Origin of the sequence: uncultured Maribacter sp. (assembly GCF_963977385.1) — a bacterium.
Classification (GTDB): domain Bacteria; phylum Bacteroidota; class Bacteroidia; order Flavobacteriales; family Flavobacteriaceae; genus Maribacter.
Map to the genome: position 1 here is coordinate 57672 of NZ_CAXBOU010000006.1, position 57671 is coordinate 115342.

Consider the following 57671-nt stretch of genomic DNA (forward strand, 5'->3'; position numbering starts at 1 on the left):
ATACGGCCATTATATTAAAAGAAGCTGAATTTTCAGGAATTCAGATTCATGGTGCACACGGATATTTGGTGAGCCAATTTTTATCGCCTTATACAAATGTTAGAGAAGATAGATGGGGAGGATCCCTTGAGAATAGATCCAGATTTGTTGTTGAAGTTTATAGAAAGATTAGAGAATATGTTGGAGCTAGTTTTCCTATTGGAATTAAACTAAACTCAACAGACTTTCAAAAAGGAGGGTTTTCAGAAGAGGAATCAATGGAGGTTGTCAAAATACTTTCAAAGGAAGGAATAGATTTAATTGAAATATCAGGAGGAACTTATGAAGCTCCTACTATGATGGGGAAACGCAAAGAGAGCACCATAAAAAGAGAAGCTTATTTCATCGATTATATTGAAAAAGTGAGGCAAATAACAAATACTCCTTTAATGTTAACAGGAGGGTTTCGTACAACTTCGGTGATGAAAGATGCCGTGACTTCCAATCAATTAGATATTATTGGTATTGCCAGACCTTTTGCAGTGTTTCCTAATATTGGAAATGATATACTTAACGAAAGTCGATTAGATTTTATAACCAACATTAAAAAGACCGGAGTAAAAGCAATTGATGGTATGATGAATATCGTATGGTACGAATCTCAAATAAAACGAATGGGACAAGGAAAAAAGACGAACCCTGAACTAAGTGCATGGTCTGTCTTTTTCAATTATTTATGGCTTATAATAGAGCACAAGCTAAAAAGCAAATCAAAAAAACCAGTGCCTAGCCAAGAATTGAAGTAAATAACAAACAAATTATTCTTTAACCAATCAATACAAACCCATCAATGAACAAGGAAATCAATTTGTTGGACTTTGGTCTTTGCATCAAATGGAATTTAAAAATCCACAAACCAAAAAATGGAGAGAATTCAAAAGTGCAGAAAGAGGTTTCCCTAATGGATTAAAAGGGCATATTTTGTATGATGGCACAAATCATATGTCTGTACATTTAGTCCCAAAAGACTATGAAAATACTGATTTAATGTTTCCTTCAACTATTGATTCCATATCTAATGAGGCAATTCGGCACCTTGCTGTTTCTTATATTTATTTTGCGACGTATACTATAGATGAGAATAAAGAAATAATAGAGCATAAAAGAATATCCCACTCAAATCCCGCAATGTGGAACGAGAGTGTTAAAAGAAAATATTCATTAGTTGGTGATACCTTGGCACTAGAGCCTATTGAGAAAGAATTTGCTGGAACTAGGCTTAGATGGATAAAAGTTTCAAATTAAAAGAGAATCAAACTTAAGACATTTTCAAATTTCGAATGAAAAATTTGCCTTTTCTTCTGAATAAGCGGAAAAATCTTTTACTACCAAATTTTAGCTTATCGAAGTTGATGACTAAACTATAACCTTAAATGTTCAAGATATTACTTTAAGTAATTTTTTAAATCCATTTGATAAAACCCTAAAAGAGCATTAATTATTACAAGTTTGACAGAACTCAATAACAACTTTTTTATAGGGTCTCTAATTATGATTTATAACTTTTTTAATTTTAATTTCTTATAAAACACTTGCATTGAAGGTCCCGCATGAACCTGCAATGCCAACACTCCAGAAGATGCCGATTTCTTAGTTTCATTATCTACAACATCAATAGTCAATTGACCATTGATATAATGTTGTAAATGATTTCCCTTTACAATAATGCGGTAGTCATTCCAATCATCTTGATTTATAACTTCCTGAACCTCTTCAGTGGTTATAAATCGTTCTACTGTTTTCTCTCCATCTTTAGAGATAACTACCTTTTCGCCACGTTGTGCAATAATCCCTCTTCCTTTTTCTTCATATAGAATTCCGGAATATTGATTACCTGCTTCCATATCTGCTTGGTAGCCACCAATAATAAATTTATTTTGATCAATTATTCTAGCTCTATACTGAACACCGCTATTTCCACCTATAATTTTATATTTAAGTGTCAACTCAAAATCTGACACGATCATATCATGAATTAAAAAAGTATTTTGCTCTATAACCAATTCATCGGTTGTTTCTCCTTTAATGCATCCATCTTCTACAGACCAAACTCGGCTATCACCTCGCCAATGGCTAAGATCTTTGCCATTGAATAATTTCTCTGTTTCATTTACCTTCTGACCTACTAAATTGCAACTCGTCACAATTGTCAAAAGCAGCGTATAAATTACTCTAAAATTCATTTTTTCATTTTATTTTGTTTTCCACCTGATAACATGAACGCTATCAAATCTGTGATTTCTTGTTCATTCAATCTATTAGCCAAGCCTGCTGGCATTGGTGAAATTTTAGACAACTCAACTCTTTCCAACCTATCTTTTCTCACTTTTGTTGTAATATCAGAAGCAAAAGCACTTGTACTCACTACAATATTATCATCATCCTCATCAATTTCAATACCTGAAATCACAGAACCGTCTTTCATATGGTAATTTGAATATTGATATCTGTCCCCAATCGTTCCAGATGGATTTATGATGGCTTCCCCGATTGCGCCAACTGTAAATCTTGAACCAATTGTAGTTAATTCGGGTCCTGTACTACCCCCTTCTCCATTCATACTATGACATGAAATACATAGTGAAGCTTTAAACATATTTTTACCATTTTCAAAATCGGCGTCTTTGTAATTCTTTTCATACGCAGACATTAACAACTCTACCGTCCAATTCATACCAGGACCTTCCGGTTGTTTTACATCCTTCATATAATCTGGCCTACGTGCCGCTGCTATTTCAGTTAACTCAGAAAGGTAATCTTGTTCTTTCTCAGGAACATTAGCCAAAGCGGCTTTTTGAATTGCTCTAATAAAATTTAAATACTGTTTACCTCCTGCTTTTTGTAGCGCATCGCCAAACCATTTAAAATAGCGTTCTCTTGCAGAAGTTGACCACCCTTTTTGAAGGTAACTTAAACTTTTTGCATAGCTAATATTGCGTTGATTTGGCATATTTGCCAACATATTCTCAACATCCTTCCCATATTGTTCACTTCTATTAGAAATATCACCAGATAGGTAAATCTCTTTCATACCTTCAGTAGACGTATTCGTCTCCATTTCATGTAATGTCAACTCAACAATTTCTTCTACTTGTAGAAAACTTAGGATCTTACACAATTCTATATTCACCGCCTCAGAACTAGCCAAATAGGCTGGCAAAAATATCTCCTTAATTTTACCTTGCAAGTCGTTTGGCAAGCTTCCTTCCATTCTCAACAAAAGCAAATCGATTGCTCTTATAAAATCTAATTTTTTAGATTCTTCTAAACTTTGCCAATCAATTTCTACTAAAGTATTCAAGGCTTCTACCCTAGCGGCATCATCACCATGACGTGCAATTGCCAAAGCCAAACCAACAGATGCTCCCGAAGAATTATCTTTCTTTATTTCATCTTTCCAATGTGCATAATCTAAATGCTCCAAAGCTACTCTTGCCGAAAATCGAATTGCACGATCTTTATAATCCAAATTCTTCACGATAAACGGAACTTGTTCCGCTGAAGGACTCACGTGTAGCACTTCTAATTCTTTTCTTAGATCCCGTAATTTTTTACCGTCGGAGCGCTCTTTTAACTCCAATATTTCAGATGGTAAATCCCCTTCATAAGTTACGCGGTATAAACCTGATTCTAAACGTCTCCCCCCTGTTAAAAAATAAAAAGCCCCATCATCACCTACTACACCATTAGTTATTGGTAAAGGAACACCAGATATAAATTGTGTTATTTCCGTATCAAACGAACTACCATTAGGAGTTAGCTTTGCATGATACATTGTTCCATAACTCCAATCAAACAAGTACAATCCTTTTTGATAATATGCTGGAAATTTCAATCCCCTACCATCTAAAAGACCTGTTGGTGATCCTTGCCCTAAATTGGCAATACCAGAAAGGTTATCTGGATAAAAATCCTTAAATTTTCCTGTCCCTGTTCTCCATCCAAAATCTGCACCGCTCGTCATATGGTTTAAACGAATTGGTCTGTACCATGGCATTCCTAAATCATACTCCATATCAGAATCAAAACCAAACAATTCATTATCACGATTAAAGGCAATATCATAAGTATTTCTAGTTCCAACTGTTATTAACGTCCATTTTTTGCCTTCAAAATCTGTTTGGGCTACCCAACCACCTGGGGCCTTTCTTGAATTTGCATGCCCACTTGGATCTTTAATTACTGGTAATAAATTATCTTCATCCCATACTTCAGGAACTCGGCCATGAACATCGCTGGGAATATCTGTGTGATTTCCAAAAACCATATACATTGATTGACCATCTGGTGCCAATACAATATTGTGTGGTCCGTGCTCACCATTACCGTTTACAGTCTTTAACGTTTTAACCATATCCAATTCACCATCCCCATTAGAATCAAAGATTTTATACAATCCACTTTGAATCTTATCATCATTTGAATTTACCAAGGCAAATAGTTCATTATTATGATATAATAACCCTTGAGCCAATCCAATATTTACATCTAATTTCTGAACCTCAAGAACATCTTTTTCTCCAGATTTTGTAAGTCTTGATTTATAAATGCTTCCATATTGATCCGATGCATAGAAGTTTCCTTTATCATCTTTTGCAATACTCACCCAAGAGCCTTGTTCATTATCGGTAGGTTCATACAATTTAGAAATAACAAAACCTTTGGGAAGTGTAATATCATCGATTGTGACCTTTTCAATTATAGGTGTTTCATTGTCTGAATCTAGATTGCAAGAATAAATTAGAACACTGGTAATGCCTAGTAATAATAAAGTAATTCTTTTCATAAAATGGTTGGTGGTTAATTAATTTTAATATGCTGTTAAAAAGTCCAAATATAAGCTCTGTTGCATCTGTTAATAATTGTCATCTTGACTGTACTTAAAGAGGTAGTAGATTCACCTGTGGCTACCCAACAATCGATCTAATTTTAATAGGATATGAATGAACAAATACACATAGGGTATCTATAAATGGGCACTCTCCTATAATCACTTCTGCAACACTTCATTGTTACCCACATTGCGATTTATATCAAAAAATAGTTAATCAGTGATCTCGGTAATCACCTTTCCGATGCTTCCACTGGGTTGTTGTATGTTCAATAATGCCGCAATGGTGGGAGCAATATCCGTCATCCCTACCAACCTGTGAGTTTTACCTGGGCGTATTCCTTTTCCCATCCAAACAAGTGGAATATGAGCATCATAAGGGTTCCAATCCCCATGGGTAGCCCCTGTTCGTGATCCACTTTTCCATCCCGTAGATTTAACAATTACGATATCTCCACTTCGCTTGGGGTTATATCCATTAATCAACATGGTCTTTATAGGCTCTGGATAGGCTGCTGATCCTAGGTTTTCATTTATAAATGCCGTTTCAATACCAGGAACCATCATTAATTGGTCTTTAATATAATTGGCGGCTGTAATCTTATCAATTCCAATTTTAGAAAGCACGTCATAATTCATGTATAATTGATAACCAGATCTAGCCTGAATAATACCCGGAACTCCAAACTTTTTCTCCAAATTCTCGTCCAAGTTTATAAAAACGTCATCGGTCAAAACCCCAGTAGGAATGTTATGTTCTTCTAAATATCCCGGAGAATGATTTGCCCCATGATCTGCCGTAATGAAGAAAAGAAAACCATCCTTACCATATTGTTTATCTAAATAATTAAAAAGGTCTTCCAAATCCCTATCTAACCTTAAATAGTTGTCTTCTACCTCAATTGAATTGGGTCCATAGGCATGACCAATTTTATCTGGACTAGAAAGGCTAATGGCTATCAGATCAGTAAAATCACTTTGACCTAACTGGTAGCCTTCAATGGCCGCTTTGGCAAATTCTAAAGTCCAGGTATTACCAAACGGAGATCTTCCTACTGAAGGTTTATGAGGAAATACCGACTTTTTTTCATCGCTATAAACCGTTTCATAATCCTTATCATCCTTATCACTTAACACATATGTATCTATAGGATAAAGAGTTTTCCAGCCCTTAGGCATAAATATTTTACCCCAATCTTTTTCGTTGAACTTCTTAACCCAACTTGGCAACATATTCATATAATATGTGTTAGTTGTGAATTTTCCGGAATCCTCCCAAAAAGCTGCATTTGCAGTATGCCCACCAGGAAGAATGGCTCCTCTATCTTTAATAGATATTCCCACCACTTTACTTTGATAATTGGTAGCGATTCGCAATTCATCCCCAATAGTAGTGGTAAGAAGATTACGGGGAGATTTATTCTGTTTGGAACTCCCTCCCAACCCTGTTACAGTAGAATCCTCCACATTGGAAATTTCACGTCCCCAAGAACGATCATACCAATCGTTCCCTACTATACCATTAATTGCCGGAACCGAACCTGTGTAAACCGAAGCATGGCCGGCAGCTGTAACTGTAGGAGCATGCCTAATCATCGTATTTTCGCAACTGAAACCTTGCTCCAGTAGCCGTTTAAATCCACCATCTCCATATCTATCTTGGTATTTATACAGATAATCCCAACGCATCTGATCTACCATTAGGCCAACAACTATTTTTGGCTTGTTTGCAGAATTAGTTTGAGCCACACATTGATGGGAAATTAAATGTGCTGTAATTATTAAAAGAAAAAGTACTATTTTTTTCATGATTTGATTTTTGAAAAATGGTATATTAAATGTTACGTTTTACTTTAATAGTAAATGGTTGAGATGAATACGTTTTATACTATATCAAAACTATCTTCTTTTTTAATTAAAATCATGTAGTATCTTATTGAAAACCTATATTTTTTTGATGATTCCTAAAGAGATTGTAAAAATTTGACATTTTAAATTAAAATACCTTTAGAAATATTATAACACATTTATATAAACGTTATTAAAATAGATCTGCAATACTTCAAAATAAGGTTGCAAGGTCTATTAAAAAACAGTTGAGTTTCAATAAAAAAAAAGTGAATAAACAACGATTTTAGGCTAAAACCCGAGACTTCCAATCCATTGTAAGTTTCATATTTATTAGGTCGTAACTGTCGAAAAGCAGACCATAATTGAGGTTAGATCCAGCTTTTGATTATTTTTATATTCTAAAAAAAAAGAATTTTCGTAATGATTCGGATGCAATGTTTCTGACAAAAAAAGCTTCGAAAAATATAATATTTCTTATTCCCTTATTTCTTCATTGCTCTGTACTATTAATATCCTCCATTATTTATATATTTCAATAAGTCTATAAATTTATTACGTCTCAAACAATTATAGAATGATATAGGGTATCTAGAATCATTTTAGTTTCTAGAATTACTAGAGTATATATTTGATAGATTAGAATGTACCTCCCAAACGCTTTATAATCTGCGATAAAGCCAATGAACCCAATGCAAATATAAATACCAAGCCAATTTGTTCAATCGATAACTCGGTTAAGAAAAGTGCTTTTGCAATAGGTGATATATAATATGCACTGATGGTAATAAATAATGAGAGTATAATAGCCGCCCATACCCAAACACTTTTTATGACTTCGTTATTAAAGAAAGACACATTATTTTCAGCCATATTAAATACGTTAAACAATTGCGCCAAAACCAAAGTATAGAATGCCATATTGTTTATTGTTTTGGCAGATAGTTGTAATACAAAATAAGAATAGGCAGTAATACCTACAACAGCAACCGTAATACAAAGTCCGTAGATAATAGTTGATGACCAGAGTTTAGTCGTCATAATCGGTTCGTTTGCTTTTCTTGGTGGGCGTTTCATTATATCCACTTCACCTTTTCCCATACCAAGAGCTAATGAAGGAAATATATCTGTTACCAGATTTAGAAATAAGATTTGTAGTGGCAGTAAAGGTGCCGGCAAATTAAGTAATGCTGCTAAACCCACAGAAACCACTTCCGCCAAATTACAAGATAGCAGATACACCACAAACTGTCTTATATGATCAAAAACAGCACGCCCTTGACTTATGGCGAGTTCCATGGATGTAAACTTGTCATTTTTAAGAATAATATCGGCAGCCTCGCGCGCAGCTTGCGTTCCTCTAATACCCATAGCAATACCAATATCCGCTTTTCGTAATGCGGGTATATCATTTATACCATCACCAAACATACCCACCACATTTTCATTCTCTTGATAAAGTGTTACCAGTTTTAATTTCTGTTCTGGTGTCACTCTTGCAAAAACCGAAGCATTGAATAGTTTTCCCTTTATTGTTTGATTTAGTTGTTCTTCAAAATGTAAATCTTGACCATGTATAACACTATCTGAAGCTGCATCTTTTGGTAAAACCCCTATTTCTTCAGCAATTTTTCTTGCAGTTCCAGGATGATCACCTGTCATCATAACGACTTTAATACCCGCTTCTTTATAAATTTTTATTGTTGATTTCACATCTTCCCTGGCAGGATCTAAAAATCCAATAACTCCTATAAAAGTTATATGTGATAATAAGTCTTCTTTCTTTATTTGGTTATCATGATTTTTATAGGCAAAAGCTAATACTCTTAGACCCTGAGATGCCATATCATTTACACGATTAAACCATTCTTTTTTATTCTCAAATTTTTGAGCTTTGTTACCTTTTAAGATGGTATCGCAATAATCAATAATGCTCTCAAATGCTCCCTTTACATAAACAGTATAACCGCTATTGTTTTCATTAAATGTCGCCATTAACTTACTAGATGTATTAAAAGGAATTTCTATTTTTTCAGGATTATTTTCTTTAATTTTTTTTAAATTAAATTGTAATTTTTTAGCAAATTGAATAAGTGCGAGTTCAATGCTATCACCTCTCATTTCTTCAGCATTTATAACAACATTATTACACAAAATACTAGTCATTATTATAGCATTAAAAGCTTGTGATTGCTTTATATCACTGAAGTATTCGCTGTGTTTATTTTGAATTTCGCTTAAAATTTCATCCTCAAAAACCAGTGAATGCACTTGCATCTTATCTTCGGTAAGTGTTCCTGTTTTATCAGTACATATAATGTTTGTTGCTCCCAATGTTTCAACTGATTCCATTTGTTTAATGATGACTTGACGCTTAGAGAGTTTTAGCATTCCTCTAGCCAAAGCAATTGTTGCTACTACGGGAAGTCCTTCCGGTATTGCTGCAACAGCAAGTGCTATTGCTGTTTCTAAAATCAATAGCATATCACGGCCTCTTAAATATCCCGTAAAAATTATGAGGATCGTAAAAATTAAGGTGAGCCAAATAAGCCCTTTACTTAATTTATTTAACTTTTTTTCCAATGGTGTTCGTTGCTCTTCAACATCGCTTCCCATTTTCTGAATTTTACCAAGTTGCGTTTGTGACCCTGTGTATATCACGATTGCTTTTGCAGAACCTTGCTCTACCGTAGTACCCTTAAACACCATATTCTTCCTATCGGATAATATGGTGTTTTTACAAAGTGTATTTACTTCCTTATGTATAGCGATACTTTCTCCGGTTAGGCTAGCTTCTTTAACGGTTAAGTTATCTATAGTAATTAATCGTGCATCTGCCGAAACCACATCACCAGCTTCGATTAAAATGATATCTCCAGGAACTACTAACGATGATCTTATTGTTTTAATCTTTCCCTCACGTAAAACCACACATTCTGTAAAACCCATTTGGCGAAGTGCTTCAAGAGAACGAATACCCTGCAATTCCATTACAAAACCAATAGTTATTGTTATTACAACAACCGTAATTATGGCTATAGTCTCTGGTAAATCGTTATTAAAAAAAAATGTAAGAAGTGCCGCTATGGCAAGAATAAAAATAATTGGGCTATTAAATTGGTCTATAAGTATTTTCCATTTTTTCTTAGATTCATTAGAAATGGTCTCATTTCTTCCGTACTTTTTGATGCGTTGCTTAACCTCACTTTCCGTTAAACCGTAATCAATATTACTATTCAACTTTTCTACAATAGTTTTTATGGAAACAGCGAAGGAGTCTAACATAATAGTAGGTATATTAATTATTACCAATACTAGGTGGAAGGTAATTGATTTAAAAACCCTCTTACCAAATCTTTCAATTTAAGTTTTTGGTAAGAGGGTAATTTGAAGAATTTTAAAATAAAAAATACGGATTAAGCAATCTCTACTTTTCTTGGCTTATGATTCTTAGCTTCCTCTTTTTTAAGAAGGTTGAAACTAAGAACGCCATCTTTATATTTCGCCTTAACATCTTCTTCTATTACTGAATCAGGAAGTTGTAATCTTTTCTCGAAAGAGTTGTAACTAAATTCTTGTCGAGTATAGTTATCTTCTTTTTCCTCATTAGAAGTTGAGTGCTCTGCAGAAATATTCAAGCAGCCATCATTAATCGTTACTTCGAAATCTTTTTTTTCAAAACCAGGAGCTGCCAATTCAACCTCAAAGGCATCTTTCGTTTCCTTAATGTTTAAAGCAGGTTCATCAATTTTCTTGTTCCAAAGTTGGTTGCCAGAGAAATCATCGTTACCAAAAAAATCTGATGAGATTAGATTTCCCCAAGGTTTTCTTTTAAATTTTACTAGTGACATAATTATATGATTTTAAGTTAAACATTTGTTTATTAAAACTAAATTACGGCTGTAAAATTTTTTGAGAAATGACCTAGGTCAGACAACTAATTTTTTTATTTTTTACACATATCATTTCAAAAATAATTGAGCGTCCAGTAACTGTAAAAAAAGAAAAAACAACTTTCTAATCTTAGATGCGTAAAACACCAATGATAGCTCTAGCAATAGAAACTTATCCATTTTTCATAATGACAAAGGGCTAGCAACCAATAGTACAAATTTGTAACTTATTTAAAATGGTAGTTTTGGAAAATAGTCTATATAAATCACAGTGTGTATTTAATATAAAAGGAGTCACTTTTAGTGATTTAAACAATTCATTTTTTATTGGGTAATTAGACAATATTTAAACGACCTATCAACTAATTGGTTTTCTAAAAAAGTTCAGTTATGATTTACCAAAATAGCAACATCTCGGTTAAATGATAAAGATTTATGGCCATAAAATATAGATTTAGAAAACATTCTTTACCCGCACTATAAATTATTTAAAATCAGTTTTTAAATTCTTGCTATTTTCAGGCAAGAGAATACTTCTCCAAAATTTCTAAATAAATAAATTATAAACATCAACTTATATCATTCATTAATTTCTGATTATGTTTGAATAATTCAAAATCCATTTTAATTATACCCTACAAAAAATGAAACTAAAGACCATTTTTTTAATTTTAATTCTTCTCCCTGTTTACCTATTAGGACAAAATATTAAGAAAGAAAAGCTACAGTCATTGGCTGAAAAATATTCAAAAAGTTCGTTTCATCAGTTAATTGAAATTTTGAGTATTCCAAATGATGCAAACTTCCCTAGTGATATCGAAAAAAATATTAAATGGTGTGAGAATGCTTTCAATAAAAGAAAGTTCACCACCACGAGGATTGAAACCGAAGGGGCACCATTGTTACTCGCTGAAAGAAAACATAAAAATTCTAAAAAAACAGTCCTAATTTATTTACAATTGGACGGTCAACCAGTAGATAGTACAAAATGGTCACAAAAGAACCCATATCAGCCAGTAATCAAAAAATTAAATCCTGAAGGGGAATGGAAAGAAGTTGCTGATTATGATATAAACTTATATAACGAAGATTGGAGAGTTTTCGCTAGATCTGCATCTGACGCAAAAGGACCCGTGGCAATGTTCCTAGCCTCTTTAGATGCAATTGAAGAATTAAATTTTAGCCCTAATTATAATATTAAGGTTATCATGGACTTTGAAGAAGAAATGGGTTCTCCAAACCTTCCAAAAGCAGTTGTTGATAATACTGAACTTTTGAAATCGGACATGCTAATAATTTTTGATGGTCCTTTGCATGACACCAATAAACCTACACTTGAATTTGGTGCTCGTGGTATTGCAACGGTAACCTTAACAACATATGGCCCAATAGTACCGCAACATAGTGGTCATTATGGCAATTATGCACCTAATCCTGCTCTAGGGTTAGCACAATTACTGGCCTCTATGAAAGACCCTTATGGAAGAGTAGTAATACCAGGATATTACGATGGAATATCAATTGATGAAGAAACTCTTAAAATATTAAGGGCTGTACCCGATGATGAGGATTTTATAAGAAACAAATTACAATTGGGAAGTATTGATTCAGTAGGTAACAGCTATCAAGAAGCCATACAATATCCATCGTTGAATATAAGAGGAATGCAGTCAGGTTGGATAAATGAAGAAGCAAGAACGATTATACCTGCCTGGGCAAGAGCTGAAATAGATATTCGATTAGTTTTAGAATCTGACCCTGAAATATTATTGAAATTACTAAAGAACCATATTGAAAAACAAGGGTACTTTATAACTTCGGAGACACCCACGAAGGAAGAACGAATGAACAACGCAAAAGTAGTATCGTTAACCTATGACTATGCCTATCAATCGTTTCGTACCAATTTCAATACAGATGTTGGTATCTGGCTTAAAAGAGCTCTTAAAAAGGCGTATAATGAAGAAATAATTATGGTGAGAATGGGTGGCGGATCAGTTCCGATAGCTCCTTTTGTAAACACTTTGGCAATTCCTGCAGTTATAGTACCCACAGTTAATATAGACAACAACCAACATAGTCCAAACGAAAATCTAAGAATTGGAAATTATAGAGATGGTATACGCACTATGATAGCAATTCTTACTGAAAAATTAGAATAGATTCATTTATGGCTTCAATCTTTTATATATTTAATGTAAAGCCAAAACTAATATTGGAAGACCGGTTATCCTCTAAAATTGAATTGAAATTGATTACAGAATAATTATATAAAGCGGAAAAACTGATTGTTTTTGTAAGTGGCATTTCGGCTTTGAATTGACTTAAAATTCTATGATTTCCTATATTATTATATAAAGGTTGAAAGTATAGAGTTCCTGTTATATCAAGATTATATTTTTTAAAAGATTGGTTTAATGAGATATAACTACTATTTCTATGATTATAAAATTTTTGGTCGGAAGCCTCAACAGACTCAATTTCATAGATGTAAGAATTACCTAAATAGGCAAGTGTCCCATTTTTAGCAAGAATTTTAAGGCGTAATCCGACACCAATTAAGTTTCTCTCTGATATGGTTAGTTTCTTATTGCTCTGATTTTGCACAAAAGCCTCTAAACGAACTAATTCTGATAACTTCTGATTGAATCTAGCATGCATAAAATAAGAGTTCTGAAAATCTTCATCTTTAGACCTTATTAGATTAACATTACCTATTAAAAAATAAATACTTTTAAGACTCTTTGATTTAAATTGAGTTGTAAGATTAGATCCTATTTGAAGAATATATTCACCATTATTATCCGTATAATTAAAAAGTAAATCGCTATTTAGAACAAACCTGAGAGAATCTGTATGCATGCGTTTAGATTCAATATTCACCAATTGAGCCTGCAAAGAATAGCCAAGCAATACTATTGCAACACATACAATAGATTGTATAATATTCAAGGTAAATTTCATAAACTTTGTTCTATTTTAAATTTTAGAAGGTTAGTCAAAGAAAGCTAAAAGCTTATGGCAAAACTATTACTAAATTTATTCTCTTAAAAGTTTTAGTAAAAGTTACCTGTTATGGTAGATAGGTTTATTTTCTTTAGAATCTTGATAACCATTACCTACCCTAATTAACCACATTGCTAATCAGTTCTTACCATAATGGCTATCTAATGTTAATTGCCAATCAATAAGTCTTAAAAGTATTTATTTTTTTATAGTTGTTTTTAATTAAAGCCACCCAATAATAAATTTCATTTAAAAACCACGTTTTTTCACTGCTATACATACCCAAAATAATAGCCTTTACATTTCTGTAAAGGCTATAAAAACCTAACCTTTAATAAGTATCAATAGCTATGCTTATTCTATTACTGGTATATCAACTGTTATAAGCTCATTCTTATACCATAGCAATTCTTTCTGAATAGAATTATTTTCAGAAACAAAAGACGACTGAAATAAGTCTTGATAATAAGCAATCCCATTGAACAAGTTACTTTTAAAGGCTTCCCATTTCTTAATTTGCTTCGCTGTAACTAGCTCTGAATTGGTTACAATTTCATCTTTTAAGTAATCCACATACATTTTCAATTCTTTGACAAACATATTGGGTCTATTATTAGATGAAAGAACAGATTCATTTCCATAAATATGTTGCATCATTTTAGTAAGCGAAACTTCTTTATCAAAATAAGCAATATTTGGTCCAGGGCAGATAACAACACCTTGCTCTTGACCTTTTATTTTTATATCATTTTCCATGTAAGAAGAATTAGCCAAACCAACACAAAGACAAGACTTTTGGTTTATTTTAGCTTTTGCATTTTCATACATATTCCCCGATAATTCAAGTTTTTTCGCTTCTAATTCTTGTAATTTTACATCTTGATATTTTTTAGAAGCTGTGCAAATACCTTCTGGACCAAATTCTTTACTTAACGCCAAATATTTTTTTGGACAAGAACTTCCGGCTTTGTTACTATCTATACGTTTTTGCTTGTGTATTTCATTAGTAGTACCCTTTATTGTGTTAAAAGGAACTCCTAATGGCGAAATACCACTTAAATACAAATCTTTCTCTTGAGCCTTTATTAATAAAGCCCTAGTTTGTATATCAACAGAGGTAGCTTCAGGTACTAATAAAAATGGGGTTCCCCAACCTACAGAATCAACATTATAATTAGAAAGCAAAAATTCATGTTCATCAGCAATTCCTACGCCGCCTTGTACCGTAATCTTTAAATCTAATGGATGCTCGGGTACTACCATTTTTTTTAGACGTAATGCTTTTGCATAAACATCGAATGTACCTTGTATTAATTCTTCTTTTTTAGTTTTAAACTCTTCTAAAATTGGGCCTAATAAAAAGCCCTCTGTAGCGAAGGCATGTCCACCACAATTTAGACCAGACTCAATTCTGTACTCTGAAACCCAAAGACCTTTCTTTGCTAGAAATTTACCCTGAATGGTTGCTGAACGATAATCACTAACTTTCAGAATAATCTTCTTTTTTAACTGGTTATTCTTATCTGGAAAAAAGTCCTTGAAATTTTCAAAATAACTGTATAACCTTGGGTTCATACCTGCTGAAAGCACAACAGAAGAACTTAAATTACTATTAGCGAAACCACGAAGCGATGCATGTGCATCATTAAATTCTACAGGTAACTGTTCATTTTTAACGTAGTTGTCTTTATCAATTTTTGTCATGATATTCACATCAATGTCTCCTGCAGTTAAATGTGTCTCCAAATAACTTTCAATGCTACCTTTAAGTTCAGAACCCTCATTCAATAAATTGGAAAGTCCTTCCTTAATGCTAGACTTATTAGGTAAAGACGCCATAAAGCTTTCTAATGCTATTTTGCTTTCAGATAACTCTTTTTTAAATTTTGAAAATTTTTCCTTAACAATAGTATCCACTAAATTTAAATAGGAAGTTATCCGTTCGGCACGATAATCATTCGCTTTTTTTGATATTTCTTGATATGGTAAATTAAATTTTTTACTATAAAATGCATTCATTTTCTCTATTAACTCATCGTCTATAATGGAGATAACAGAGGAAATACCATATTGAGCTACACGAATTGGGCTATCAATAGTATATGCTAAACCCATTACTGGAATGTGAAAGGTGTGTGTTGATTTAGGTAAAACCATCATATAATTTTTTAAAAATTAAATAAGTAACAAATGTGACATTTCAAATTCTGCTAAAAGCTGACTTTCATCATAGATTTTAATTTTTATTGAATTAAATTTAGTAGCATCTTGTTAAAATAATATTCATTAACAACTTTACTTTTCAGAATTAAACCTGCAGAAAATTATACTAGGAAATATTTTATTTTATAAAATTAGTAACTAGATTTTGAGATAATGGAGAACATCCAATTCTACCCCAAATTAAAAAGGTCAAGTAATGCTCTTATTGAGGCTTTAGTTAATGAATTAAGTTTCTCTTATATTATAAATATGTGGTTTGTAATAGTCGTAGGTATACTAAATTCAATTAGAAATTGAATTGAAACTTTAGGTATATTTAATTAATCCGCCGAATATTTTGATTCGGCTATTTAAAAATAAATAACAAAAGATTAAGTCTAGTTTTGAATCAAAAAGATGAGTACGCTTTTGGCCAGCACCACTCATAACCAAACCATGACAGGTAATTTAAAAAAATGTGCACTGTTAAAACATATCAAAAAGTAAATTCCGTAAAGGAAAATGTAAGTTTTGGAATATCCAAGATGGAAGATATTTATACCAAAAGAAACGGAAAAGTTGACGAACCACATAGGCACGACTTCTACACAGTTTTAATAATAAATACGGCTAAGGGACTTCATAAAATAGATTTCAATTCATACAATTTAGCAAAGAAACAAATTTTCTTTGTTGCTCCAGGCCAAGTACACCAAGTCATCGAAACTGAAAAATCTATAGGTTTCGTTATGACTTTTTCTAATCAGTTTTTAGTGGAAAACTCTATTCCATTATCATTTATAGCGAGTTTAAACCTTTTTGAAAATTATGGTCAAACGCCACCATTATTGCCAAGTCCAGAACAATTTAGAACTATAGAAAACTATACCAATCAAATCTTTACATTATATACAGGTAATGCCAAAATGAAGCATTTATCTATTGGTGCTTTTTTAAAACTCCTGCTAATAGAATGCAATAACATTTGCGCTATCAATCCTATTGAATCGGATGTTGACACCACTGGAGATAATCTGATACGGAATTTCAAAAGTTTGGTAGATGACAATTACAAAAAAGAACACTCTACAACCTATTACGCCAAGCAACTTCATATTACGCCTGATCATTTAAACCGAACAGTAAAAACCAAAATAGGGAAAACAGCTAAAGAATATATACAATCAAGAATCTTAACAGAAGCTAAAAGATTACTCTATTTCACGAATTTATCCAATAAAGAAATTGGCTACGATTTAGGGTATAACGAACCTGCAAATTTTAGTGCGTTTTTTAAGAAGAACACGCTGTTATCTCCTTCCAACTTCAAAAAGAGAGAAAATGAATTCTAATAACGGATTTTCATAAGTTTACTCCCATTTTTCATATTCCACAGCCTTCTAAACTGTGCCATCTTTGCATTGTAATTAATACATAATTATATATCAAATTAAAACTAAATACAATGAACACAGTAATTCACAAAGAAGAAACAAGAGGAAAAGCAAATCATGGTTGGTTAAACTCAAGCCACACTTTCAGTTTTGCAAATTATCACAATCCAGAAAGAATGAACTTTGGTGTACTACGTGTCTTAAATGACGATCGCGTACAAGCAGGAATGGGTTTTGGAACACATCCTCACGATAATATGGAAATTATTTCAATCCCTTTAGAAGGTGATTTAGAGCATAAAGATAGTCTGGGGAATGTTACCATAATTAAAGAAGGTGATGTACAAATAATGAGTGCAGGAACAGGAGTTACACATTCAGAATACAATAAAAACAAAGACAAAGAAGTTAAATTTCTTCAAATTTGGATATTCCCTAAAGAGAAAAATCTAGCACCGCGTTATGATCAAATTTCTACTAGAGATATTGAAAAAGACAATCAATTTTATCAAGTGCTTTCTCCTAATAAAGACGATCAAGGTGTTTGGTTAAATCAAGATGCTTGGTTTCATATCGGGAAATTTGCAAAAGAAAAATCAGACACCTATACAATCAAAAAAGAAGGTAATGGCGTTTATGTTTTTATTCTTGAAGGCGAGGTAGAAATTAACGACGCAAAATTGTCTAATAGAGATGGTATGGGCATTTGGGATACCGAATCGATAATAGTAAAAGCAACCGAAAATGCACGTGTACTTTTAATGGAAGTACCAATGAACTGATAAGTAAATTTCAATTAAAAAAAATGGAAATACAATTAATAGAAAACCAAACAAAAGGAACTGCAATAGCAACTGAAAATAGCCAAACAGCGGGTAAAATGACCTATTCTATAACTGCTTCTAATTTCATTATAATCGACCATACTGAGGTAGAACCTAACTTTAAAGGTAAAGGTGTTGGTAAAAAACTACTATATAAAATTGTAGACATGGCGAGGGCAAAGCATATAAAAATTCTTCCTTTATGCCCTTTTGCCCATGCCATGTTTAAAAAAATGGATGATATTAAAGATGTTTTAAAAAGCAATTAATTATAGATGCCATTAAAGAATACAAAAAAGACAATTTCATTGTAAAATGAGAATCAAAAAAGTATTTTCATACAAAGGGATTGTATGAATACATTAGCTAAAATGAACAATACTAAGAAATAGCCCTAGATAAAGAATTGAATAAATAAAAGGCTTTAAATAATATTTAAGAAATACTAATACACTCAAACTGAACATGTTTTAAAATTTCATGGGCATAATTTAGAACCTAGAGGACTAGAAACTGTATATACTCTCACCTCATTATTAAAATCATAATCGGTCGCCATTACCAAATTTCATAGATTCACTTCATTCTTAGAGGTTAAACTTCCATATTCTTTGGTATATACCCGTACCATCATTAAAAACAAGCTTATAAGTAATGGACCAAAAATCAAACCTATAAAGCCAAATATGGGTACTCCTATGATTACCCCAATCAACGTAATTAAAGGGTGTACGTCATCTAACTTGTTTAAAACATATACGCGAATTACATTATCAGTAGTACCTACAATGATAATACCATACAATAAGATACCCCAAGCCTGAAAAGTATTGTCATTTGATAATGCTATTAAAAAAACAGGTATGATACCTATAATAGCTCCTATCACTGGCACCATAGATCCTACAGTTACTATTACTGCCCAAAAAAAAGGTTGCTCAATACCAAAGATTAAAAACCCAATTAAAGCAACTACACCTTGAGCGATCGCCACGACAGGAATACCAATGGCATTAGAACGTACTTTCTCCCTTATTTCTTTGGATATCAAACCACTGTACTTTTTTTTAAAGGGAGTATAGGTACCCAAAGTAGCATTTAACTCCTCATTTTTAGTCAACATAAAATATAGTATAAAATACATCATTGCAATAGCAATGACCATATTGACCGAACCACCTAACACACCCTGCAAACCTTCAGACAATGTAGATGATATTTTAGAAGTCTCTATGCTAGAGGTCAATTCAACTCCAAAATGATTTTCCCAAACCCCTATTTTTTGTTTGATCAGGTCAATATAATGTTCAAAATTATTAAGACCCTTACCCACCTTTTTACCTAGCATTAAGCCTACTCCCGCAAAAGGAAGCAAAATGCAAAAAAAAGATACAACTAAAAGAAATAATGCCGCTAAACTCGGACGCCACTTTCTAAGGGTTAATTTCTTCATCGGACCTAATAACAAAATATATAAAGTCAAAGCTCCTAAAAAACCTGAGAGATAAGGAACCAATGACTTAAACAATACGCCACCCATTAGTACAATGAATAATATCATGAATAATTGACGAATAATATCAGCAGGAATAGTTTTCATATTACAATATCTTTAAACAAATATTAACAGCAAGTTACTGACCATTTATAATAGAAAATTAAGTTCGGTAAAACCTATGGATTCCGAAGCGTATTGGCAGTTATAATTTTAAGCTATTTTAGAGCTAATGTATAGACTTTCTGCTTACCCAAGCTAAATATATTACCTAATTAATACTACACTAGCACCTACATATTGCGTCCATTCTATTTATCAAACAACAACCTTAACATCAAGATGAATTAGTAGTGTAATCAGCTATAAAAAAGAAATCATCTATACAATACTACTCTATCACCTACCATTGGTAAACATATCACCAATTGAAATAAAATACTTAATATTTCTATCCAAAACAACCTTAATTAAACCTTGTTAACTATTATTAATGTTAGTCTCACTTCAATATAAAAAAAAATAAATACTAAATGCAATAAATATTTTTAATAAGTTTTTTCCTACATTTTTATACTTTTATTAAAATTATATAGTTAAGTAATAATTAGATATCGATTTTTTATAATTTCTATTTGAGAAAAACAATATAAGGCGTTTAACATAGCGCATATGTAAACAAAAAAATTATGACCCCAAAACTTAATTCAATTCTACTAATTGATGATGACCCAGCTACTAATTTCGTACATCGATTCGCAATTAAAAAAACAAAATTAACTGAAAACGTTACTGTTGTAGCAAATGGTAAAGAAGCATTGGAATATCTCCAATCAAACGATAGTATACCCAAACCCAATATCATTTTTTTGGATATAAACATGCCCATCATGAACGGTTGGCAGTTTTTAGAAGAATATGAAAGATTGAACGCCAATACACAAGGTGACATTGTTTTAATAATGTTAACAACTTCATTAAACCCAGACGATTTACATAAGGCCAATACCTTCTCAACAATTAATGGGTACAGAAATAAGCCATTAACTACTAAAATGATTGAAGAAATTGTTGAAGAATACTTTGTTCCAACTCAATAAAATTATTGTTTTTAAATGCAATATGAGAAAGCCATTTTTGTTACTGGTGTTGATAAAATAAAACGATTTCCCTATAGCAATTGAACAATCATCACATAAAATTATCAATTTTTTCTTGAGCTCGCTGTTTTAACTAATCATAGTTACTTTTTAATCTTCACTAAAAGGAAGCGAAGGCCAAAATTTATTTTTTAAAAAAGTTATATGTCCATAGATATAAAGGCTACTAAGTCTAGAAATATTAAATATATGAGCTTATCCGTATTGGCGATGAGTATAATTGTTATTGGTTTATGGCTGTTTAATATTCGAGCGATTCTCTATATTATCCCTGGTGTGACACCCATGGAATTTATTACTGCACTTACTTTCTTTCTGTTAAGTGTGGGGGTATTGGTCTCACAAAGAAAATCCACTATTTTTTTAATCATAAATAGAGCCACTATTACTTGTGTTTTGATCATTGCCTTACTAACAATTGGTCAATATTTTTTTGGTGATAACTTTGGCTTGAACACCTCATTTGTAAATGATACCTATGCTTTAAGATTTCCGGGAAGAATGTCTCTTGCGACAGCAATTTGTTTCTTTTTAGTAGGAATTTCAACTTGGATAATGGATTCAAAATCCGAAAAAACAAAAAGATTTATCAATTTCATTTATTTAGCAGTTATATTACTAAATTTTGTTGACATAATTGACTTTATATTAAATATTCCAGGAAATGATGCCGGCTTTCTAATACCCATACCAATTCACACTTCTTTAGTTTTATTCTTGTATGCTGGTTATTTATTCCACAAAAATGCCACAGTAGGTTTGAACAGATTGGTTTTGGGCAATTATGCCGGAAGCAGGGTAGTAAGAACGGTGGTTCCTTATAATTTTGCCCTTATTATGGTAATGGGGTTTATATATTTATACCTGATTAATAATAATATAACTGATGCAAATACAGGTTTTATTATCTATACCATCTTTGGGGTTTTTGCTGCCTGTGGTTACCCTTTTGTGATAGCTATTCAATTGAACCAGTCACAATTTGACAAAAACATGTTTGAAAAAGCATTTCGTGCTTCAATGCAAGAAACGAATCAGTATAAAGATGCTTTGAATAGTAGTTCTCTTGTTGATATCACAGATGCGAATGGCATTATAATCTCTGTTAATGATAAATTTTGTGAAACATCAAATTATGACAGAAATGAACTTATCGGAAAAACCCATAAAATCATTAATTCCGACCACCATTCAAAAGAGTTCTTTACGGAATTATGGACAACAATTAATAGTGGCGAAATTTGGAGCGGAGGAATTAGAAATAAAACCAAGGACGGTATATTTTTTTGGGTGCATACGGCAATCATTCCATTTAAAAATGAACATGGGGAAATTTACCAGTTCTTAACCCTTAGACAAGACATTACCAAACATACAGCGTTAGCTGTTCAATATGAAAATCTTAAAGTAAAGAACAAAGAAATTGAACAATTTACTTATATAGCCTCTCATGATTTGCAAGAACCCTTGAGAACGGTAAGAAGCATGATCGACATTTTACAAGAACAATACTCGCCTGAATTAGATGAAGATGCCCGAATGTCCCTAAATTTCATGACAGAGGCAACAGATAGAATGAGCTCATTAATAAAGGGGCTTTTGGACTACTCTAGAATTGGTCGTAAAAAAGAACTGGTTACTATTGATAGTAATAAAATAATGCGTGAAATAACCAATGACCTAGCGACTGTAATAAAAAGTAAAAACACCATAATTACAACAGATAAACTGCCGATTTTAAAAGCTTATAGCATAGAGATTCGCCTGCTGTTCCAGAATTTGATTAGCAATGCCATAAAATTTCAAAAAGAAGGGGTCACACCAAGAATTCACATATCGGCAAAAGAAGATAATAACTATTTCAAATTCTCAGTAAAAGACAATGGTATCGGCATTTCAGAAGATGATAGTCGTAATATTTTTGCCATTTTCAACCAACTTAATAAGCGAGATGCTTATGAAGGAACTGGTATTGGTCTCGCTCATTGTGAAAAGATAGTTCAATTGCATGGAGGCGAGATTTGGGTAGATTCTAAAGACAATGATGGAAGCACATTTTACTTTACGATATTGAGAAATTTTATTTAACAAACCGGGTATATCTTTTTATCTAATAAATAATGAAGATGAATTCTCAATATTAATATTACATATTTGTGATCTACCGGTCGATATCTACACAAACAAATACTAACCTTTTGTTCAGAACATTGAATTTCAATAGATTGAATACTGATAGAATATCATCATAAGTTTATTTTGACAGACAGCTACAACCATCATTTCTTATTGCTAGTTTTGCATTTTTAAACTTGATAGCATGATTTCAGTAGATAATTTAGCGGTAGAATTTAGTGGCACTACCCTATTTAGTGATGTTTCTTTTGTAATTAACCCAACTGATAAAATTGCCCTTATGGGTAAGAACGGAGCTGGTAAATCTACAATGATGAAAATTATTGCTGGTGAACAAAAAGGCACACGTGGTAATGTACGAGTACCAAAAGATGCGGTTATCGCATATCTACCACAGCATTTACTGACTGAAGATAATTGCACTGTTTTTGAGGAAGCCGCAAAAGCTTTTAAACATGTCTTTACCATGCGTGACGAAATGGCACGGCTTAACAAAGAATTAGAAACCAGAACTGATTATGAGAGTGATGCTTATATGGTAATCATTGGGCAAGTATCAGATTTAGGTGAAAAATATTATTCCTTAGAAGATGTCAATTATGATTCTGAGGTAGAAAAGGCCTTGAAGGGATTGGGTTTTAAACAAGAAGATTTTACAAGGCAAACCAATGAGTTTAGTGGTGGTTGGAGAATGCGTATAGAACTGGCTAAGATTCTATTGCAAAAACCAGATCTTATTTTGTTAGATGAGCCTACAAATCATATCGATATTGAATCGGTTATTTGGTTAGAAGATTTTTTGCTCAACAAGGCAAATGCAGTTATGGTAATTTCTCACGATAGAGCGTTTATAGACAATATTACCAATCGTACTATAGAAGTAACTATGGGTCGTATATATGATTATAAGGCCAACTATTCACATTATCTACAGTTACGTGAAGACCGTAGGTCACATCAGATAAAGGCCTACCAAGAACAGCAAAAATTCATAGCTGATAATATGACCTTTATAGAACGGTTTAAAGGCACCTATTCAAAGACCAATCAGGTGACTTCGCGTGAGCGTATGTTAGAAAAATTGGAGATTATTGAAATAGATGAGATAGACACTTCTTCCTTAAAATTACGTTTTCCGCCTGCGCCACGTTCTGGAGATTACCCAGTAACGGTTAAAGATGTCTCCAAATCATATGAAAACCATATCGTTTTTAAAGATGCCAACATGTCTATCGCAAGAGGAGAAAAAGTTTCTTTTGTCGGAAGGAATGGAGAAGGTAAATCGACAATGATTAAGGCTATCTTGGGTGAAATTTCCGTCGATGGTACTTGCCAATTGGGTCATAATGTAAAAGTGGGCTATTTTGCGCAGAACCAAGCTTCTTTATTAGACCAAGAACTCACTATTTTTCAAACGGTAGATGAGGTGGCTTTTGGTGATATCCGTAACCAGATTAAGAACATTTTAGGCAGGTTCATGTTTAGCGGTGATGATATCGATAAAAAAGTAAGCATGCTTTCTGGTGGAGAAAAAACGAGATTAGCTATGGTTAAATTATTGTTGGACCCTGTGAACCTTTTGATATTAGATGAACCGACGAATCATTTAGATTTAAAATCTAAAGATGTACTAAAAGAAGCATTATCAACCTATGATGGTACGTTAATTTTAGTATCACACGATCGTGATTTCTTACAAGGCTTATCTCAAAAAGTATTTGAATTTAAAGACCAAAGAGTTTTAGAACATTTTGAAACTATTGATGCCTTCTTAGAACGCAATAGAATTAAAAGCATTGCCGAGATAAATCTGATGAAATAAAAACAAAATAGCTAATTTAAAACTTTATAAACTGGTTTGTGAATCCAACAAATCATTTGAACTTATTTCTTTTGGGCTTACAGGTGTTTCAAATTAATTAATTTGGAATAGTACCCCTCCAAAACATAATTATTTATAGTTTCTAAAATCTACATAGTTAATTAGCTACAATTAAGACCAACCTATTAACTACTATCTAATTTCAAAATTTAATACGTTTCTGTACTAGGATTGAAATTTTACTTGACAATCCATAAAGGCACTTCCAAATCCTGATTAAAAAGTTCCTCGGTAACGCTTCCAACAAGTAATGAAGAGAAGGTATTTCTACCTTTATCTCCAACAATAATGAGATCAACCTTGGATGTTTCGGCTTTGATACGCAGTTTTTCTGCAACGCTGCTATCTCTTCCCGGAATAATTTCTGTTGTTAGATCTCCATTGTATCCGATTTTTTTGATAAATTTCTCATATTTCCCCTTTAAATGATTTTCTATCTTCAAATCGAGATGTTCTTTGGGAATATAAGGAGAGAATTGTACAGGCACATTATATACATGCACTGCTCTTACTTTAGCCGCTGTTGTTTTCTGTAAATTCTCTGCTACTTTAAAAACCTTTTTAGAGGCACTTGAAAAATCTGTTCCCGCCCATATACTAGTAATAGCCGGTTTTGCATTTTTAGGGATAGACAGAATATTGCACTTTAGCAGACGTAATAATTTTCCGCTAATAACCCCGGTACCTTTTGTCTTATTTTTATTTCCAATTAAAGCTAGCTGAATCTCATATTTGTCTACGATATAATTGATAAGCGATTCAGAGTACGGATCTTCTGAGATAAGTACTTCCCACTGTGCTGAAGATGTAAACTTTTCCTCTACTTTTTCATTTAACTCATCTCCAATTATTTCGTCTAGGTTAAGATCCTTTAGCTGTTCTTCAAATAACTCTGAAATCTCATATTTTTTAATATTATGAACAAAGTATACTTTTTTAACCTTTAGGGTTTCGGCTATAAATGATGCATACTCAATTAAGGTTATATCAATATCTGAAAGGTCTAAGGCAACCAACATGTTTTTTATTTCAGTCATTATTATGATTATTTAATGGTGTCTTGTTTATTAATACTACGTTTTTTGACGATGGCAGAAACTATCTCCTCGTAATTTTCAAGTTCTTTTTGCGTTTCCCGTTTTTTTAGTTTCTTCAGGTCCTCTCGTAAACCTTTGTATAGTGAAAAACACATAATTATTAAAATAATGGCAAAGGGCAACCCTGTTACAATTGTAGCGGTTTGAAGGGCCTGTAAGCCTCCTCCTATTAAAAGTACCGCAGCAATACCCCCTTCTGCAATGGCCCAAAAGATTCTTTGTCCTACAGGCGCATCTAATTTACCACCAGAGGTTAAATTATCTACTACCAAAGATCCAGAATCTGATGAGGTTACAAAGAATCCTGCAATTAAAATTATGGCAATAATGTTAAGAACAAATGCGAAAGGATAATCTTCAATAAATACGAACAGGGCGGTGGCAACATTATCATTCACTGCATTTACAATTGTATCATCTCCCAAAAGAGCCTGTTGTATGGCTGTACTTCCAAAAGCTGAGATCCAAAAAAAAGTTACAATAGAAGGTACAATTAGAACTCCCAAAATAAACTCACGTACCGTACGCCCTTTGGAAATACGAGCAATAAACATTCCTACAAACGGAGACCAGGCAATCCACCATCCCCAGTAAAAAATGGTCCAAGAATTTTGCCAATTAGAATCGGTATAACTTTCTGTCCAGCTTGCAACTTCAAGAAAACTAGATAAATAATTCCCTGTATTTTGTACGAAGGATTTAAAAATAAAGATGGTTGGTCCTAATATCAACACCACCAAAAGAAATAGCACCGCTATCCTCATATTCCATTCACTTAAGACCCTTACCCCTTTATCTACGCCCAAAACAACTGAAATGGTAGCAATTAAGGTTATTCCAGCAATTAGAATTATTTGAGTCTGCACCCCACTATCTATTCCAAAAAGATGATTTAAGCCCGCCGAAATTTGTTGAACACCCATTCCTAAAGAAGTGGCAAGCCCAAATAACGTGGCGAGTACCGCGAAGATATCTATGGCATCTCCAATTTTACCGTAAATTTTATCTCCTAAGAAGGGGTAAAATATTGATCTGATGGTAAGTGGAAGTCCGCGGGAATAAGTAAAATATGCTAGGGATAATCCTACCAATGCATAAACTGCCCAGGCATGAAAACCCCAGTGTAAAAAGGTGAATTTCATTGCTTCCTTAGCAGCTTCTACTGTTCCGCCTTCTGCCATTGGTGGACTCATAAAATGATAAATTGGCTCTGAAATACTCCAAAACAATAATCCGATTCCCATTCCAGCACTAAATAACATAGCAAACCATGAAATGGTTTTAAATTCAGGTTTTGCGTTTTGTCCTCCAATCCTTAACTGCCCAAATTTACTGAAGGCCAGATAAATCATAAATATTAAAAAAACATTTACACTTAAAATAAAAAACCAACCCGCCTTGTTTGCTACAAAGTTCTGAGTTGCTGTAAAATATTTTTCTGCCCCATCTTTAAAAATCAAGGTTAATGTTATGATGATGATGATTGTAATTGCCGAGGTGAAAAATACAGGGCCGTTCACTTCCAATCCAAAGATGGATTTTCTCTCATCACTTCTTATAATCTTCTTAGCCATAAAGCATATTGTATTTTGGTGTAATCTTATTTCTCTGAGAGTTTGAATCCCATATTATTATATATAAATCCTAAAAGTAGTAGCCAATATTAATGTTAAACCTTGCTTCCCATTTCGCCTCCGGATTCCCCACAGAGAAATCATCCACAAAATTTCCACCCAACCACGAATGATTGTAGCCCGCAGCATAATCAATATAGGTATAGACACTTCCTGCCGTTACCAAAACACCCGTTACATTCATATAAGAATCATTAAAACCGGAAGCTTTTTTCTGCATATAACCAAAATCATTATAAACTTGTAAATTAGAAATAGGGCCCCATTTAACTGGGACATTTCTGGAGAAGGCCAAAGAATACATGTTAAAATCAGCTGCCACTTCATAAGGTGCGCCATAGGCTGCCATCATCACAATATCGGTAGATTCTCCATCGGCATTCTCGGGGTTATGGGAGGCTGTAATTATTTGTGCTTTCCCATTCCACTTTCCTTTGCTTATTTCGTAGTGTGCGGCAAAAGCTTTGTGGTCTCCTATTTCCTCGGTGTCAAGATTATACAAACCTCCATATTCCAAGGAAAAGCCCAATCTACTTTTACATTCATTTCCAAACTTATAAATAAATTTTCCGTTGAATTGGTTTACCTCTTTATTTCTACCCGTGATATCGTAAGAATATCTATTTGGGGAAGTTTCGGTATTATCCCCAAACCTTAGTTGTTCCGCGTTTTTAAAAAATGCCATTTGATATTCAAAATTCTCCTCTGTATGCATGTATTTCACACCCATATCATGGTCATCTTCCAATCCCACATAGTAAGATAGGTTGAAAAACCAATTGTGGGAGTTATATTGTTGAATTCCAAAAGGAACCTGCGTTAGACCAATTTGAATTTGATCCAATTCATTAAAATTGTAACCTACCCAACCCTGTTTTAAAAATCCCCCACCAAAATCTTGAGAATACAATCTATATTCGGCATTCAAAAGCATTCCTTTAAAAGCGGCTTTGGCGTTTATCCTAAACATATCGTATCCAAAATCTCCCCCACGTTTTTTCTGGCCTTCTTTCCAAGAAGATAAATTATAATTAAAACGCAATGCTCCACCAATTTTGAGTTCAGGTTTTTCTTGAGCTATTGTGGAGAATGCCAGCAACAAGGCCAAGATTGTTAGGCAAAAAGTTTTTGAAAGCAGAAAATGCCTAATTTGTTCTAACATAAAGTTATTTTGAAAAATGTAAAAGCTAGTTGGTAATAAAGTGAAAGCTACAGGTAATTACAATTCGATATTAATATATCATTTGTAACATAGATAGAGTGAATTCTTGCAAGTTAACTACTTTAAATGAACAATTAGTTTAACTGAGGGTTTATGAAAAAATACTTCTGATTTTTAATTAAATAAATCATTATTATATCGTAATATTGCAATGAATAAATATAAAAGAGAATGGGATTAGCAAAAACAGAAATGTTTACCGATAAACAAAATGAAATTTCATTATTCGCTAAAGCTTTTGGGCACCCAGCACGCGTTGCTATTTTACAACACTTGTTTAAGATAAATAGCTGTATTTGCGGTGATTTGGTTAGCGAAATTGGACTTGCTCAACCAACTATCTCTCAACACCTGAAAGAATTAAAGCATTTAGGCTTAATTAAAGGTAGTGTTGAAGGTACAAGCGTTTGTTATTGTATAAATACCGAAAACTGGGCTAAAATGAAAAGTATTATGCTTCAATTTTTAGATCAAGATATTCAAAGTAATGATTGTTGTTAAGCTTAAGCCAGCTTTCTAATAACTCATTGCCCATTTCGATTTTTAATGCTGACCCAGTTGTTCACTTGATAGAAATTATTACTAATAAATAAAATTAACTTCCATAAAATGATAATGACACAATCAACCTTAATTTTAAAAATTGAGAGCTTAGTTAAAGAATTAAACCCTCTGTCAATTTCAGAAGAACGTAAAGTAGTTTTAAAACCATTAATTGATTTCATACAATCGAAAGTCTCTAGTGATCAAGAAATAAGAATCAATTTTATTTGCACCCATAATTCAAGAAGAAGTCATATATCACAAGTTTGGGCGCAAACAATGGCATCATATTTTAATATCAAAAATTTATTTTGCTATTCTGGAGGAACAGAAGCTACCGCCCTATTTCCTATGGTTGTGGAAACTCTTAGAAATCAAGGATTTCAAATTCAAAAATTATCAGAAAACAACAATCCTGTTTATGCTATAAAATATTCAGAAAATGAGCATCCAATTATTGGGTTTTCCAAATCCTATGAAGATAGTTTTAACCCATCTTCTCAATTTGCAGCGGTAATGACCTGTTCTCAAGCCGATGGTGGTTGCCCTTTCATTGCAGGCGCAGAAAAAAGAATTCCAATTACTTTTGATGACCCAAAAGCATTTGACAATACGCCGCAGCAAGCTGAAAAGTATACTGAAAGAAGTATTCAAATTGCAACTGAATTATTCTTCGTTTTCTCTCAAATAAACTCTTAAAAATGGCGTCTAAAAAATTAAGCTTCCTCGATAAAAATTTAACTCTTTGGATTTTCGCTGCAATGGCGCTAGGTGTAGGCCTTGGGTATTTCATACCAACATTTCCTGAAATTATAAATTCATTTAATAGTGGCACCACCAATATTCCTATTGCAATTGGTTTAATATTAATGATGTATCCGCCCTTGGCCAAGGTTAATTATGCGCTTTTACCAAAAGTGTTTCGAAATACCAAAATACTTTCGATATCCCTTATTCTCAATTGGATTATTGGACCTATTCTAATGTTCATTCTGGCAATAACATTTTTACATGACTATCCTGAATACATGGTAGGCTTAATTTTAATTGGCCTGGCGCGTTGCATAGCAATGGTATTAGTTTGGAATGACCTAGCGGAAGGCAGTAGCGAATATGGTGCTGGTTTGGTTGCCCTAAACAGTATTTTTCAAGTATTTGCTTATAGTTTTTATGCTTGGATTTTCATTACGGTCCTACCTCCCTATTTTGGTTTTGAAGGTGCCATTGTAGATATATCTATTGGTACGATTGCAGAAAGTGTTGCCATTTATTTAGGAATTCCTTTCTTATTAGGAATCTTAAGTCGAGTAATATTAGTGAAATTAAAAGGCGAAGAATGGTACAACACCAAATACATACCCGCCATTTCACCCATTACATTGATTGCTCTGTTATTCACTATTATGCTTATGTTCTCTTTAAAAGGAGAATTAATAGTTGAAATACCTATGGATGTAGTAATTATTGCCATTCCACTACTGATATACTTTACACTAATGTTTATCATTGGGTTTTTCTTAACAAAAGCCACAGGTGCAGAATATGACAAAACTGCCTCGGTAGCATTTACGGCTGCTGGTAACAACTTTGAACTAGCGATTGCTGTAGCAATCGCAGTATTTGGATTAAATTCAGGTCAGGCATTTGCAGGTGTAATAGGCCCTTTAGTTGAAGTACCTGCATTAATATTGTTAGTTCGAGTATCTTTTTGGCTGAAGAAAAAATATTACGGAAAATCAACCCCCAAAACTATTTAAATATATCTTCGATTTTCAGAATTTTTTTAATGTCTAAGAATAGAGAATTACTAGAAATAGCTACGTTATTTTTCAAATTGGGAAGCATTGCTTTTGGTGGTCCTGCCGCACATATTGCAATGATGGAAGATGAAGTTGTAAAGAAAAGAAAGTGGATGACACAAGAACACTTTCTAGATTTAGTTGGGGCTACAAATATCATACCTGGCCCCAACTCAACCGAAATGACCATGCATTGTGGACACGAACGCGCAGGCTGGAAAGGTCTTTTCGTTGCTGGATTCAGTTTTATATTTCCCGCAGTTGTTATTACATCATTTTTTGCTTGGCTATACCAACAGTATGGCCAACTACCGAATGTTGAGCCCTATATTTATGGAATAAAACCAGCAGTGATAGCAATTATTGCTATGGCATCGTATCGCCTTGGAAAAAAAGCGGTAAAAACTACAGAATTAGCAATTCTAGGTATAATAACATTAGCTGCCTGTTTATTAGGATTAAATGAAATTATTGCTCTTTTCGGAGCAGGAATTTTAGGTTTAGTTCTATATTATTTTAAGAAAAACAAGGGTGGTATAAACTCCTATGTTCCATTATTGCTTCTTCAAATTGTAAACCCTTCAGTTCTTGGAAACTTTAAAATATTCCTAACTTTTCTAAAGGTTGGGGCCATTCTTTATGGTAGTGGTTATGTTTTGTTTGCCTTTCTAGATACAGAATTAGTGGCAAACGGTTGGTTAACTCAGCAAGCGCTACTCGATGCCGTTGCGATAGGACAAATTACTCCCGGACCCGTATTGTCTACCGCTACATTTATTGGTTGGCAAATGAATGGTATTACAGGAGCTATGGCAGCAACCTTAGGAATCTTTTTACCCTCGTTCCTTTTCGTGCTTTTACTTAATCCGTTAATACCAAGAATGCGCAAATCAAAAATAGTTAGTGCCTTTTTAGATGCTATAAATATCGCATCAGTGGCCTTAATAATTGCTGTCTGCATAGAAATGACATTAAACACATTAACCGATTGGCGCACTATAATTATTGGTGTAGTCAGTTTAATAGCTGTTTTCGTCTTCAAAAACTTGAACAGTGCATTTATAGTTTTAGGCGGAGCATTAATAGGATATGTTTTAATGCTACTATAGCTCATTAAAAATTAACTTAATCATTATTTATTTAAGTTTTTTCCTAATTAAAAAATCCCATCTTATTAGGGTCATTAAACTATAAATACATTTGCAAAAGTTAAAGAATTCACCCTATAACAGAATAATAACGAGTCAATTTATATAAAATGCTTAAAAAGATAATGATCACATTCTTAATTACAATAACAACACTTATTATTGTATTTCTAGCATTTACCAACTTCTACCCTAGTTTTGGGGGTAATAGTTCTAAAAAACAGCAATTAGTATACGAACAATCAAACCAATTCAGGGATGGTAAATTCCGAAATACTAATCCTGTTCCTAAAAATTTAGGTCTTTCTGAAACCGTAAGCTTGGCATATAAATTTTTCACTACAAAAGTGTCTAATGGACGACCTAAGGAAGATTTGAAAACGCAAACAATAGATTCAATAAATATAGCCAATTATAAAGGTGAAGCCAGAATGGTTTGGTTTGGTCATTCTTCTTTTTTATTACAGATAGATGGAAAGAATATTTTAATAGACCCTATGTTTGGTCAGGTAGCTGCTCCTCACCCGCTTTTAGGAGCTAATCGTTTCAATAAAGAATTCCCTATTGCAATTGATAAATTACCTCAAATTGATGCCGTTATTTATTCTCATGACCATTACGATCATTTAGATTATGAATCGGTCTTAAAAATTAAGGATAAGACCGAACACTTTTACACTCCCTTAGGTTTAGGTAACCATTTAGAAGCCTGGGGCGTACCTAATTCAAAAATTACTGAAATGGATTGGTGGCAAGAAAAACAATTTGGTAGTATAAAATTAGTTTGTACTCCTGCACAGCATTTCTCAGGTAGAAGTTTTAATAATGGTCAAAGTACGTTATGGAGTTCATGGGTAATTACATCTGAAAATGAAAATATTTACTTTAGCGGAGACAGCGGTTACGGAGTCCATTTCAAAGAGATTGGAGAAAAATATGGTCCGTTTGACCTTGCTTTGATGGAATGTGGGCAGTACAACAAAATGTGGCCCGATATTCATATGATGCCAGAAGAAACCGCTCAAGCAGGTATTGATGTTAAAGCAAATAAAATAATGCCCATACATTGGGCAGGATTTAAATTGGCCTTACACGAATGGACAGATCCTATTGTTAGAGTCAAAGCAAAAGCAGATGAACTGAACATAAAGGTTATTGCCCCACAAATTGGTCAAGAAATACAAGTAAAGGATTCCACAACCACATATACAGATTGGTGGAAAAGCTTATAATACAATGAACAGCAGAATCTAAACTACCGCTATACAAGTATAGAACAACCTTAATATGCCTTTATAAACACACTGCGAAATGCAGTTAATTCTACGTTAAAGAAATTCAAAAAACATTCTACCTCGTATTTTTTTAATTAATTTCACAAAATGAAACAATCGTTAAAGTCCGAACTATCTAAACAACTGATACTTAATGAAGCATTTAAATTGTTTTATGAAGATGGTTTTAAAACTACCAGCATAGAAAAAATAATGAAGGCAACCACACTTACCAAAGGTGCTTTCTATCATCACTATACAAACAAAAAGGAACTTGGTCTAGAAGTTATCACCCAAAAAGTTCAAAGTCGAGTTCAAAAAAGAATGGTTTACCCTCTTTATAAAGATGGTGACGCTTATACTATATTAGAATCGACTTTTTTGAACAGTCTTAAGTCTTTCTCGCTATATGATAAGAAACACGGTTGCCCAACAAACAATTTAATAAATGAAATAGGTGACAGTGAAAAAGTGTATCAAAAAGCACTAAAGAATATTATAGAAGAATGGAAAACAGCTTTAGTAGAGCTAATAGAAAGAGGCAAGATTGAAAATTCAATAAAGCAAGATGTATCGAGTTCAGCTGCTTCCATTTATTTAATAAGTGCATTTGAAGGAATTAGAGGAATTAGAAAATTATATGATGACGATACCGTCATTAATGATTATTTAAACGGTCTATCCTTATATCTAAAACAGTTAAAACAATAATTTTTTTACCTAAAAACATTCAATACAGAATGTTTTATAATATATTGAATATGATAAATAAGAGAAGAGACTTCATTAAAAAATCAACAATACTTGGTGCTGCAGGAGTTGCCATACCTAATTTAGGATTTGCATCTAAAAAAGAAACTAAGGTTTATACAAAAAGACCTAAAGTTCTTTTTTTCGATGTAAATGAAACATTATTAGATTTGACCGCCATGAAGGATAGTGTTGCTAAAGCACTAAATGGTCGAAATGATTTACTGCCACTTTGGTTTACTACCATGTTACAATACTCTTTGGTAACTACAGTAGCAAACCAGTACAATGACTTTGCAATTATAGGTGCCGCAGCTCTGCAAATGGTGGCGGCAAATAACGGTATCACCTTAACACATGAAGAAGCTAAAAGGTCTATAGTTGAACCTATTAGGTCATTACCTGCTCATCAAGAGGTTGCATCTGCTTTGCAATCATTAAAAGATGCAGGCTACAAACTCGTTTCCTTCACAAATTCATCAAACAAAGGTGTAGAGACGCAATTTAAAAATGCCGGACTAACCAAATATTTTGACCAACGCTTAAGCATAGAAGACATGGGTAAATTTAAACCACATGTTGATGCTTATAATTGGGCGGCGAGAAAAATGAACATACAACCGAGTGAATGCTTATTAGTAGCGGCTCACGGCTGGGATATTTCAGGAGCATTATGGGCAAATTGGAGAGGAGCTTTTATTAGTAGACCAGGCGCACAGCTATATCCACTATCTCCTACCCCAGAAATAAACGAACCAAATCTTAAACTAGTTGCAGAGAAACTAATCAGTTTATCATAATCTATTAAAACAAACTAAATGAAATTAGAAGATAAGGTAGTAATCGTTACCGGAGCATCAAGAGGTATTGGGCAAGAGATTGCATTTTTATTGGCAGAAAACGGAGCTAAAGTTGTTGTTAACCATTCCAACAGTGATAAAGACGCAATAGCTACCGTTACTAAAATTGAACAAAACGGCGGAAATGCTATAGCCATTAAAGCAGATGTAAGTAATAGAGAACAAGTAACCCAACTATTTGACGAAACCATTCAAGCATTTGGAAAAATAGACGTATTAGTAAACAATGCAGGGGTTATGATTTCAAAAAAATTAAAAGATAATACTCAAGAAGATTTTAGTAGACAGTTTGATATTAACGTAAAAGGAATCTTCAATACTTTACAGGAGGCTGACAGTAAACTTTCAGATAACGGCAATATTATTAATATTTCGTCAAGTACCGTAAAACTAATGTTCCCAACTTACGCATTATACTCAGCTTCCAAAGCTGCTGTTGAGCAAATGACACGTGTATTTTCTAAAGAAATAGGAAGAGGAATCTCCGTTAACGCACTTGCACCTGGAGCAACGGAAACAGAGTTGTTTTTAAAAGGAAAATCGCAAGAATTCATTGATAAACTTAGTGCTATGAATGCTTTCGACAGACTAGCTAAACCTATTGATATTGCTAGAATTGTATTATTTTTAGCTAGCGATGACTCAAAATGGATCTCTGGTCAAGTAATTGGCGCTAATGGAGCCTTAGTATAAGCTCACCCACTAAAATAACCTCAATGAATTTTAAGATTACCAGTCTAATAATATTTAGCCTTTTATTTATCTCTTGCAAGGGAGAAAAATCCGTAAAAAAAGAAGAAGTTTCTACAGTGTCCTTTAATAATAAGGGTCACGAATTGGTGTACAATATGGTTCAAAAGGTAGGAAACTATAAAGCCCTTAGAAATAAGAAAGATGTCGTTTACACCTATAAATACCAAACTCCGGATGGCAAAACTGATATTTCAACTGAAAAATACCTTTTTAATGGCGAGTTGTCTTATGGCAAATACAGCCAACATGAAAGAACTTTAAGTAACCTTAAAGGAACCATAGAACAAGGTTATGATGGGCAAGAATTCTGGCTAAAACATAATGGACAAATTGTTATGGGCAGTGTTGCTTTAAAAAAGGTTGCATTTAATAGACCCACAAATTTCTATTGGTTTACAATGTTTCAAAAATTATTGGACAAGGGTGTTTCGTATGAATATATAGGGGATGAAACTATTGACAACTCACCTTATAACGTTGTTAAGGTTTCTTTCAACTTTGAAGATGCTAAGCCAACAGATATTTATCAATTATATATCAATAAAAACACATTGCTTGTAGACCAATTTTTATTTACAGTAGCCGATTATGGAGCATTTGACACCCCCAATTTAATAAAGATTGAATATGAAGAAGTAGACGGAATGCTATTACCTACAAAGCGCAAGTACAAGAAATCTACATGGGAGGCAGATGTTGATGATAAACCATGGATTAAGGTAAATTGGACAAATATTAAATTTAATAACAGCTTGGATAAAAGTGATTTTTTAAAGTAATCGACTGTTTAGTGAAAATCATTCAAAACAAGTTTAGAGTCATCCATTTAATCAAAATACAAGATAATCTGTCAAGTTAAAGTTAATCAATTGCTTATAGATTGTTAAAGGTTTAATAGTATATCAAAAAAAATGAAACAATTTATTAAACATACGATTGAAAGTGCACCAGAAGAATCTGAAGAATTATTAAAATACGGAGAAAAAAATATGGTATGCTGCCAAATTTATTCCTAGAATAACAGCTGCAACAGCAGCTATTAATGGTTATATTAATTTCTTCAATATATTTGCCAAGACTTCGTTTACCTCTGGCGAACAACAGCTAATTTTATTAGCGGTTAGTGTGGTTAACGACTGTGCCTATAGTTCCGCTGCACATACTCGGGCAGGAAAAAATAACTGTATCCCCTCTTCTGTGCTAAATACCGTAAGAAAACAAAAATACCTGAAGGCCAACGTTTAAACACTTTGGTTCATATCACATATAAAAAAAAACAGAGACAAGAGGGAATATATCTACTTATAATTTAAATCTATTTTACGATGCTGGAATTTCTCCTGAAAATCTAATGGAAGTTACTCTAGCAGTGTCTTTAAAAACTATGAGCAACTATATCAATCATGTTACAGAAAACATTTATTAATAAAGATTTACAGCATTATGCCGTTGGTAATGAAATATCAGACTAATTAACTTTAATTTAAAATTGAAAAATTTTAAGATTTTTCTAATTAAAATAAAAAACAAAATTTTATTAGTAAGCTTTTGCAATAATTAAATACCTTGTGAATTCTTTTATTTTAACGAAGTATTTTTAATCATTAAATAATTAACTAGCTATTTAATTACCAAATAACCAAAGCCACCTAAAACTTATGTCCGCAACCAACGATTACAGCACATTTGAAAATTTAAATGAAGAACAATTACCAGTTGCAAAACACAAGTTACACGATTGGACACATTTTGCTGGGCTATATGCTGCAGAGCATGTAGCAGCTACAGAATTTGTAATTGGAGCTACATTTGTTGCTCTTGGGGCTAAAACAATGGACATAATTCTAGGTCTATTGATTGGAAATATTTTAGCCGTACTAAGTTGGACATTTATTACTTCGCCCATAGCAGTAGAAACAAGATTAAGTTTATATACTTACCTCAATAAAATTGCAGGAGATTCAATGACCAAGCTCTACAATTGGGCAAACGTTATCATTTTTTCAGTGATTTCTGCAGCAATGATTACAGTTTCTGCGACCGCAGTTCGTTTTGCTTTTGATATTCCTGCGCAACTCAACTGGTACCCCACCAATATGTGGTTTGTGGTAATAGTTTTCTGTGTAGGTTTGGTGGTGGTTTCAATTGCATTGTACGGTTTTAATGCGGTATCAGAATTTTCAGGAATCTGCGCTCCTTGGCTATTTGTAATGTTCACAAGTGGAGCAATGGTTTTACTGCCTGCTTTGTCTTTAGATGTTTTAGGGAGCACTTTACCTAGTGGTTGGAATGATCTTATAACCTTGGGAGATAAATCTATATGGACAGGAATCGACAGTTCTGGGCAACCCGGTATTGGCTTGGTTGAAGTAATTGGTTTTGCATGGGCAGCAAATACGATTACGCATTTTGGTTTAATAGATATGGCACTTTTACGATTTGCTAAAAAGAAATCTTACGGCTTGGCTACCAGTACAGGTATGATGTTCGGGCATTATGTTGCATGGATAGCTGCAGGTATAATGGGTGCTGGTGCAGCTGTTATTATAGGAAAATCAATAGTAGAACTTGATCCAGGTGATGTTGCCTATTATGCGTTAGGATGGTCAGGATTTGTAATTGTAATTGTCGCAGGTTGGACCACCGCCATAACAAATTTATATAGAGCCGGATTAGCTGCTCAAGCTATTTTCTTTAATCACTCTAGAAAGAAAACCACAATAGTGGTCGGTTTGGTAACCATTGCCATTGCCTGTTTCCCATTCGTATTTTCACAGATATTACCTTTATTGACCTATGCTGGTTTATTGGTCGTTCCAGTAGGGGCGATAGTATTTGCCGAACATCAGATATTTCCTAGAATTGGTTATACTCGCTACTGGTCAACATACCGTAATTTAACCTTTAGTACTCCAGCAGTAGCCTCATGGGGATTAGGGTTGGTCTTTGGTTTTGGGCTTAATGCCTTTAACGTAATGTCCTTCTTTTATCTATTTATACCTACTTGGGTTTTCACCATACTTGTTTACACCCTTTTAGCATCTCGCTATGGTGCTAAAGAAAAATACCCTGAGGCCGAAAAGGAAGAATCAATTCGAAATGAGAAGATTATCGATTTTCAAGAGCAACAAGCTAGACTGGTAGCTAAACCTATTCAGGACAAATCAATTGTTTCTAAAATCTTAAAAAGCATATCTATAGTCTCACTTATTATTACGTTGATTCTAGCCTGTATCGTATTATTTAATAGTGCCGACGAGAGTATTTATGTTAATAACCGAGAAATATTTTATCGATATGCATTCATTTGCACTCTACTCTATTTCGTAACAGCTTACTGGGTTTTATTACGAGGAAAATCAAAAAATAAGATTAGCTAAAATGAAGAATACTATACCACTTAACCAAAAGAATCTAATTCAATTAGGTAAATTTATTACTACCCCTTCCTTTGACCGTGAAAATATTAAAATAGGAATGGTTCATGTGGGTGTTGGAGGTTTTCATCGCGCACATCAAGCATATTACACCCATAAACTACAAGAAGAATATAAAGCTACGGAATGGGGTATATGTGGAATAGGATTACGCCAAGGAGACCAAAAGATTCATGATGTACTTCAAAAGCAAGATGGTCTTTACACTCTTATTGTTAAGCATCCTGATGGCAAAATAGAGTCTCAAATAATCGGTTCTATAATCGATTTTAAACTTGGTGCAAATAACCCAGAACCTGTTATTGATATCATGTCTCACCCAGACACTAAAATTGTTTCGTTGACAATTACAGAAGGGGGATATAACTTTAATCCTGCAACTGGGGAGTTTGATTTTGAGAATTCGGATATACAGTTTGAATTAAAAAATCCTAATAATCCGAAAACTATATATGGGTTTTTAACTGCAGCACTTAAAAATCGCCGAGATGCAGGTTTGCCAGCATTTACCATTATGTCGTGCGATAATATTCAGCATAACGGAGATGTTGCTCGCGAAATGTTACTAACGTTCGCAAAAAAGCAAAATGAAGATTTAGCTAAATGGATAGAAAAGGAAGTATGTTTTCCAAATAGCATGGTCGATAGAATTACACCGGTTACAACCCAGTCAGATATAGATTATCTACAAGATACTTTTGGCTTACAAGATGAATGGCCAGTAACATGCGAGCCTTTTATTCAGTGGGTTATTGAAGATAATTTTTCTAATGGGCGACCTGAGTTCGAAAAAGTCGGTGTACAATTCGTGCCAGATGTAAAACCATATGAAAAGATGAAGCTTCGGCTTTTAAATGCAGGCCATTCTGTGTTGGGCATTTTAGGTGCCATTCATGGTCATAAAACTATTAACGCCTGTATAGAAGATGAAACTTTCATTGCCTATTTAAGGGTGTTTATGGATAAGGAAGCGACCCCGATTTTAGATAAATTGGAAGGAATTGACTTAAACGCATATAAAGACAGTTTACAAGAGCGTTTTGCCAACCCTAACATTAAAGACAGCGTTAGTCGAATTTGCTCTGAAAGTTCTGCGAAATTGCCAAAATTTTTAATCGCAACTATTGAAGAGAATTTAAATAGTGGAGGAAGCATTGAGTTTGGCACTTTAGTAATTGCAGCTTGGTGTTACTATAGCGATAAAGGAGTTGACAAGAACGGGCATTCTATTGAAATAATTGACGCCATGCAGGTCGAACTACAGAACGCTGCTAAACAAACCAAAACTGACCCGCTCGCCTTTATTCGACAAGAATCTCTGTTTGGTAGCCTTATTAACAATGAACGTTTTATAAATGTTTACAGTGATTTAGTTCAGAAAATTTATGAGGATCCTGACATAAAAAAGCTGATGCAGAACATTATTTAAAAAATAAATATTCTTTGGAAATTATTAAATTATGATGATTTTTTAATCAAAAATTTAGCCAACTGTTGTAGTTGCAAAGAATAACATTAGGCACGTAATTTGCACTCATATTCGTACTTTTGCATCTTTGCTATGAATACATGATTAATTTTGAAGAAAATATAGAGGTTAAAGGCGCCCGCGTTCATAACCTTAAAAATATTGATGTTACAATTCCCCGCGACAAACTGGTAGTAATCACTGGTTTATCTGGTAGTGGTAAGTCTTCATTGGCCTTTGACACTATTTATGCCGAAGGCCAAAGACGTTATATTGAAACATTTTCCGCCTATGCGAGACAGTTTTTAGGAGGCTTAGAACGACCTGATGTTGATAAAATTGATGGTTTATCTCCGGTTATTGCTATTGAGCAAAAAACCACATCTAAATCTCCTAGGTCAACCGTTGGTACAATTACCGAAATTTACGATTTTTTAAGGTTGCTTTTCGCTCGTGCTGCAGACGCGCACAGTTATAATACCGGCGAAAAAATGGTTAGTTATAACGATGAACAAATTAAAAATTTGATTATCGAATCGTATGATGGTAAAAAGATAAATATACTAGCCCCCATAATTAAATCAAGAAAAGGTCATTATCGCGAACTTTTCGAGCAAATTGCCAAGCAAGGATTTGTAAAAGTTCGGGTAGATGGTGAAGTAAAAGACATTGTAAAGGGCATGAAAGTGGACCGGTACAAGACCCATGATATCGAAATTGTCATTGACCGCTTAAAGGTAATTGAGAGTGAAGATTTTCATAAGCGTTTATCTGAAACCATAAACACAGCAATGTATAGTGGCGATAATGTTCTAATGGTATTAGAAGAAGGTACAGATGTACCTCGCTATTTCAGTAGAGACTTAATGTGTCCATCTACGGGCATCTCCTATCCTACCCCAGAACCAAATACATTTTCCTTTAATTCACCTAAAGGAATGTGTCCAAACTGCAGTGGTTTAGGTCATGTTTATGAAGTAAATGAAAAAAAGATATTTCCAAATAAAAAATTATCTATTAAAAGTGGCGGAATTGCTCCCCTAGGTGATTATAAAAAATCATGGGCTTTTAAACAAATAGAAACCATAGCAGAACGCTATAATTTTGAAATCACCGATCCTATTCAAGACATACCAAAAGAGGCCATTGAGATTTTATTGAATGGGGGTAAAGAAAGTTTTGAGGTAGATTCAAAATCCTTAGGCGTTAAAAGAACGTACAAAATAGATTATGAGGGTATTTCGAACTTCATAAAGAATCAATTTGAAGAAGCGGCATCTACCTCTATAAAAAGATGGGCCAAAGAGTATATGGATAAAATCATTTGTCCTACTTGCAATGGTTTTCGTTTACGAAAGGAATCACTATACTTTAAAATTGAAGATAAAAATATAGCCGAATTAGCGAATTTAGATATCGTTGAGTTGGCAGTTTTTTTTAAAGGATTAGATAAAAAATTAAAAGGTAATCAGCTTAAGATAGCCGAAGAAATAATTAAGGAAATAAATACTCGTATACAATTTCTATTAGATGTAGGGCTAGATTACCTATCATTGAATAGAAGCTCAAAATCACTTTCTGGTGGTGAGGCACAACGAATTCGTTTGGCCACACAAATTGGCTCTCAACTCGTAGGTGTTCTCTATATTTTAGATGAACCTAGTATTGGGTTACACCAACGTGATAATGAAAGATTGATAAAATCTTTAGAATCATTGAGGGACATTGGCAACTCTGTAATTGTTGTAGAGCATGACCGTGATATGATAGAACGTGCCGACCATGTTATTGACATAGGCCCCAAAGCTGGTAAAAATGGCGGAGAAATTATTTCTCAAGGTACTCCTGAGCAATTAAAGAATTTCAACACATTAACGGCGGATTATATGACCGGCGCAAAAAGGATTGAAGTTCCTAAAAAGCGAAGAACTGGTAATGGTAATGAAATTGTTTTATCTGGTTGTACCGGTAACAATCTAAAAAATGTAACGGTAAAAATCCCGTTAGGTAAAATGATTGGTGTTACAGGGGTGTCGGGCAGTGGCAAATCGACATTAATCAATGAAACGCTTTATCCGATAATGAATGCCCATTATTTTAACGGTGTCAAAAAACCTATGCCGTATAAAAAAATTACCGGCCTAGAACATATTGATAAAGTTATAGACATTAACCAATCACCTATCGGTAGAACACCAAGGTCTAACCCAGCAACCTACACTGGTGTTTTTAGTGAAATTAGGTCATTGTTTACAAAGACAACAGAAGCTTCAATTAGAGGGTACAAACCAGGTAGATTTAGTTTCAATGTAAAAGGAGGTCGTTGTGAAACGTGCCAAGGTGGCGGCTTACGAGTCATTGAAATGAATTTTTTACCAGACGTATATGTAGAATGTGAAACCTGCAATGGAAAAAGATTCAATAGAGAAACTTTAGAAATAAGGTATAAAGGCAAGTCGATATCAGATGTATTAGAAATGACCATCAATGAAGCTGTATCATTTTTTGAACTTATTCCTAAAATTCATCGTAAATTAAAGACAATACAAGATGTTGGGCTAGGTTATATATCTTTGGGTCAACAATCTACAACACTTTCAGGCGGTGAAGCACAACGTATTAAACTGGCAACAGAACTTTCTAAAAGGGATACAGGCAACACCTTCTATATTTTAGACGAACCCACTACCGGACTTCATTTTGAAGACATTAGGGTTTTAATGGGTGTTTTGAATAAATTAGCTGATAAAGGAAATACGGTTTTAGTAATAGAACATAATATGGATGTAATTAAAATGGTAGATTACATTATAGATATTGGCTATGAAGGGGGACGTTCAGGAGGAAAATTAGTAGCAAAAGGAACTCCGGAAGAAGTTGCTAAAGACAAGAAAAGTTACACTGCCACCTTTTTAAAGCGGGAATTAGAATTTTAAATGTAGTTTTCAAAAAACAAAAGATTAGTAAAAATATATATGAGATCAGAAAAACATCATAAAGGCTGGAATGAAATAAAAACCAATGACTCTTGGGCCATTTTTAAAATAATGGGTGAGTTTGTAAATGGTTTTGAACGAATGAGTAAAATTGGGCCCTGTGTATCAATTTTTGGGTCTGCCAGAACAAAAGAAGAAGATCCTTATTATAAATTGGCAGTATCGATTGCAAAATCTATTGCCGAAGCAGGTTATGGTGTTATAACTGGTGGTGGACCAGGTATTATGGAAGCAGGTAATAGAGGTGCTAGTTTAGCCGGTGGAACTTCAGTTGGTTTGAATATAGACCTTCCTTTTGAACAACATGACAATCCTTATATCGACAATGATAAAAGTTTAGATTTTGACTATTTCTTCGTGAGAAAAGTCATGTTTGTTAAATATTCTCAAGGTTTTGTAGTGATGCCAGGTGGTTTCGGAACTTTAGATGAATTATTTGAAGCAATTACACTGATACAGACTCATAAAATTGGAAAATTTCCAATCATTTTAGTTGGTAGCGATTTCTGGACGGGTCTTTTAGAATGGGTTAAAAGCACTATGCTTAAAATGGGTAATATTAGTCCAGAAGATTTAAATCTTATTCAAATTGTAGATACTGAAGAAGAAGTTGTAGAGATAATAGATACCTTTTACAAAGGGCATTCAATGAGTCCTAATTTTTAATCATAGCCTTGATCCAAAAATTCAATAATCTATTTTGTTTAAGTTTAATTCTGTTGGTTTCTTCTATAACCAAGGGGTATTCTCAGTATGAAACTGAACTCACGGTTAGTTTAAATGAGTATACCAATGAATTAGATATTCGGCAAGAATTCACGTATTTCAATGATTCAAATTATAATTTAGGCCTTATTTATTTTAATGATTGGGCTAATGCCTATTCAGATAAGAATACAGCACTGTCAAAACGATTTGCTCAAGAATTCAAAAAATCCTTACACCTAGCCAAAGCGGATGAGCGAGGAACTACCACAATTGTTAGTGTAGTAGACGATTCATATAAAGGTTTAGAATGGAGCCGTACTGAGGGTAAGGATATTTTAAAAGTTACCCTAGGTGATATTTTACCTCCAAAAGCTTCAACAAAAATTTTTATTACCTACAAGGTAAAATTACCTCCAAATAAATTCACTCCTTACGGGTACAATCAAAGAGGTGGTTACTATCTTAAAGATTGGTATTTAACACCAGCAGTCTATGATGGTAAATGGCATCTTTATTCCAATAAGAATCTTGAAGACCTGTATACCAACGTTACTAATACAGTTATCAATTTTAAATTTCCCGATAGTCTTTATCTAGCTTCAAATTTTGACATTAAATCTTTATCTGAATTCCCTAATGGCCAATTTGCCCAGTTAAAAGGGAATTTGCAAAGGGGTGGCGAAATTATATTGAATACTCGGAATGAGTTTATCACACATGTGACACCTCACATGAAATTCCTTACAAATATTGAGGCTCCTCGGTATAGCCCTATCGGTCAAGGGATTTCCATAAACAAAGTAGCCGATTTTATTTATAATAATTTAGGAGATTATCCTCATGAAAAAATACTGGTAAGTGAATTAGATTACAACAAAGATCCATTATATGGATTAAACCAATTACCCTCATTTATTAGACCTTACGAAGAACAGTTTCAATTTGAAATGAAATTTCTTAAAACTGCAATAAACAGTATTTTGAGGGAAACCGTTTTTTTAAATCCACGTAAAGATCAATGGTTAAATAGTGCTATAGCTAATTATCTCATGATTGCTTATGTTGATGAATATTACCCAGACCAAAAACTTATGGGTAAACTTTCTAACATATGGGGTTTTAGAAGTTTCGAGTTGGCTAAAATGGATTTTAATGATCAATATTCATTTTTATACAATCTTACAGCTCGTAAAAATTTAGATCAAGCACTTCAAACGTCTAATGATTCTCTTATTAAATTCAATCAAAAGATTGCGAATAAATATAAAGCAGGTTTAGGTCTTGCTTATTTGGCAGACTACATTGGTAAAGAACGAGTAGATGAAAGTATAAAGACCTTCTTTGAGTATTATAAACTAAATACGGTCAAGGTCCTCGATTTTGAATCTATTCTAAAACGCTCTACAACACAAGACATCAATTGGTTTTTCAGAGATTATGTATCTACAGATCGTAAAATTGATTTTAAAATTAAAAAGGTAGAGAAAGTTGCAGATTCTCTATTAGTAACAATTAAGAATAAAGAAGGTACGAATGTACCTATATCAGTATTTGGCCTTAAAAAAGATTCTATCGTATCTGAATATTGGTTCAGTGATATTGAGTTCGAAGAGACGTTTACCATCCCCAATAATCAAGAAGATAAACTTGTACTTAATTATGACCAGAAAATTCCTGAATTTAATCAGAGAGATAACTGGAAGTCTTTAAAAGGATTTTTATCAAGTAATAAGAAATTAAACTTTACTTTTTTTAAGGATGCTGAAAACCCCTATTATAATCAGGTTTTCTATGTACCTGTACTTAATTTCAATGTTTACGATGGCTGGGCACCCGGTATGCGCCTTTATAATAAAACCTTATTAGAACGACCCTTTGTTTATGATTTTTCACCCTCCTACTCTTTTAAAGAAAAAGCATTCGTAGGATATGGTAAGTTTAGTTATAGAAAATATTTAAGTAAAAGTGGTTTGTATGTAGCCAACTATAGCATTGGCGCTTCAACCTCCCACTTCAATGAAAACTCACGATATACCTCAATAACTCCGGCATTAAGTTTTGGCTTTAGACCTGAAGATTTATTATCGAACAAGAGAGAATTCCTTTCTTTTAGATATATTAATATTTTACGTGATTTTGACCCTTCTCTAGTAAGTTTGGCAAATGACCCAGAAAACCCAGATTATAGTGTTTTTAATGCTCGTTATGTTAACAGGAATAATGGAATCTTAGATTACAATTCTTGGTTTGTTGATTTTCAGTTAGCAGGTAATTTTAGTAAATTATCTTTCGAATATGAATATCGAAAATTATTTGAAAACAATAGACAATTAAATCTTAGATTTTTTGCAGGTAAGTTTTTAAGCAATAATACACAAACAGATTTTTTTAGTTTTGCTTTAGACCGACCTACAGATTATCTTTTTGATTATGGCTATTTAGGTAGGTCTGAAGATTCGGGTATTTACAGCCAACAAATTATTATAGCAGAGGGTGGCTTTAAGTCATTCCTGGAACAACAATATCGTTTTTCCAATAACTGGATGGCCACTGTCAATGGTAGTTTTAATTTATGGAAATGGATAGAACTATATGGCGACGCCGGTCTAGTGAAGAACACTGGAGTTAATGAGAAATTCGTTTATGATTCTGGTGTACGTTTAAATTTAGTAACCGACTATTTTGAGCTTTATTTACCTGTGTATTCCAATAATGGCTGGGAGGTTTCACAACCTAATTACGGAGAAAAAATTCGTTTTATCATCACCGTAAGCCCTAAAACCCTAACTGGTCTCTTCACAAGAAAATGGTTCTAAGCTGATGAATTTTAATTCAGTTAGTGATATTTGCCCTAAAAATTCTGATATTTTCAACATTATCCCAAATTTGTTGAAAAATATGGAATAAATTAACTGGGCACAGCATTGCTAAAAACTACTTGATTCGGTAATTTTGTAAAAACACGTTTTATACATGGATGTTTCTTCAAAAACTAGTAACGATATTTCTTTCGATGATTTCAAAGAGCAAATCATAAGCGATTATGAAATTGCTTTTTTAAGCAGAACTTGTAGCTTATTAGGAAGAAAAGAAGTCCTTACCGGGAAGGCTAAATTCGGCATCTTTGGTGACGGAAAAGAATTACCTCAATTGGCTATGGCCAGATCGTTTAAAAACGGTGATTTTAGAAGTGGATATTATCGAGATCAAACCTTCATGATGGCTTTGGATCTTTTAAAACCTAAAGACTTTTTTCACGCACTTTACGCTACTACGGATATTGAAAAAGAACCTATGAGTGCCGGTAGGCAAATGGGAGGTCATTTTTTAACCCATAGTCTAAATACAGATGGAAGTTGGAAAGATTTAACGAAACAAAAAAACAGTAGCGCAGATATCTCATGTACCGCTGGACAAATGCCACGTCTTTTGGGCCTTGCACAAGCATCTAAGATATACCGTAATCAAAAAGGGTTAGATAGTGCTAAGTTCTCAGTAAATGGAGACGAAATTGCTTGGGGAACAATAGGGAATGCTAGTACAAGTGAGGGTATGTTTTTTGAAACTATAAATGCTGCTGGAGTACTTCAAGTTCCTATGGTAATTAGTATTTGGGATGATGAATATGGTATTTCGGTTCCTGCAAAATATCATACCACTAAAGAAGATATTTCAAAAGTACTTTCAGGGTTTCAACGAACGGAAAGTGAAAAAGGGTTTGAAATCTTTAAAGTCAACGGTTGGGATTATACTGCTCTTATGCATGCTTACGAAAATGCAGCAGACATAGCTAGGCAAGAGCATGTACCTGTAATGATTCATGTTAAACAATTAACGCAACCACAAGGTCATTCTACATCTGGTTCTCATGAACGTTATAAGGATAATAAACGATTAGAGTGGGAACGAGATTTCGATTGTAACAAACGCTTTAAAGAATGGATTCTAGAGTCTGGCATTGCTAGCAATGAAGAGTTAGAAACTATTGAAAAAAGAATTAAGCGAACCGTTCGAGAAGCTAAGAAACAAGCATGGGATGAATATTTAGAAGGACTTATTTCCGCTAAAAAAACATTGGTTAGTTTAATAGATAAAACTTCAGGTAAAAGTGCAAACAAGCAATTTTTAAATAAATTAAAGAATGATTTAATTGCCATCGAAGAGCCTGTTAAAAAGGATTTGGCAATTGCGGCTCGTAAATCGTTACGTTTTCTTTTGGGTGAATCATCAGCAGAGAAGGCGGCCTTGATAGAATGGACTTCAAAATTTCTAAAAGAATCGCAAGACATATATAGTAAACATCTTTATAGTGAAAATGAAAATAAAGCTACTAACATTAATGCAATAGCTCCTATTTTTAAAGATGACTCAGAACAAGTAGATGGTAGGGTTATACTACGTGACAATTTCGATAAATTGTTCGAAAAATATCCAAATACGTTTATTTTTGGTGAAGATACTGGTGCTATAGGTGATGTAAATCAAGGCCTAGAAGGCATGCAAGAAAAGTATGGCAAACTACGTGTAGCAGATACTGGTATTCGTGAAACTACAATTGTTGGTCAAGGTATAGGCATGGCTTTAAGAGGTCTACGTCCTATTGCTGAAATTCAGTATTTAGATTATATTTTTTATGCCATGTCTACTTTAACAGATGATTTGGCATCCCTATTATATAGAACTGCAGGAAAGCAAAAAGCACCTTTAATCATTAGAACACGAGGACATAGACTAGAAGGCATTTGGCATTCTGGTTCAGAAATGGGCGGACTTATACATTTATTAAGAGGTATGTATATTCTAGCTCCTCGTAATATGACACAAGCCGCTGGTTTTTATAATACGCTACTAAAGAGTGATGAACCAGCACTAGTTATTGAAAGTTTAAACGGTTACCGATTAAAGGAAAGAAAACCGAACAACCTTGGAGAATTCTGCACGCCAATTGGTAAAGTTGAAACGATTAAAGAAGGTAACGATATAACCATTGTTACTTATGGATCAACACTAAGAATTGTTGCAAAGGCTGCTAAAGAATTACTAGAGGTAGGTATAGACGTGGAAATAATTGATGCACAAACTTTACTACCTTTTGATATAGATAAAGATGTAGTAGAAAGTATAAAAAAAACAAATAGGCTATTAGTAATTGATGAAGATGTACCGGGCGGTTGTTCAGCCTATCTATTAAACGAAATTATTGAAAAGCAAGGTGCATTTAAGTACTTGGATAGTGCGCCACAAACATTAAGTGCAAAAGCGCATAGGCCAGCCTATGGTACTGATGGTGATTATTTTTCAAAACCTAATAGAGAAGATATTTTTGAAAAGGTTTATGCTATTATGCATGAAGTAAGTCCTAAAGATTTTCCAAAACTTCGATAAATTTTAAAAATTTTAAACTAAAAAAAGTCTCATTTACAATGGGACTTTTTTAGTTTCGTCAATACTTTTCTTATCTAATTCCCTACTCTGATTTTATTCAACAACAATTGAAATCAAATTTGAATTCAAAACATCCATTTTTAATTTAAAATTTATTTAAATAAAATTTTCTTAGTTAATTCTGGTAGTTCAACTACTGATTTAACCTTACGCATTGCTAAAACACACACCAATAAACATAAAGTTATGGTCTTAGAATAAGGTTATCATGGCAACACTAAAAACACTATTAATTTAAGCCATTACAAATACGACCATATTACAAGTGCTGGTAAAAAATAAGGTGTTATTTAAACAGAAACAGCAAAAAATTTTAGTCCCACTTTAAAAACAAAAAATGAAATTTCAAAACACTATGTGAATTTAGTACACAATGAAATTAATGATAATGAAGAACATATAAATCATTTATAGCATAGCGAATAGTAAGTTATGGTAATCAAGCACTATAACCGAAGATGTATTTAAAAGTGTATATCCACAAATTTATAAACATGGCGGGTTATGTATAAGCGATAAAGTACAAGTTACTTTCTGACGATTTGGAGAATATTTTTGAGATATGAAATGTATGCTGTAATACCTGATATTGTCATACTAGAAAACCTATAGGCATTGTTCACCTTATGGCTATAGTTATAAATACCGCAGAAATATCGAACAGTTTTAATAACGGTAAGGAATTCTTCAGTTCTTTTGGTGTTAATCCGGTTTCATGTTCAATTGGTGAAGCAGTTTAAATCATTTTAGAAAATGAGAATTTACCCTAAAAACAAACATTGTTGAAAAGTTTTTGATCCAGAGATTAGCTTTGCAACAGACAAAATATCAAGAACTGGCCAACATAAGTGGAGAAGGTCTTTCTCTCGGGATTGAAATTTTAGATTAGATGAAAAACCTGGCACGCAATTAGCATCATTTATAAAAAATAAATTACGTTTAAAATTTATTTTAATTAGTTCTGACGAACCCTACGGCAGCGTTCTTAAAATTAAGCCACCCCTGTATTTTAGTAAAGAAATTGCAACTTAGTTACTACAAGAACTTGATGATATTATGAAAAGTCAAAAAAAAATCAATACATTTAATGTAAATAATTATAATACATGAAAAGCCCCCTTTTTAAGGATATTGGTTTAGCCTTTTTTAGAATATCCATTTCTGCAATGATGTTAACACATGGACTTCCAAAATTTCAAAAATTAATCTCTGGCAACTTCGAATTTGGTGATCCTATGGGTATCGGAGCCACTCCTTCTTTGTTTTTAGCTGTTATAGGAGAGTTCATATGTCCCATACTGATTATTATAGGATTTAAAACTCGTTTATCCGCAATACCTACTGCAATAACTATGGCCGTAGCAGCTTTTATAGCCCATGGAGCAGACAACTTTGACACTAAAGAAAAAGCACTACTTTATTTAGTTTGTTTTGTAACTATCATTTTAGTAGGACCAGGAAAATTTGGCGTAGATAGAAAATAAACTTTTATATAATTTTATATAAAAGTTCTTTCAATAAATCTGCATCACTCATGGTGACGGTGCCAACCCCTTTTCCTTTTAAATCCATTTCCCGTAAGCTAGAGATAATTGTGCTAACTTTTTTCATCGGATAATTTCTGGCTGCAGATTGTATTTCATTTACAAAATAAGGGTTAATACGTAAAGCACTAGCCACATTTTTAGGCGAATGGTCACTTAGTCCATGATATTGTAATAACTGCGTAAAAAAGGAGTTTAATAAGGTTATCGTAAGTATAAATGGATTGTCTTTTGGGTTTTGAGCAAAATAGTTGATAATCTTAGTAGCTTTCAACATATCTCTTTCACCAATAGCTCTTTTCAACTCAAAGTTGTTATAATCCTTGCTTATACCAATATGCTCTTCTATATGCTGTGGCGTAATTTCTGTCTGTTGGGGTAATGCCAGTTTTAACTTCTCAAGTTCCTTACTAATTTTACTTAAATCGGTGCCTAAATATTCTACCAACAAAAGAGATGCCTTATGAGATATGGTATAACCTCTACTTAATAAATGTTTTCTAAGCCAATCACTAACTTGATTTTCATAAAGCTTTTTACTTTCGAAAATGACCCCGTTCTTTTTAATAATCTTAAAGAGCTTTTTGCGCTTATCAAGCTTCTTATATTTATAACAAATTACCAGAACAGTAGATTGTTGTGGGTTTTCGGCATACGCACAAAGTTGCTCTATAGTTCTTGAAAGATGTTGCGCCTCTTTAACAATGACCACCTGTCTTTCGGCCATCATAGGATACCTCTTCGCATTTCCTACAATATCGTCAATAGAAACATCTCTACCATAAAGAACCATTTGATTAAAACCTTTCTCTTCTTCTGTTAAAACCTTATCCCCTATATAATCAGATATCTTATCAATAAAATATGCCTCTTCTCCATAAAGAAAATAGATAGGGCTTATCTGTCCTTTCTTTATTGTATTGACTATTTGTACAGCTTCATCCATTCAGAAAAATTCATCAACTTTGTCTAATGCAGCAACTAAATTTCCCATGCTACACTTTCAGAGTCAAAAATAGCGAAAATAGAACCTTAATTTTTGACGACATACGTAAAAAGTTTGTGGTTCTTACTCCAGAAGAATGGGTAAGACAGCATGTCGTTCAATTTCTTATACAAGAAAAGAACTATCCGTTAAGTCATATCAATGTTGAAAAGCAAATTACCTTGAACGGATTAAAGAAAAGATATGATGTTGTCGTATTTAAACCCAGTGGACAACTACACATACTAATTGAGTGTAAAGCACCCGAAATAAACATTTCACAATCAACATTCGACCAAATAGCACAATATAACTTTAAACTCAATGCTAACTACTTAATGGTTACTAATGGACTATCACATTTTTACTGTCAAACAGACTTAGTCGCGGAAAAATATGAATTTATGCATGAGATTCCTGAATTTAGCCGTTAATTTGCGATCGTTTTGAAGATAGCAATAGTCATATTAAACTGGAATGGTGAAGTTCTTTTAGAGAGGTACTTACCTTCCGTTATCGAACATTCAAAGGATGCTGACATTTATGTTGCCGATAATGCTTCAACGGATAATTCAATTGAATTTGTAACTACAAATCACCCTACGGTTAAAATTATTAAAAACACAGAAAATGGTGGTTTTGCTAAAGGATATAACGATGCTCTAGTTCATGTTGATGCGGATATCTATTGTCTTTTAAATTCAGATGTAGAAGTTACTCCAAATTGGCTAACACCTATTGTTGAAGCTTTTACTAACATACCTGACATTGCAATAATTCAGCCCAAAATTTTAGATTTACTTAAAAAAGACTACTTTGAGTATGCGGGTGCTGGCGGCGGATTCATTGATCAATTAGGCTACCCATTTTGTAGAGGTAGAATTTTTCAAACCTTAGAACGTGATACCGGACAATATGATGATGTAAAAGAAATATTTTGGGCAACAGGAGCCTGTATGTTTGTAAAAAAAACAGTGTTTGAAGAATTAAATGGTTTCGATGCAGATTACTTTGCTCATCAAGAAGAAGTTGATTTTTGTTGGCGCGCGAAAAATCATGGTTACAAAATATTATATGTAGGCACTTCTAAAGTTTATCACTTAGGTGGATCTACGTTGAGCAACATGAACCCGAAAAAAACATATTTAAACTTTAGAAACTCGTTATTTTCAATAACAAAAAATCTTCCAAGAAGAAAAGCATTCATCATTATCTTTTTAAGGCTACTTCTAGATGGTATCGCTGCCTTACGATTTATTGGGCAACTAAGGTTTAAACATTTTTTCGCCATTTTTAGAGCACATCTAAGCTTTTACAGACAATTCAGGAAAATGTATAAAAAACGAGAAAAAACAAAATTCTTGCGAAAATATTACCTTACGAAGTCCATAGTATGGTCTTATTTCGTACATAGAATAAGTAATTTTAACATTTTAATAAAAGATTAACTAACGTGTTATATAAGTGGCTTTGTAATTATATAATTTTGGAGTCGCTTAGATGCGAATTTTAAGTAAACAACTAATTAATTTTAATAGGATTAAATTATGAAGAAAATATTATTAGGATGTCTTGGAGTAACGCTTTTATTATCTTCTTGTGTATCATCAAAGAAGTATGCAGACCTTGAAGCAAAACACAAATCAGCACAAGATTTATTAAATTCGGCAACAGTTAAATTGAATGACTGTTTAGAAGAGAAAGCATCAGCTTCCTCAAGACTGCAGACTTTAGAAGATCAAAATGCTTTCTTAAAAGCTAACAATCAAGATTTGATAAACAATATGGGCAACTTGACAACTTTGACTACCAAAGGTGCTGAGAACTTGGAGAAATCTTTAGAAAGTCTTCAAGAAAAAGATTTAACTATACGTAAGTTAAATGATGCTATTACCCGTAGAGATTCTGTAAACCTTTCTTTGGTACAAAGTTTAAAAGGTGTTTTAGGAAATATGGATGATGAGGATATCGAAATCAGCGTTGAAAAAGGTGTTGTATTCGTATCTATTTCAGATAAATTATTATTTAGCAGCGGCAGCTATAATATTACCAAAAGAGCAAAAGAAGTTCTAGGTAAAGTTGCAAAGGTTGTAAATAATAAACCTGATTTCGAATTTATGGTAGAAGGTCATACAGACAATGTGCCTTACAGAGGTAATGGTTCGTTGTTAGACAATTGGGATTTAAGTGTTAAACGTGCTACTGCTGTAGTTCGTATTCTACAAAATGATTTCAATGTTGACCCTAAGCGTATGACAGCTGCTGGTAGATCAGAGTATATTCCAGTATCTTCAACTGAAAAATCTAAGAACAGAAGAACTCGTATTGTTGTTCTTCCAAAAATTGATCAGTTCTATAGTATGATTGAAGAAGGAATGAAAGATCCTGCTATCAACAAATAGAGAATACTGATTACATCATAAAATTAAAGCGGCCTAATTGGGCCGCTTTTTTTATATAATATTTTTTTTTAAAATGATATTAAATTATATCTAAACTACCTTTTCCTTCTCTAATAATCTCAGGATATCCGGTAGACACATCAATAATGGTAGAACCAATGTTACCTCCGTAACCACCATCGATTACAATATCCACTAGATTTTCCCACTTCTCAAATATAAGTTCCGGATCGGTGGTATACTCTAAAACATCATCATCATCACGAATAGAGGTTGACACAATTGGATTCCCCAAACCTTCTACCAATGCCTTAACAATGTTATTATTTGGCACGCGAATACCTACTGTTTTTTTCTTCTTAAATTCCTTTGGTAAATTATTATTTCCCGGCAAAATAAAGGTATATGGTCCTGGTAATGCTCTTTTCAAAATTTTAAACGTAGCTGTGTCAATTTGGCGAACATAATCAGACAAATTGCTTAAATCAGTACAAATAAATGACCAATTAGCTTTTGCCAGTTTTATTCCTTTTATACGCGCAATTCGCTCTAAAGCCTTCGTATTGGTTATATCGCAACCCAAACCATATACAGTATCGGTAGGGTAAATAACTAAACCACCTTTTCGTAATACATCCACTACCCTTTTAATTTCTTTAGGATTAGGATTCTCTTCGTATATTTTTATAAATTGGGCCACCTATTATGATTTAATTCACTTGATACACTCTAATATAATCAACTTCCATAGTAGCAGGAAAAATTGACGAATCAACTCCTTCAAGACCTCCCCAATTTCCGCCTACAGCAATATTCATTAAGAAATAAAAATTATCTGAAAACGGCCAACTATCTATCGTACTACTTGTAGGTCTTCTAAACATGAATTGAACATTCTCTATATCATCAATATAAAATTTGATGTATTTAGTGGACCACAGAATTCCGAAATTATGGAATTCTTCTTCAATTGTTTCTAATTCTAACGCTCCAGAAGTAATCTCCGTACCGTTAGTATGGTTATTTGAATTGCTATGAATAGAAAAATGAGTTTTATTTGGTTTAAAACTTACATACTCCATCATGTCTATTTCTCCACACATTGGCCAACCTACATTTTGAACATTACTACCTAACATCCATAATGCTGGCCATGTTCCATTCCCTTTATGTTCTGGTAGTTTTGCTCTGATTTCCATTCTACCAAACTTAAAAGATTGCTTGCTATTTAAGCGAGCAGATGTAAATGCACCTTCAATTGTATTATCAGTATTTCTCTTAGCAGTTATTTTTAAAGTACCATCACTTACTTCAGTATTTCCTTCTGCTTGATAATTTTGGAGCTCATTATTTCCCCATCCATTACCACCAGTCTCAAAAGACCAATTTTCATTTGAAAGCGAAGTCCCTTCAAATTCATCACTCCATACCAAAACAGCATCATCCCAATAATCAAGATCATCAGAATCTTTAATTGTCGTTTCAATCTCTTCTGCCTTTGGGCCTGGCAATTGTGTTGCATCTGCCTCAGTCACATTAGAACTCGAACATCCGAAAATAAAAATCGTCAGCAAAACTGAAATTAAACTACACTTTTTCATGTTTTTTATATCAATTTAAACCAAATTTTCAATAATACTATTAATTTGAACTATTCCTGTAGCACCTCGAGTTTGGCAAATCGTAGAAGTAATTTTTTAATATCACCTTTATCGAACATTATTTCAGCTTTTCTATCATTACCAGAACCTTCTAATTTAACAACTTTTCCTCTTCCAAATCGTGTATGATTTACCAGTGACCCTACTGCTAAATTCGGGTCTATTTTATTAGTATTACCAACTGGTTCTGCTAATTCCGGCCTAATTTTACGTAATTTCTTAAGCTGATTAGAATTGGGTTGACCAATAATTGGCGGAGTTCCTCTAACTGGTTTATCTTGTCGTAGTCTACTTTTATCTACCTCGCCAAAAATATCTGCATTTATAAGTGACTTATAACGATACCCTCCATCCACAGGAGTAAGGTTTTCAACATATTGTTCGTCTATTTCTTCTAAAAATCGACTTGGTTCGGCATCTATCAATTTACCCCAACGATACCTATTCTGGGTATAAGTAAGATATGCCTGTTTTTCCGCTCTTGTAAGTGCTACATAAAAAAGTCTTCGCTCTTCTTCCAATTCACTTCGTGTGCTCATACTCATACCAGATGGAAAGAGGTCTTCCTCCATCCCTACAATATAAACATATGGAAATTCGAGACCTTTTGCCAAGTGTATGGTCATTAAAGCTACTCTATCATCATCGCCCGTATCCTTATCCAAATCGGTTGCAAGAGCTACATCTTCTAAAAACTCACCTATACTACCAGTAGCTTCATCAATTTCTCTCTGACCTTCAACGAAATCTTTGATACCATTTAAAAGTTCTTCGATATTCTCCATTTTACCAATACCCTCTGGAGTTCCATCTTTCTTGAATTCTAAAAGAATTCCAGTTTTCTTGGCTACATGTTCAGACAATGCAAAAGCATCTGTAGTTTCGTTCATGACCTGAAAACTCTTAATCATAGTTACAAAATCTTGAAGCTTTCGTTTGGTACCTGAGTTTATCTTTAAATCAATTTTATCGATATTCTCCATTACCTCAAATATGGAACGGTTATAATGATTGGCGGCAACAACAAGTTTATCGATAGTGGTACCTCCTATTCCACGTGCCGGAAAATTAATTATCCTTTTTAAGGCTTCCTCATCTTTCGGGTTAATGACCATTCGCAAGTACGACAGTACATCTTTAATCTCTTTACGTTGATAGAACGACAGACCTCCATATATTCGGTAAGGAATATCACGTTTACGTAATGCATCTTCAATAGATCTAGATTGCGAATT

General features: G+C 33.4%; 43 protein-coding genes (2 of these 43 cut by a window edge). 28 read left to right on the plus strand and 15 right to left on the minus strand.

The genetic code is table 11. The features are described 5' to 3' along the window. Positions 1–785, plus strand: the 3' portion of a protein-coding gene (locus AAC084_RS08530) for an NADH:flavin oxidoreductase/NADH oxidase family protein (RefSeq protein ID WP_339839508.1). It extends 463 nt beyond the left edge of the window; 785 of the gene's 1248 nt are visible here — the last part of the coding sequence; its start codon lies beyond the left edge, outside the window; the stop codon is at positions 783–785. A 40-nt stretch (positions 786–825) separates the two neighbouring features. Continuing rightward, the gene (locus AAC084_RS08535; protein WP_339839760.1) at positions 826–1284 is read left to right on the plus strand and encodes a lipocalin-like domain-containing protein; all 459 of its coding nucleotides are present in this window, start codon (positions 826–828) and stop codon (positions 1282–1284) included. Between the two features lie 251 nt (positions 1285–1535). Here AAC084_RS08535 and AAC084_RS08540 read toward each other — a convergent pair whose 3' ends face one another. From AAC084_RS08540 to AAC084_RS08560, 5 genes are all read right to left on the minus strand, one after another. Continuing rightward, positions 1536–2222, minus strand: a complete 687-nt coding sequence (locus AAC084_RS08540) for a DUF1080 domain-containing protein (protein ID WP_339839511.1) — start codon at positions 2220–2222, stop codon at positions 1536–1538. Continuing rightward, a complete protein-coding gene (locus AAC084_RS08545; protein WP_339839513.1) occupies positions 2219–4825 on the minus strand; it encodes a c-type cytochrome in 2607 nt (868 codons plus the stop codon). Before AAC084_RS08545 ends, AAC084_RS08540 begins: the two co-directional genes overlap by 4 nt. A gap of 258 nt (positions 4826–5083) precedes the next feature. After that, positions 5084–6679: an alkaline phosphatase PafA gene (gene pafA / locus AAC084_RS08550; protein ID WP_339839515.1), complete on the minus strand. Its 1596-nt coding sequence runs from the start codon at positions 6677–6679 to the stop codon at positions 5084–5086. Positions 6680–7357: 678 nt separating this feature from the next. Further along, positions 7358–10003 (minus strand): cation-transporting P-type ATPase, encoded by a 2646-nt coding sequence (locus tag AAC084_RS08555; protein ID WP_339839518.1) that lies wholly within the window; start codon positions 10001–10003, stop codon positions 7358–7360. 131 nt (positions 10004–10134) lie between these two features. After that, entirely contained in the window at positions 10135–10569 is a 435-nt protein-coding gene (locus AAC084_RS08560; protein ID WP_339839521.1) for an Hsp20/alpha crystallin family protein, read from the minus strand. A 686-nt stretch (positions 10570–11255) separates the two neighbouring features. Here AAC084_RS08560 and AAC084_RS08565 point away from each other — a divergent pair. Further along, positions 11256–12773 carry a M20/M25/M40 family metallo-hydrolase gene (locus tag AAC084_RS08565; protein WP_339839524.1) on the plus strand — a complete coding sequence of 506 codons (1518 nt, stop codon included), beginning with the start codon at positions 11256–11258 and terminating at the stop codon, positions 12771–12773. Positions 12774–12795: 22 nt separating this feature from the next. Here AAC084_RS08565 and AAC084_RS08570 read toward each other — a convergent pair whose 3' ends face one another. Next, on the minus strand, positions 12796–13575 hold the full coding sequence (locus tag AAC084_RS08570) for a hypothetical protein (protein ID WP_339839526.1): 780 nt from the start codon (positions 13573–13575) through the stop codon (positions 12796–12798). A gap of 396 nt (positions 13576–13971) precedes the next feature. Continuing rightward, on the minus strand, positions 13972–15774 hold the full coding sequence (locus AAC084_RS08575; RefSeq protein WP_339839763.1) for a hypothetical protein: 1803 nt from the start codon (positions 15772–15774) through the stop codon (positions 13972–13974). 521 nt (positions 15775–16295) lie between these two features. On the opposite strand from AAC084_RS08575, the gene AAC084_RS08580 reads away from it, so the two are divergent. The 3 genes from AAC084_RS08580 to AAC084_RS08590 all read left to right on the plus strand — a co-directional run bounded on the left by AAC084_RS08580 (position 16296) and on the right by AAC084_RS08590 (position 18306). Further along, entirely contained in the window at positions 16296–17171 is an 876-nt protein-coding gene (locus AAC084_RS08580) for a helix-turn-helix transcriptional regulator (protein WP_339839529.1), read from the plus strand. Between the two features lie 113 nt (positions 17172–17284). Then, positions 17285–17995 carry a pirin family protein gene (locus AAC084_RS08585; protein ID WP_339839532.1) on the plus strand — a complete coding sequence of 237 codons (711 nt, stop codon included), beginning with the start codon at positions 17285–17287 and terminating at the stop codon, positions 17993–17995. Beyond that, positions 17920–18306, plus strand: a complete 387-nt coding sequence (locus AAC084_RS08590) for a GNAT family N-acetyltransferase (protein ID WP_339839535.1) — start codon at positions 17920–17922, stop codon at positions 18304–18306. Before AAC084_RS08585 ends, AAC084_RS08590 begins: the two co-directional genes overlap by 76 nt. Before the next feature lie 299 nt (positions 18307–18605). Here AAC084_RS08590 and AAC084_RS08595 read toward each other — a convergent pair whose 3' ends face one another. Next, positions 18606–19637 (minus strand): AI-2E family transporter, encoded by a 1032-nt coding sequence (locus tag AAC084_RS08595; protein ID WP_339839538.1) that lies wholly within the window; start codon positions 19635–19637, stop codon positions 18606–18608. Positions 19638–20221: 584 nt separating this feature from the next. Here AAC084_RS08595 and AAC084_RS08600 point away from each other — a divergent pair. From AAC084_RS08600 to AAC084_RS08610, 3 genes are all read left to right on the plus strand, one after another. Beyond that, positions 20222–20632: a response regulator gene (locus tag AAC084_RS08600; RefSeq protein WP_339839539.1), complete on the plus strand. Its 411-nt coding sequence runs from the start codon at positions 20222–20224 to the stop codon at positions 20630–20632. Positions 20633–20836: 204 nt separating this feature from the next. Continuing rightward, on the plus strand, positions 20837–22780 hold the full coding sequence (locus AAC084_RS08605) for an ATP-binding protein (protein WP_339839540.1): 1944 nt from the start codon (positions 20837–20839) through the stop codon (positions 22778–22780). A 232-nt stretch (positions 22781–23012) separates the two neighbouring features. Then, positions 23013–24650, plus strand: a complete 1638-nt coding sequence (locus tag AAC084_RS08610; RefSeq protein ID WP_339839542.1) for an ABC-F family ATP-binding cassette domain-containing protein — start codon at positions 23013–23015, stop codon at positions 24648–24650. A 239-nt stretch (positions 24651–24889) separates the two neighbouring features. Here the strand turns inward: AAC084_RS08610 and AAC084_RS08615 are convergent, their stop codons facing one another. From AAC084_RS08615 to AAC084_RS08625, 3 genes are all read right to left on the minus strand, one after another. Further along, on the minus strand, positions 24890–25747 hold the full coding sequence (locus AAC084_RS08615; protein ID WP_339839544.1) for a universal stress protein: 858 nt from the start codon (positions 25745–25747) through the stop codon (positions 24890–24892). A gap of 8 nt (positions 25748–25755) precedes the next feature. After that, complete coding sequence (locus tag AAC084_RS08620) at positions 25756–27381, minus strand: BCCT family transporter (RefSeq protein WP_339839545.1); 1626 nt, start codon at positions 27379–27381, stop codon at positions 25756–25758. Positions 27382–27451: 70 nt separating this feature from the next. Further along, positions 27452–28603, minus strand: a complete 1152-nt coding sequence (locus AAC084_RS08625; protein WP_339839547.1) for a hypothetical protein — start codon at positions 28601–28603, stop codon at positions 27452–27454. Between the two features lie 231 nt (positions 28604–28834). Between AAC084_RS08625 and AAC084_RS08630 the strand changes: the two genes are divergently transcribed. The 16 genes from AAC084_RS08630 to AAC084_RS08705 all read left to right on the plus strand — a co-directional run bounded on the left by AAC084_RS08630 (position 28835) and on the right by AAC084_RS08705 (position 51328). Further along, on the plus strand, positions 28835–29164 hold the full coding sequence (locus tag AAC084_RS08630) for a metalloregulator ArsR/SmtB family transcription factor (protein WP_339839550.1): 330 nt from the start codon (positions 28835–28837) through the stop codon (positions 29162–29164). A gap of 108 nt (positions 29165–29272) precedes the next feature. Continuing rightward, positions 29273–29905, plus strand: a complete 633-nt coding sequence (locus tag AAC084_RS08635; protein ID WP_339839553.1) for a protein-tyrosine-phosphatase — start codon at positions 29273–29275, stop codon at positions 29903–29905. Positions 29906–29907: 2 nt separating this feature from the next. Continuing rightward, positions 29908–30963: an ACR3 family arsenite efflux transporter gene (gene arsB, locus AAC084_RS08640; RefSeq protein ID WP_339839555.1), complete on the plus strand. Its 1056-nt coding sequence runs from the start codon at positions 29908–29910 to the stop codon at positions 30961–30963. Positions 30964–30992: 29 nt separating this feature from the next. Then, positions 30993–32114, plus strand: coding sequence for a chromate efflux transporter (gene chrA / locus AAC084_RS08645; RefSeq protein WP_339839557.1), 1122 nt, complete (start codon positions 30993–30995; stop codon positions 32112–32114). A 149-nt stretch (positions 32115–32263) separates the two neighbouring features. Next, a complete protein-coding gene (locus AAC084_RS08650) occupies positions 32264–33385 on the plus strand; it encodes an MBL fold metallo-hydrolase (protein WP_339839559.1) in 1122 nt (373 codons plus the stop codon). Between the two features lie 150 nt (positions 33386–33535). Then, complete coding sequence (locus AAC084_RS08655) at positions 33536–34138, plus strand: TetR/AcrR family transcriptional regulator (RefSeq protein ID WP_339839562.1); 603 nt, start codon at positions 33536–33538, stop codon at positions 34136–34138. 50 nt (positions 34139–34188) lie between these two features. Further along, complete coding sequence (locus tag AAC084_RS08660) at positions 34189–34977, plus strand: haloacid dehalogenase type II (protein ID WP_339839564.1); 789 nt, start codon at positions 34189–34191, stop codon at positions 34975–34977. Between the two features lie 18 nt (positions 34978–34995). Further along, positions 34996–35730 carry an SDR family oxidoreductase gene (locus tag AAC084_RS08665; protein WP_339839566.1) on the plus strand — a complete coding sequence of 245 codons (735 nt, stop codon included), beginning with the start codon at positions 34996–34998 and terminating at the stop codon, positions 35728–35730. Between the two features lie 23 nt (positions 35731–35753). Beyond that, positions 35754–36569 carry a hypothetical protein gene (locus tag AAC084_RS08670; RefSeq protein ID WP_339839568.1) on the plus strand — a complete coding sequence of 272 codons (816 nt, stop codon included), beginning with the start codon at positions 35754–35756 and terminating at the stop codon, positions 36567–36569. Positions 36570–37448: 879 nt separating this feature from the next. Continuing rightward, the gene (locus AAC084_RS08675) at positions 37449–39170 is read left to right on the plus strand and encodes a hypothetical protein (protein ID WP_339839570.1); all 1722 of its coding nucleotides are present in this window, start codon (positions 37449–37451) and stop codon (positions 39168–39170) included. A gap of 1 nt (position 39171) precedes the next feature. Beyond that, complete coding sequence (locus tag AAC084_RS08680) at positions 39172–40656, plus strand: mannitol dehydrogenase family protein (protein ID WP_339839572.1); 1485 nt, start codon at positions 39172–39174, stop codon at positions 40654–40656. Between the two features lie 140 nt (positions 40657–40796). Then, on the plus strand, positions 40797–43631 hold the full coding sequence (gene uvrA / locus AAC084_RS08685) for an excinuclease ABC subunit UvrA (protein WP_339839574.1): 2835 nt from the start codon (positions 40797–40799) through the stop codon (positions 43629–43631). Positions 43632–43670: 39 nt separating this feature from the next. Further along, positions 43671–44357 carry a TIGR00730 family Rossman fold protein gene (locus AAC084_RS08690; protein ID WP_339839577.1) on the plus strand — a complete coding sequence of 229 codons (687 nt, stop codon included), beginning with the start codon at positions 43671–43673 and terminating at the stop codon, positions 44355–44357. Positions 44358–44410: 53 nt separating this feature from the next. Then, on the plus strand, positions 44411–47215 hold the full coding sequence (locus AAC084_RS08695) for a metalloprotease (RefSeq protein WP_339839581.1): 2805 nt from the start codon (positions 44411–44413) through the stop codon (positions 47213–47215). 157 nt (positions 47216–47372) lie between these two features. Next, positions 47373–49784: a thiamine pyrophosphate-dependent enzyme gene (locus AAC084_RS08700; protein ID WP_339839584.1), complete on the plus strand. Its 2412-nt coding sequence runs from the start codon at positions 47373–47375 to the stop codon at positions 49782–49784. A gap of 1166 nt (positions 49785–50950) precedes the next feature. Continuing rightward, a complete protein-coding gene (locus tag AAC084_RS08705) occupies positions 50951–51328 on the plus strand; it encodes a DoxX family protein (protein WP_339839586.1) in 378 nt (125 codons plus the stop codon). A 4-nt stretch (positions 51329–51332) separates the two neighbouring features. On the opposite strand, the gene holA is transcribed toward AAC084_RS08705, so the two are convergent. Then, positions 51333–52334: a DNA polymerase III subunit delta gene (gene holA, locus AAC084_RS08710; RefSeq protein WP_339839589.1), complete on the minus strand. Its 1002-nt coding sequence runs from the start codon at positions 52332–52334 to the stop codon at positions 51333–51335. A gap of 26 nt (positions 52335–52360) precedes the next feature. Between holA and AAC084_RS08715 the strand changes: the two genes are divergently transcribed. From AAC084_RS08715 to AAC084_RS08725, 3 genes are all read left to right on the plus strand, one after another. Then, positions 52361–52807 (plus strand): type I restriction enzyme HsdR N-terminal domain-containing protein, encoded by a 447-nt coding sequence (locus AAC084_RS08715; protein WP_339839593.1) that lies wholly within the window; start codon positions 52361–52363, stop codon positions 52805–52807. A 12-nt stretch (positions 52808–52819) separates the two neighbouring features. Further along, positions 52820–53821: a glycosyltransferase family 2 protein gene (locus AAC084_RS08720; RefSeq protein WP_339839596.1), complete on the plus strand. Its 1002-nt coding sequence runs from the start codon at positions 52820–52822 to the stop codon at positions 53819–53821. A 99-nt stretch (positions 53822–53920) separates the two neighbouring features. Continuing rightward, positions 53921–54775 carry an OmpA family protein gene (locus tag AAC084_RS08725; protein WP_339839598.1) on the plus strand — a complete coding sequence of 285 codons (855 nt, stop codon included), beginning with the start codon at positions 53921–53923 and terminating at the stop codon, positions 54773–54775. A gap of 79 nt (positions 54776–54854) precedes the next feature. Here the strand turns inward: AAC084_RS08725 and AAC084_RS08730 are convergent, their stop codons facing one another. The 3 genes in view from AAC084_RS08730 to AAC084_RS08740 are tightly spaced (at most 50 nt apart) and all read right to left on the minus strand, a layout consistent with a single transcriptional unit that may run on beyond the window. Then, complete coding sequence (locus AAC084_RS08730; RefSeq protein WP_339839599.1) at positions 54855–55475, minus strand: L-threonylcarbamoyladenylate synthase; 621 nt, start codon at positions 55473–55475, stop codon at positions 54855–54857. 10 nt (positions 55476–55485) lie between these two features. Continuing rightward, entirely contained in the window at positions 55486–56376 is an 891-nt protein-coding gene (locus AAC084_RS08735) for a glycoside hydrolase family 16 protein (protein ID WP_339839600.1), read from the minus strand. Positions 56377–56426: 50 nt separating this feature from the next. Beyond that, a protein-coding gene (locus AAC084_RS08740) for a UvrD-helicase domain-containing protein (RefSeq protein WP_339839601.1) crosses the window boundary here: on the minus strand, positions 56427–57671 show its 3' portion. The gene runs 1086 nt beyond the window's last position; the window shows 1245 of its 2331 coding nt (coding positions 1087–2331); the start codon falls outside the window, past its right edge; it ends in the stop codon at positions 56427–56429.

What these genes read in the sequence shown, in the direction of transcription:
- AAC084_RS08605 (WP_339839540.1), top strand. Translation starts at nt 20,837, where the DNA reads ATGTCCATAGATATAAAGGCTACTAAGTCTAGAAATATTAAATATATG.
- AAC084_RS08560 (WP_339839521.1), bottom strand. Translation starts at nt 10,569, where the DNA reads ATGTCACTAGTAAAATTTAAAAGAAAACCTTGGGGAAATCTAATCTCA.
- AAC084_RS08595 (WP_339839538.1), bottom strand. Translation starts at nt 19,637, where the DNA reads ATGAAAACTATTCCTGCTGATATTATTCGTCAATTATTCATGATATTA.
- AAC084_RS08575 (WP_339839763.1), bottom strand. Translation starts at nt 15,774, where the DNA reads ATGGTTTTACCTAAATCAACACACACCTTTCACATTCCAGTAATGGGT.
- AAC084_RS08655 (WP_339839562.1), top strand. Translation starts at nt 33,536, where the DNA reads ATGAAACAATCGTTAAAGTCCGAACTATCTAAACAACTGATACTTAAT.
- AAC084_RS08585 (WP_339839532.1), top strand. Translation starts at nt 17,285, where the DNA reads ATGAACACAGTAATTCACAAAGAAGAAACAAGAGGAAAAGCAAATCAT.
- AAC084_RS08700 (WP_339839584.1), top strand. Translation starts at nt 47,373, where the DNA reads ATGGATGTTTCTTCAAAAACTAGTAACGATATTTCTTTCGATGATTTC.
- uvrA (WP_339839574.1), top strand. Translation starts at nt 40,797, where the DNA reads ATGATTAATTTTGAAGAAAATATAGAGGTTAAAGGCGCCCGCGTTCAT.
- arsB (WP_339839555.1), top strand. Translation starts at nt 29,908, where the DNA reads ATGGCGTCTAAAAAATTAAGCTTCCTCGATAAAAATTTAACTCTTTGG.
- AAC084_RS08660 (WP_339839564.1), top strand. Translation starts at nt 34,189, where the DNA reads ATGATAAATAAGAGAAGAGACTTCATTAAAAAATCAACAATACTTGGT.
- AAC084_RS08635 (WP_339839553.1), top strand. Translation starts at nt 29,273, where the DNA reads ATGATAATGACACAATCAACCTTAATTTTAAAAATTGAGAGCTTAGTT.
- AAC084_RS08615 (WP_339839544.1), bottom strand. Translation starts at nt 25,747, where the DNA reads ATGACTGAAATAAAAAACATGTTGGTTGCCTTAGACCTTTCAGATATT.
- AAC084_RS08600 (WP_339839539.1), top strand. Translation starts at nt 20,222, where the DNA reads ATGACCCCAAAACTTAATTCAATTCTACTAATTGATGATGACCCAGCT.
- AAC084_RS08580 (WP_339839529.1), top strand. Translation starts at nt 16,296, where the DNA reads ATGTGCACTGTTAAAACATATCAAAAAGTAAATTCCGTAAAGGAAAAT.
- AAC084_RS08540 (WP_339839511.1), bottom strand. Translation starts at nt 2,222, where the DNA reads ATGAATTTTAGAGTAATTTATACGCTGCTTTTGACAATTGTGACGAGT.
- chrA (WP_339839557.1), top strand. Translation starts at nt 30,993, where the DNA reads ATGTCTAAGAATAGAGAATTACTAGAAATAGCTACGTTATTTTTCAAA.
- AAC084_RS08675 (WP_339839570.1), top strand. Translation starts at nt 37,449, where the DNA reads ATGTCCGCAACCAACGATTACAGCACATTTGAAAATTTAAATGAAGAA.
- AAC084_RS08715 (WP_339839593.1), top strand. Translation starts at nt 52,361, where the DNA reads ATGCAGCAACTAAATTTCCCATGCTACACTTTCAGAGTCAAAAATAGC.
- AAC084_RS08680 (WP_339839572.1), top strand. Translation starts at nt 39,172, where the DNA reads ATGAAGAATACTATACCACTTAACCAAAAGAATCTAATTCAATTAGGT.
- AAC084_RS08610 (WP_339839542.1), top strand. Translation starts at nt 23,013, where the DNA reads ATGATTTCAGTAGATAATTTAGCGGTAGAATTTAGTGGCACTACCCTA.
- AAC084_RS08625 (WP_339839547.1), bottom strand. Translation starts at nt 28,603, where the DNA reads ATGTTAGAACAAATTAGGCATTTTCTGCTTTCAAAAACTTTTTGCCTA.
- AAC084_RS08630 (WP_339839550.1), top strand. Translation starts at nt 28,835, where the DNA reads ATGGGATTAGCAAAAACAGAAATGTTTACCGATAAACAAAATGAAATT.
- AAC084_RS08650 (WP_339839559.1), top strand. Translation starts at nt 32,264, where the DNA reads ATGCTTAAAAAGATAATGATCACATTCTTAATTACAATAACAACACTT.
- AAC084_RS08555 (WP_339839518.1), bottom strand. Translation starts at nt 10,003, where the DNA reads ATGTTAGACTCCTTCGCTGTTTCCATAAAAACTATTGTAGAAAAGTTG.
- holA (WP_339839589.1), bottom strand. Translation starts at nt 52,334, where the DNA reads ATGGATGAAGCTGTACAAATAGTCAATACAATAAAGAAAGGACAGATA.
- AAC084_RS08670 (WP_339839568.1), top strand. Translation starts at nt 35,754, where the DNA reads ATGAATTTTAAGATTACCAGTCTAATAATATTTAGCCTTTTATTTATC.
- AAC084_RS08570 (WP_339839526.1), bottom strand. Translation starts at nt 13,575, where the DNA reads ATGAAATTTACCTTGAATATTATACAATCTATTGTATGTGTTGCAATA.
- AAC084_RS08705 (WP_339839586.1), top strand. Translation starts at nt 50,951, where the DNA reads ATGAAAAGCCCCCTTTTTAAGGATATTGGTTTAGCCTTTTTTAGAATA.
- AAC084_RS08735 (WP_339839600.1), bottom strand. Translation starts at nt 56,376, where the DNA reads ATGAAAAAGTGTAGTTTAATTTCAGTTTTGCTGACGATTTTTATTTTC.
- AAC084_RS08725 (WP_339839598.1), top strand. Translation starts at nt 53,921, where the DNA reads ATGAAGAAAATATTATTAGGATGTCTTGGAGTAACGCTTTTATTATCT.
- AAC084_RS08690 (WP_339839577.1), top strand. Translation starts at nt 43,671, where the DNA reads ATGAGATCAGAAAAACATCATAAAGGCTGGAATGAAATAAAAACCAAT.
- AAC084_RS08665 (WP_339839566.1), top strand. Translation starts at nt 34,996, where the DNA reads ATGAAATTAGAAGATAAGGTAGTAATCGTTACCGGAGCATCAAGAGGT.
- AAC084_RS08565 (WP_339839524.1), top strand. Translation starts at nt 11,256, where the DNA reads ATGAAACTAAAGACCATTTTTTTAATTTTAATTCTTCTCCCTGTTTAC.
- AAC084_RS08620 (WP_339839545.1), bottom strand. Translation starts at nt 27,381, where the DNA reads ATGGCTAAGAAGATTATAAGAAGTGATGAGAGAAAATCCATCTTTGGA.
- AAC084_RS08545 (WP_339839513.1), bottom strand. Translation starts at nt 4,825, where the DNA reads ATGAAAAGAATTACTTTATTATTACTAGGCATTACCAGTGTTCTAATT.
- pafA (WP_339839515.1), bottom strand. Translation starts at nt 6,679, where the DNA reads ATGAAAAAAATAGTACTTTTTCTTTTAATAATTACAGCACATTTAATT.